General features: G+C 59.7%; 42 protein-coding genes and 1 pseudogene. 23 read left to right on the forward strand and 20 right to left on the reverse strand.

What is annotated here, in order from left to right; translation table 11 throughout:
• Nucleotides 1-230: 230 nt before the first annotated feature.
• The 3 genes from J8I34_RS27595 to J8I34_RS35530 all read right to left on the reverse strand — a co-directional run bounded on the left by J8I34_RS27595 (nucleotide 231) and on the right by J8I34_RS35530 (nucleotide 3,230).
• Nucleotides 231-500 (reverse strand): hypothetical protein, encoded by a 270-nt coding sequence (locus J8I34_RS27595; RefSeq protein WP_209807476.1) that lies wholly within the window; start codon nucleotides 498-500, stop codon nucleotides 231-233.
• Nucleotides 501-1,378: 878 nt separating this feature from the next.
• Nucleotides 1,379-2,596 carry an MFS transporter gene (locus tag J8I34_RS27600; protein WP_209807477.1) on the reverse strand — a complete coding sequence of 406 codons (1,218 nt, stop codon included), beginning with the start codon at nucleotides 2,594-2,596 and terminating at the stop codon, nucleotides 1,379-1,381.
• A gap of 157 nt (nucleotides 2,597-2,753) precedes the next feature.
• Complete coding sequence (locus tag J8I34_RS35530) at nucleotides 2,754-3,230, reverse strand: GNAT family N-acetyltransferase (RefSeq protein WP_209807478.1); 477 nt, start codon at nucleotides 3,228-3,230, stop codon at nucleotides 2,754-2,756.
• A 1,619-nt stretch (nucleotides 3,231-4,849) separates the two neighbouring features.
• On the opposite strand from J8I34_RS35530, the gene J8I34_RS27610 reads away from it, so the two are divergent.
• Both J8I34_RS27610 and J8I34_RS27615 read left to right on the forward strand, forming a co-directional pair.
• Nucleotides 4,850-5,158 carry an H-NS histone family protein gene (locus tag J8I34_RS27610; RefSeq protein ID WP_209807479.1) on the forward strand — a complete coding sequence of 103 codons (309 nt, stop codon included), beginning with the start codon at nucleotides 4,850-4,852 and terminating at the stop codon, nucleotides 5,156-5,158.
• Nucleotides 5,159-5,351: 193 nt separating this feature from the next.
• Complete coding sequence (locus J8I34_RS27615) at nucleotides 5,352-6,200, forward strand: hypothetical protein (protein ID WP_209807480.1); 849 nt, start codon at nucleotides 5,352-5,354, stop codon at nucleotides 6,198-6,200.
• A 61-nt stretch (nucleotides 6,201-6,261) separates the two neighbouring features.
• Here J8I34_RS27615 and J8I34_RS27620 read toward each other — a convergent pair whose 3' ends face one another.
• The 3 genes from J8I34_RS27620 to J8I34_RS27630 all read right to left on the reverse strand — a co-directional run bounded on the left by J8I34_RS27620 (nucleotide 6,262) and on the right by J8I34_RS27630 (nucleotide 8,577).
• Nucleotides 6,262-6,717, reverse strand: a complete 456-nt coding sequence (locus J8I34_RS27620) for a hypothetical protein (protein WP_209807481.1) — start codon at nucleotides 6,715-6,717, stop codon at nucleotides 6,262-6,264.
• Between the two features lie 172 nt (nucleotides 6,718-6,889).
• The gene (locus J8I34_RS27625) at nucleotides 6,890-8,176 is read right to left on the reverse strand and encodes a hypothetical protein (protein WP_209807482.1); all 1,287 of its coding nucleotides are present in this window, start codon (nucleotides 8,174-8,176) and stop codon (nucleotides 6,890-6,892) included.
• Between the two features lie 77 nt (nucleotides 8,177-8,253).
• Entirely contained in the window at nucleotides 8,254-8,577 is a 324-nt protein-coding gene (locus J8I34_RS27630; protein WP_209807483.1) for a hypothetical protein, read from the reverse strand.
• Nucleotides 8,578-9,064: 487 nt separating this feature from the next.
• Between J8I34_RS27630 and J8I34_RS27635 the strand changes: the two genes are divergently transcribed.
• The 11 genes and pseudogenes from J8I34_RS27635 to J8I34_RS27685 all read left to right on the forward strand — a co-directional run.
• Nucleotides 9,065-10,021, forward strand: coding sequence for a DJ-1/PfpI family protein (locus tag J8I34_RS27635; RefSeq protein WP_245176175.1), 957 nt, complete (start codon nucleotides 9,065-9,067; stop codon nucleotides 10,019-10,021).
• Between the two features lie 540 nt (nucleotides 10,022-10,561).
• Nucleotides 10,562-11,404 carry a GntR family transcriptional regulator gene (locus J8I34_RS27640; RefSeq protein ID WP_209807484.1) on the forward strand — a complete coding sequence of 281 codons (843 nt, stop codon included), beginning with the start codon at nucleotides 10,562-10,564 and terminating at the stop codon, nucleotides 11,402-11,404.
• A 48-nt stretch (nucleotides 11,405-11,452) separates the two neighbouring features.
• On the forward strand, nucleotides 11,453-13,243 hold the full coding sequence (locus J8I34_RS27645) for a fumarate reductase/succinate dehydrogenase flavoprotein subunit (protein WP_209807485.1): 1,791 nt from the start codon (nucleotides 11,453-11,455) through the stop codon (nucleotides 13,241-13,243).
• A gap of 22 nt (nucleotides 13,244-13,265) precedes the next feature.
• The gene (locus J8I34_RS27650; RefSeq protein WP_209807486.1) at nucleotides 13,266-13,511 is read left to right on the forward strand and encodes a 4Fe-4S dicluster domain-containing protein; all 246 of its coding nucleotides are present in this window, start codon (nucleotides 13,266-13,268) and stop codon (nucleotides 13,509-13,511) included.
• Nucleotides 13,512-13,557: 46 nt separating this feature from the next.
• Nucleotides 13,558-14,982: an ABC transporter substrate-binding protein gene (locus J8I34_RS27655; RefSeq protein ID WP_209807487.1), complete on the forward strand. Its 1,425-nt coding sequence runs from the start codon at nucleotides 13,558-13,560 to the stop codon at nucleotides 14,980-14,982.
• A gap of 12 nt (nucleotides 14,983-14,994) precedes the next feature.
• Entirely contained in the window at nucleotides 14,995-15,840 is an 846-nt protein-coding gene (locus tag J8I34_RS27660; protein WP_209807488.1) for an ABC transporter permease, read from the forward strand.
• Nucleotides 15,837-16,685: an ABC transporter ATP-binding protein gene (locus tag J8I34_RS27665; protein WP_209807489.1), complete on the forward strand. Its 849-nt coding sequence runs from the start codon at nucleotides 15,837-15,839 to the stop codon at nucleotides 16,683-16,685. The genes J8I34_RS27660 and J8I34_RS27665 overlap by 4 nt, the downstream gene beginning before the upstream one ends.
• A 27-nt stretch (nucleotides 16,686-16,712) precedes the next feature.
• Entirely contained in the window at nucleotides 16,713-17,711 is a 999-nt protein-coding gene (locus J8I34_RS27670; RefSeq protein ID WP_209807511.1) for a HEAT repeat domain-containing protein, read from the forward strand.
• Nucleotides 17,708-17,980: a DUF971 domain-containing protein gene (locus J8I34_RS27675; protein WP_209807490.1), complete on the forward strand. Its 273-nt coding sequence runs from the start codon at nucleotides 17,708-17,710 to the stop codon at nucleotides 17,978-17,980. Before J8I34_RS27670 ends, J8I34_RS27675 begins: the two co-directional genes overlap by 4 nt.
• 581 nt (nucleotides 17,981-18,561) lie before the next feature.
• Nucleotides 18,562-18,822, forward strand: a complete 261-nt coding sequence (locus J8I34_RS27680) for a hypothetical protein (protein ID WP_209807491.1) — start codon at nucleotides 18,562-18,564, stop codon at nucleotides 18,820-18,822.
• A 39-nt stretch (nucleotides 18,823-18,861) separates the two neighbouring features.
• Nucleotides 18,862-18,984: pseudogene (locus J8I34_RS27685) on the forward strand (HU family DNA-binding protein); the annotation flags it as partial.
• 35 nt (nucleotides 18,985-19,019) lie between these two features.
• Here J8I34_RS27685 and J8I34_RS27690 read toward each other — a convergent pair.
• A complete protein-coding gene (locus tag J8I34_RS27690) occupies nucleotides 19,020-19,850 on the reverse strand; it encodes a hypothetical protein (RefSeq protein WP_209807492.1) in 831 nt (276 codons plus the stop codon).
• A 32-nt stretch (nucleotides 19,851-19,882) separates the two neighbouring features.
• Nucleotides 19,883-20,941 (reverse strand): hypothetical protein, encoded by a 1,059-nt coding sequence (locus J8I34_RS27695; RefSeq protein WP_209807493.1) that lies wholly within the window; start codon nucleotides 20,939-20,941, stop codon nucleotides 19,883-19,885.
• A gap of 538 nt (nucleotides 20,942-21,479) precedes the next feature.
• Between J8I34_RS27695 and J8I34_RS27700 the strand changes: the two genes are divergently transcribed.
• The 4 genes from J8I34_RS27700 to J8I34_RS27715 all read left to right on the forward strand — a co-directional run bounded on the left by J8I34_RS27700 (nucleotide 21,480) and on the right by J8I34_RS27715 (nucleotide 26,543).
• Nucleotides 21,480-21,821 (forward strand): YHYH domain-containing protein, encoded by a 342-nt coding sequence (locus J8I34_RS27700; RefSeq protein ID WP_209807494.1) that lies wholly within the window; start codon nucleotides 21,480-21,482, stop codon nucleotides 21,819-21,821.
• 200 nt (nucleotides 21,822-22,021) lie between these two features.
• A complete protein-coding gene (locus tag J8I34_RS27705) occupies nucleotides 22,022-22,498 on the forward strand; it encodes a nuclear transport factor 2 family protein (RefSeq protein ID WP_209807495.1) in 477 nt (158 codons plus the stop codon).
• Nucleotides 22,499-22,501: 3 nt separating this feature from the next.
• Complete coding sequence (locus J8I34_RS27710; protein ID WP_209807496.1) at nucleotides 22,502-24,223, forward strand: hypothetical protein; 1,722 nt, start codon at nucleotides 22,502-22,504, stop codon at nucleotides 24,221-24,223.
• Nucleotides 24,224-24,989: 766 nt separating this feature from the next.
• Nucleotides 24,990-26,543 carry an AAA family ATPase gene (locus J8I34_RS27715; RefSeq protein WP_209807497.1) on the forward strand — a complete coding sequence of 518 codons (1,554 nt, stop codon included), beginning with the start codon at nucleotides 24,990-24,992 and terminating at the stop codon, nucleotides 26,541-26,543.
• Nucleotides 26,544-26,938: 395 nt separating this feature from the next.
• Here J8I34_RS27715 and J8I34_RS27720 read toward each other — a convergent pair whose 3' ends face one another.
• The 9 genes from J8I34_RS27720 to J8I34_RS27760 form a co-directional block, all read right to left on the reverse strand.
• A complete protein-coding gene (locus J8I34_RS27720) occupies nucleotides 26,939-27,118 on the reverse strand; it encodes a hypothetical protein (protein WP_209807498.1) in 180 nt (59 codons plus the stop codon).
• A gap of 369 nt (nucleotides 27,119-27,487) precedes the next feature.
• Nucleotides 27,488-28,387: a helix-turn-helix transcriptional regulator gene (locus J8I34_RS27725; protein ID WP_371748150.1), complete on the reverse strand. Its 900-nt coding sequence runs from the start codon at nucleotides 28,385-28,387 to the stop codon at nucleotides 27,488-27,490.
• Between the two features lie 272 nt (nucleotides 28,388-28,659).
• Entirely contained in the window at nucleotides 28,660-30,504 is a 1,845-nt protein-coding gene (locus tag J8I34_RS27730) for a DNA recombination protein RmuC (protein WP_245176177.1), read from the reverse strand.
• A 171-nt stretch (nucleotides 30,505-30,675) separates the two neighbouring features.
• A complete protein-coding gene (locus tag J8I34_RS27735) occupies nucleotides 30,676-32,610 on the reverse strand; it encodes a helix-hairpin-helix domain-containing protein (RefSeq protein ID WP_209807501.1) in 1,935 nt (644 codons plus the stop codon).
• 8 nt (nucleotides 32,611-32,618) lie between these two features.
• On the reverse strand, nucleotides 32,619-33,380 hold the full coding sequence (locus J8I34_RS27740) for a PP2C family serine/threonine-protein phosphatase (protein ID WP_209807502.1): 762 nt from the start codon (nucleotides 33,378-33,380) through the stop codon (nucleotides 32,619-32,621).
• The gene (locus tag J8I34_RS27745) at nucleotides 33,377-34,036 is read right to left on the reverse strand and encodes a vWA domain-containing protein (RefSeq protein ID WP_209807503.1); all 660 of its coding nucleotides are present in this window, start codon (nucleotides 34,034-34,036) and stop codon (nucleotides 33,377-33,379) included. Before J8I34_RS27745 ends, J8I34_RS27740 begins: the two co-directional genes overlap by 4 nt.
• Nucleotides 34,037-34,086: 50 nt before the next feature.
• Entirely contained in the window at nucleotides 34,087-34,887 is an 801-nt protein-coding gene (locus J8I34_RS27750; RefSeq protein WP_209807504.1) for a hypothetical protein, read from the reverse strand.
• Nucleotides 34,888-35,332: 445 nt separating this feature from the next.
• A complete protein-coding gene (locus tag J8I34_RS27755) occupies nucleotides 35,333-35,713 on the reverse strand; it encodes a zinc ribbon domain-containing protein (RefSeq protein WP_209807505.1) in 381 nt (126 codons plus the stop codon).
• Between the two features lie 218 nt (nucleotides 35,714-35,931).
• Nucleotides 35,932-36,198, reverse strand: a complete 267-nt coding sequence (locus J8I34_RS27760; protein ID WP_209807506.1) for a hypothetical protein — start codon at nucleotides 36,196-36,198, stop codon at nucleotides 35,932-35,934.
• Nucleotides 36,199-36,747: 549 nt separating this feature from the next.
• On the opposite strand from J8I34_RS27760, the gene J8I34_RS27765 reads away from it, so the two are divergent.
• The 3 genes from J8I34_RS27765 (at nucleotide 36,748) to J8I34_RS27775 (ending at nucleotide 41,692) form a co-directional block, all read left to right on the forward strand.
• Entirely contained in the window at nucleotides 36,748-37,719 is a 972-nt protein-coding gene (locus J8I34_RS27765) for a HamA C-terminal domain-containing protein (protein WP_209807507.1), read from the forward strand.
• Complete coding sequence (locus tag J8I34_RS27770) at nucleotides 37,712-40,270, forward strand: DEAD/DEAH box helicase (protein WP_209807508.1); 2,559 nt, start codon at nucleotides 37,712-37,714, stop codon at nucleotides 40,268-40,270. The genes J8I34_RS27765 and J8I34_RS27770 overlap by 8 nt, the downstream gene beginning before the upstream one ends.
• A 1,119-nt stretch (nucleotides 40,271-41,389) precedes the next feature.
• Complete coding sequence (locus J8I34_RS27775; RefSeq protein ID WP_209807509.1) at nucleotides 41,390-41,692, forward strand: helix-turn-helix domain-containing protein; 303 nt, start codon at nucleotides 41,390-41,392, stop codon at nucleotides 41,690-41,692.
• Nucleotides 41,693-42,688: 996 nt separating this feature from the next.
• Here the strand turns inward: J8I34_RS27775 and J8I34_RS27780 are convergent.
• Nucleotides 42,689-43,039, reverse strand: coding sequence for a hypothetical protein (locus tag J8I34_RS27780; RefSeq protein WP_209770675.1), 351 nt, complete (start codon nucleotides 43,037-43,039; stop codon nucleotides 42,689-42,691).
• 239 nt (nucleotides 43,040-43,278) lie between these two features.
• Here J8I34_RS27780 and J8I34_RS27785 point away from each other — a divergent pair, with 239 nt between their 5' ends.
• Complete coding sequence (locus tag J8I34_RS27785; RefSeq protein WP_029049769.1) at nucleotides 43,279-43,533, forward strand: hypothetical protein; 255 nt, start codon at nucleotides 43,279-43,281, stop codon at nucleotides 43,531-43,533.
• Nucleotides 43,534-43,599: 66 nt separating this feature from the next.
• On the opposite strand, the gene J8I34_RS27790 is transcribed toward J8I34_RS27785, so the two are convergent.
• Nucleotides 43,600-44,370, reverse strand: coding sequence for a ferredoxin--NADP reductase (locus tag J8I34_RS27790; RefSeq protein WP_029049770.1), 771 nt, complete (start codon nucleotides 44,368-44,370; stop codon nucleotides 43,600-43,602).
• 404 nt (nucleotides 44,371-44,774) lie between these two features.
• Here J8I34_RS27790 and J8I34_RS27795 point away from each other — a divergent pair, with 404 nt between their 5' ends.
• A complete protein-coding gene (locus J8I34_RS27795) occupies nucleotides 44,775-44,990 on the forward strand; it encodes a hypothetical protein (RefSeq protein WP_029049771.1) in 216 nt (71 codons plus the stop codon).
• A 93-nt stretch (nucleotides 44,991-45,083) separates the two neighbouring features.
• Complete coding sequence (locus J8I34_RS27800; protein ID WP_209807510.1) at nucleotides 45,084-48,596, forward strand: pyruvate carboxylase; 3,513 nt, start codon at nucleotides 45,084-45,086, stop codon at nucleotides 48,594-48,596.
• 27 nt (nucleotides 48,597-48,623) lie between these two features.
• Here J8I34_RS27800 and J8I34_RS27805 read toward each other — a convergent pair whose 3' ends face one another.
• A complete protein-coding gene (locus J8I34_RS27805) occupies nucleotides 48,624-49,505 on the reverse strand; it encodes a LysR family transcriptional regulator (protein WP_029049773.1) in 882 nt (293 codons plus the stop codon).
• Nucleotides 49,506-49,722: the final 217 nt, after the last annotated feature.

Genomic DNA, 49,722 nt, shown 5'->3' on the forward strand with positions numbered 1-49,722 from the left:
ACCATCGACGCCGAGATCGAGAAACTTCTCTCCGGCTACGGCTCAAAGTTTGAAATCCGTTTCTCGTGAATACTTATCGCTCGTGGCGCATATTAAAGCATCGTTTCGCGACCTGATGCCCGTTGGAATTGAAGTTCGAACGTCAGAGACGAACGCCGTCGAATGAGATGCGATGGCGTAATTGGCAGCCAGGCTGGGGCAGGAGCCTGCTTGGGGCGCGTCTCGCGCGCTTACACCAAACGTTCCTTCTTTGCGTGAGTGAGGTTTAATTTAGGCGGAGTCTTTGAGAGCAGTGCGATGAACACGTCGACCTTCAGTGCGGCGTGCGCGAAGGCTTCCTCTTCTGCTGCTGTTGGTCGTCCTGCCCGAAATACGCGCTGGATTGTGCCTGCGAACGTGTGGTGCCGGACCACCACAAAGCCTTGGTACTTTCCACATGTAAGCTGCTCCGTATAGGCTTTGAAGTCGTGGTATCCGGATCGTCGCGTCTCGGATTCCATGGGGTTTCTCTGCATCGCATCCTTACAAGACGGATACAGCTGCTTTCGTGGTTGGTCAGTTGTATCCCAAGACTGCAACCGTTGCTACGTCCGGGCGGATGTTGGAGTTTTCAAGCAGCACTTCAGATGGCTTCCTAGAAGATGTCGTTTTCGAGCGCGAGCAAGGTTCAAGCGTGCTTGCCTCAGTAGGGGAACGGCCGTACGTAGCGTCGTTGCCGTAGGTGTAGCGGAAAGCGGACTGGAAGGGAATCATCGCTGCTTCTCACATAAGCAAATTCATGCTATTGCCGCGCAAAAAAATTCACGGGATACGACGGGGTGACGTATTTCCCGGTAGCGCAAAGTAGACGCAAAAAGGAGATTTGATTTTGTGGATGTGGGAACATAGCCTCAAGGCGGCTATTCCCAAATCGGTCGGCTGCAACTCTCGCCTAGATCATCACCCGCGGCAGGAAGGGAGTTCCTCGTTTGGATGAAGAAAGGATAGGGGCTCCCAGAGGTCGAAATACGTGAAAGCGCGGCCCCTCGGCGCGGGATCCTTGCGTTTCATGATGGTGTCACACGGAATCGCGGCGAAAATTCGTTAGGCCGCACTGGGAAGGCGTTAGGGGAGCCGTTGAAAGTCACGGGCAGCGAGTCTCATACAGCACCGCCCTATGCCCGATTTTTGTGCCATTTAAGGCGATTTTGTGCCGCCACGCCTCCTGGGCGTGGGTAGCCGTGCGCGGTAGCTTGACGTGTGGGGGAGGGCGAGGAGCATCTGCCGGCGCAGTTGTTTGCTTGCGACTGGGGGGCTTGCGGGCACCTCATTGCCATGCCGGCCCTGCTGGTTGCCCCACTGACGGTCAGGCGGGAGGAACGACGTTCCGCCGGTCAGTTTATTTAAGGCCGGGTTCGGGACGCCGCACACACGACTTCGGTGCAGCATCACGCATGAAGGTAAAAGCCAGACCCATGCCAATGAGGCCAATCAGGATGGACGCCAGCGCCAGGGAGGTGACGTCGTTCATCTCGATGATGATGCCACCCAGATATGCACCGGTGGCAATCCCGGCAAAGGTAGTCGAACTGTTCATTGCGAGGACCAGTTTCGACCAATCCCCGGCCAGGCTGAGCAGGCGGTGCTGGATCGGAACCAGGTACATATAGCTCACGTTGCCCCAAAGGAACGCGATGAGCACGGTGAGCGCACCATGGTGGCCAAATGCAATTAAACCTACGAGTAGGACCAATTGAGCCACCACGGCCGCGAGTAGCACCTTGTGGGGGCCGAAACGATCGGTCAGGAACCCGCACGCGACGTTTCCAGTCACGGCTCCAAAGCCATATGCAAAGAGCGCGGCCGAGAGCAACGGGATCCCGGCGAGCAGGGAACCAGTAATGAAGACGCTGACATAGGAGTAAACGATGAACTCGGAAACGACGACGAATAGCGTAACTAAAAGGACGCCGTAGATCGTCTTGGAGAAGTCTTTGTGGACCGGGCTGCTTCTGCGCTCCAGCGTCCTGGCAGGGATTCCGGACATCATCGGAGTTAAGAACAGCAATGCGAGAAGGCCGGCAATGACCACGAAGCCGAAGGCGAAGCGCCAGCCAATTGCATTAGCGATCCAACTGGTCGCGGGAACGCCGGCAACCTGTGAAACGGTCATACCGCCGAAGATGAGGGACAACGCCATCCCTTTGCGTGCTGTCGGCAGGAGCTCGGAGGCCAGGGCGGTGGCCGCTGGGGTGAACATCGCCGCGCCATAGGCCGAAACGACACGACCTGCAGCAAGGGTGAGGAAGCTGGGTGCGACCGCGGAGATCAGGTTTCCAAGGATGAAAATTGAAACGGACAGGAGTTGGACATTGCGGCGGCTCATCTCCTTGAACATCCAGGCATTGAGCGGCGCGAAGACCGCATAGCAAAGGGCGTAGATCGAGATGATCCAGCCCGCCACTCCCGTTGAGACCGTCAGGTCACGCGAGATCACGTCGAGCGCACCGATGATGACAAACGTGTCCAGTCCGATGGCGAAGGCACCGATGGTCAGAGCGGCAACGATGAGTTTCGCGCGCGCACCGGGAAGGGATGCGGTCAGGGCAATACCCATTGAAGGTTCTCTACGTGTGTTCAGGGAAATTATCCGACGGAGAAACATGCTTGAACGGCTCGTCGATAATATTTCAGCCACGTTGGCACAGACAGGATGTCGCTACGGGTGGAGCAACAAGTGCACGAGGTCGCCCGCACATCGAGAATATCGAAATTCACAACTCCATTTGTACGATCTCGATAGGCTCTCCGCCGAGACCATGAGAAAAATAGCCTCGTTTCAGCACTTTGAAACCATGCTTTAGATAGAATCCTACTGCATTAATCGTCGCCTCTACCCTTATTGGGCCGCTATGATTGACCCGCGCTTGCTCGATTCCAATCTCAAGCAGCCGCCGGCCAAGACCAGCCCCCGCGGCTTCAGGCAGTACAAATAAGCGAGTTACTTCGCCAGGTTCGGCATCGACAAATCCAATCACAGCGTCGTCAAGCAGGCACACATTCATTCGCCCCTTGGCGATGAGGTCTTCATAGAATACTGGCGTCCGCGCGCCCATCCAACCATCGAGCTGATCCCGAGAATAGGAATCCCCTGCTAGGCCGCCGATAGATGCTTTAGTGACATCGAAAACCGCCGCTGCGTCTTCGGGGCGGGCGGGTCTGAAGAAAAAATCTTGATGGTCGGCTGTCACGAGTCGTGGTCTCCAGACAATGACGCAGCGAGTCATTCTATCGGCTCGGATTTGTCTTTTGCGGTCTTAGTTGGCATCCTTGTGCTACGAATCTGCGTGAACTCCACCGGTTCTGCATATTTTCTGCGCCGATCTGGTGAATTCAGCAGCGCCGGGTGCGGGGGCCGCTCCTCTGACCCGATAGGTGCCGTCGTGCCGACTTGCCGTCTTGTGACCACGTCCTCGTTGACGAGGACCTGTCCCCGAGCGACAGGGCGATAACTAGCAGGAAGGCAACTTGGCGCGGAGCCATTGCACCCCGCATCGAACTTATGTAGCTATTCGTCGTGCATCATGAAGTCGTGGGTCGTTTGCAGGGCATTCGGCGTCAGCGCACAGTGCTATTCCAACCCACCGGGTACTGCCAAGCGGAAGGCATTTAGCAGTTCCTATGTATATGGCGACCGTCGATTGCCGAATACCGTCTCCGTATCACCATGCTGAAGTTGGCCCTTGTCGAAGAAAAATGACCTCATCGGTGAGTAACCGCATCCCCGGCAAAGGCGAAATAGGCGTTCCCAAGATTGGCTGCAGCGAGTGGCCAATGCTGGCCAAAACATTTGAAGACTTCAATGTTGGATGGCCTGAAGAAGGGAGGCTTTGCATCACCTGGGGATGGGCGCTGTGGGCTAGATTTGTAACGCTTTATGACGATCCGACGCAATTTCCCAGCCTGCGCGTTGCAAATATAAAGTCGTTTCGCTTCTCGATGAAAAAGAGTTCCCATTCCGCTGCGCTTCATCAAATCCCCCGGTTGGCTATCGCCTTTGTTGGAAGTCCGTTGTTTTGGGGTAGGGCACCGCGCCTACAGCGCGGCGCCGTTGGCGATGCGCCTGGCGCATCGCGTTCTGCCACGCGGCTTCGCCGGATGCACGAGTTCCGAGCTAAGGCTGGACAGGTTGGGATGCGATGGTTGGGCGGCGTACGTCCTAACCCCGCCCGATAAGCAGTGGCACAAGAGTGTCGCGGATTATCGCAATCGGCCTAATGTAAACGGAGGGTAGGCTGGCCACCCGCTGAAATCGGATCGCCAAAAACTGCAGCGCGCGGAGAGCGTCGCGGCGAGGAGTATCGGCTAAAAGGTTGGCCGCCAGTAGATCACAGCTAATGGTTCCGTGTGTGCCGCCCCCCATATTGGCGGCGATTGGACTTTGCTGGAGTTCATGGGATAATCTGGAGCGAGAGCGCATCCAGAGAACGCGAGGCGATAGCCATGCCGAGTTGGACGCCATCCGTAGCAGGATCGTTCACCAAATTTGCTGCAACCCGGTTTCCGCACCGGATAGCGCCGGCTAATTTGTCGAGAGGCTTGCGTGACTACGCTGAACGCCGCATGGCAGCTTTAGCAAGCTTCGTATGCGCGGATTGACGTTACAGGGTATTCGCGCATGCCCTGCTGTACGGTTCCGCGTTGGCAAAACCGAAATTGGCATTTCAGCCCGGGGCTTACCCCCGAGCAAAACGGATTCTATTTTGAGCTCCCCGAATCTTGATTTCGGTCGGAGAGGGCCATCTGCGCGGTCAAGTAGAATCTATGTGCTATTCTGCAGTCTAAACTGGATACTAAAAGGACGAAAAAGATGCCTTCATACAAAGAACTCATCGCCCAGAAGGAAGCCCTCGAGGCCAAATTGCACGAGGTGCGCGCCAACGAAGTAGCCGGCATCATCCAACAGATTCAAACCTGGATGGAAGAGTATGGCCTGACTGCCGACGATATCACCAAGCGTCGTCGTGGCCGGCCCGCAGGAAGCGGAGCAGCAAAGCCAAAATCCGAACTGCCGCCGAAGTATCGTGATCCCAAGACCGGTAAGACCTGGTCCGGGCGCGGTCGCGCGCCGGCATGGCTCGGAAAGAACCCGAACCGATTCCTGATAGCGGAAGATTAATCCTTCGAGGTGGGTTCCGGTCATGCGATGCAGGCGGACATTGAAGGCCGGGCCGCAACTAGGGAATCTGGCGCGGTTGGCGCATGATGGCGAAGCCTTGGCAGTCCTGGTTAAGCGGATTGCTGGCTACTACACATGTCCCCTCAGGTGTTAAACAAGGCCAGCCAAGATCTGGCCTAACCGGCGCACACTTATGGACGAAACGGTGCAGCCAGCCCTGCAAGCGTTGAAGGACGAAGTCCTTCTCAAAGTAGGGCGAAATCTCCTTCACAATCAGGAGATCGAGCATCTTTTGAAGTCCATTCTTGGCATTGCTCGGATTGAGGGCAGTCTCGCAGATGCCGGCTCCCGCCTTGAGGCTCGCCAAGAGAACTTGAGGACGTCTTCCATGGGCGTGCTGCTAAAGCGGTTCCGGGACGAGTTTCTGACCTGCCAGTCGGAGTCGGCTGACGATGAGCGCGCCACGGAAGCGGATCTGCCCTGGATTAAAACTACGGTCCAAATCGAGCTTTCTGCGGAAGATCGGGCGACCTTGGAAGCGGAACTCGCGGCGCTAGCACGGGAACGCAACGATCTCGCTCACCATTTTCTCCCACACTGGCAACCTGAATCCTTGGCGCGAATGGCCGAAACCTCTGCAAGGTTGGATCGGCAGCACGAGAGGATTGCGGCGATGAAAAATCGTCTGAAGTCGATGCGCGAGACCACGATGCAAGCCTGTCTATCCTACGCGGACTTTCTTAAGTCGAGCGAGTTCAGGGAGGCCTTCGAGCTCGTTTGGTTGCAGGGCAGTCGGATGATGGGTTTGTTGCGGGAGATTGCAGCAACGCCACATCGAGAAGACGGATGGACCGATTTCTCATACGCACAAGCAATTGCGCGGGCGAAAGAACCAGATGCGTTCGCGGACCGAAAGGCGCGATACGGTGAGCAGAGCCTGAAAGCGCTTGTGATCAAGTCGCAACTCTTCGACGTTGCAGAAGAGACATTGCTCGGAGGCGTCCGCACCCTCATCCGAATTCGACAGAAGCGGCCTTGTTGAGAGGTCCCGCGGGGCTCCGGCGGGCCGGCAAGGCTGCCACTGCCCTTAGCCACATCGCAACTCACAACGCTCTGAAGCCTTTCATCAAGCGCTCGAAATCTTCCGGACACTCGTTTCTCAATAATTCAAGGCCTGCCTTCAGCTTGTCGTAGCGGTTTGTTTGAGCCTTTTCCTTGATTTCCTTGATCTCTTGCGCAAGCTCGCGAAACGCTCTCAACGAACTGTTCGTCGTACGCGTCTCAGGTGGCACCAGCTCAATCAGAACCTCCATCGCATCCATGATGCGACCTAGCTGGCGCCCATAACTGTTCTGGGCGACGATGCGGCGCTCCATGCCAGGGTCGCGAGAGTTATCGTCCGAAACGATGTAGGTATTGCCGATGCGCCAACCTTGGAGAATCGGCTGATTTAGCCACTCCGGGGCGAGGAACCGCGCATAGCCGTTCATTACTTCCCGCGTCGAAGACGACAGGGCGTCGAAGAGGCTGGAAACGTGGTTTTCATTTTCGTTTGACATTCTCCGCTCCCGTGATGCCATGTAGAAGTGTTGTCGGTTTCCACAAGGCAGTATGTGGCATCGTGCTCTGCTGTGGAGTGTGACAAAAACTCCTGGGTATCCAGCGCCGACCAAGACCGGACGCCAGGAAGTTTCTATCTGGTGGAAATCGGCCCTCCGACAGTCATACGGGTCATTCGGCAGCGCTCGGCGACGGACACTTGAACAGCAGCTTTGCGTTGGTCGTGGGCGTTCCCTGTCCGGTCATCTTGGTCACTAAATGAAGGCGACACAGGCGGGCGCGGATATCAACTCTGTTTGGCACGCCGGCTTTGTCACTAGGACTAGCACTAGCATCAGCCACGAAATCGCTCGCTCCGGGCGAGTGCACGAATCCGTGACATGAAGTTGTATCGGAGTACCATCCAGTGATTACTCCTCCATTGCTGATTGCGGCGGGTACGGTCGCAAACGAACCCGGAGAATCGAACGTACTGAACCTCCCATCGCGCGTGCGGAAGAAGCCGTGCGTGGCCGAGAAGTCGGCGAGGATGTAGTACCCGGTTATCGTCCCGGCCGCGTTGATGCCGGCGGCGGAGGTTCCGTAGTTGCTGCCCGGTGCGTCAATTGACGTAAACTTTCCGTCACGGCCGCGTATGAAGCCATGAACCGAGTTACAGGATGCGTCGCCGCAGTATGAGCCGGCGACTACGCCCTCGGTATTGATGGTGGTGGCCGGCGAGTTCAAGATGAAGCCTGGAAGCGGGGCATCGTACGTCTCGATCTTTCCATCGGGGTACCGTACGAAGCCGTGAAATAATCCATCGACGTCTTGGTAGGTCCCGGTGATGACGCCAGCGGGATTGATGCGGTCAGCCTGGGTATATGTTGAACCAGGTGGATCGAATGTGGTAAAGATGCGGTTGGCGTGCCGCAGGTAGCCGTGATACAGGAAACCTGGGCCGAAATAGCCTCCTATGACGGTTCCGGTCGGGTTGATTCCCTTGGCGTCAGTGGCATTATTGGCGCCCGGGGCGTCGACGATAGTGAAAGCTCCGTCGGGATCACGCAAAAATCCATGACCATTTCTGCTTGGGTCTACGTAGGTTCCTGCGACCACTCCGGCTGGGTTGATGTCGGTGGAAATGCTGCACACGTTTGTGAGGGACGGGGCGCATGAACCCGGAGGATCGAACGTGATGATAGTTCCGTCCGGGGTGCGCAAGAAGCTGTGAATTAAGTCGCTGGCATCAAAGTAATACCCGGTGATTGAACCTGCGGAATTTATGGCGGTGGGTATTGTTCCGGTAGAACCTGGTATGTCGAACGTGGTGAATGTCCCCACTTTGCCATCAGATGGCGTTTGCGAGTACGCTAGCTGTCCTGGCAACTGCGAGCCATAAGCCAGAAATATTGCAGCGACGGATTTCCATAACTGCTGTCGATTCACGGCGACCTTCTTTGTCGGAGTCATATTCATGTGAATCCATCGCTGCGCTCACCAAATCAGAGTCCAGCAATGAAGCCAAGGCTTTGCAATCAAAGCGAACGAAATTGTTAGGCCCGGACGAAGTCTTCGATGTCATCGAGAACGGTAATCGTGACCATGATGTTCAGAGGTACGTGCCAATCCACATGCAGAAGGAACTCCACTCCTCCAGCCTCTTCGCCATGGCCGTGGGCACCGACGTTCGAGACCCAGATGGGAGCGGCTCCGAGCAGAGGCCGATGAGTGCCATCAAGCATGGGGCCAAGCGGTCCTGACTGCCATTCCGCGGCTGTGACAAGCAATGCCGACCTGATGTTGATTGGAGGCCAGTTGAAGTTGATTCTTACTACGCCTTGCATATTTGTGTAGAACACCCGAATCGAGCGTGCCATATTCCACTCCTTCCGTTGATTTGGTGAGACGGGATGTCTTCGCCAAGAACCTAATGTAGACATGAGGGAAATCGGTGCAAATTATTTAAATTGAATATAGAGTTTAGAGTTTTTTAAAATGTAATACTTATGAAATTACATTTTGCGCCACTCGCGAAATCGGTTTCGCCGGTGACACAAATCTCTTCACTAGCGATGCCCTTTGTAGTGGTGCGATTTCGGCTCAAGTGCCTTGAGGGCTCTCGCGTCCCGCCCGGGCGGGGTAGGCTAAATTGTGCATCCGCGCGTCGCGTGCAACCTGCATCAGGTGAGCGCCGGTAAGTGGAAACTAACTTCGGCATGCCGCCTGGTGGGTCCGGCCTGACGACGATGCATCCGCCGGGGCCGATGAGATAGCCTTCAATTTCTCCTGCCACCGTCAGCGTCCCAATACCGCCACACAAGGAGTCTATGGTATGAGCCTTGAGTTCGCAGATTTGAGGAATCCATGCGTGCACTGACCGCGTTATTGATGTGCCTGCTGGTGGCCGAACTGGCTGCCTGCGATCCGGTTGCCGTTACAGAATCCGTGACTCAGGTCGCCGAGGCGGAGCCAGAACGGCTGCCGGTTTACGCGCCGCGCTTCGGTCGGACAAAGCCGGTCGTAGCCGTCGTTGCGGAAACCTACTACACCGAACTATCCGATTTCGTGGTGCCCTACGGCATCCTTTCGGCGTCCAACGCAGCCGACGTGTATGCCCTTGCAACGCAGCCGGGCGTGGTGCGCATGTTCCCCGCGAATCTCACCATCGCGCCGCAAGCCACCACCGACGATTTCGACAGGCGCTTCCCCGAAGGCGCTGATTACGTCATTGTCCCGGCCGTACATCGCGACGGCGATCCGAAGCTTCTTGCGTGGGTCGTCGCGCAGGCGCGTAAGGGTGGCACAGTGGTGGGCGTTTGCGACGGCGTGTGGGTGCTTGCGCGTGCCGGCCTGCTTGAAGGGCGCCAAGCCACAGGACACTGGTATTCGTTTGACGACTTGCGCAAGGCCTATCCGAGGATCCAATGGCAGCGAGGCAAGCGCTACGTCGCGGACGGCAAGGTCGTCACGACCACAGGGGTCACCGCCACGATTCCAGTATCATTCGCGCTCGTCGAAGCCATAGCGGGACGCGACAAGGCACTGGCGCTGGCGAAGTCGCTCGGCGTCGAGTGCTGGTCGTCTGCACACCCGAGCGAGCGCTTTCGTCTCCGGCTGGCGTCAATGCTGACGATTGCGGGCAACTACGCTTCGTTCTGGCGGCACGAGGACGTCGGCATTCCGGTCGCGCCAGGCGTGGACGAGATTTCGCTCGCACTAGAGTGCCGACGCGTTTGCGGCGAAGTTCCGCTCCACGGTCTACACCGTGTCGAAAGACCTGGAGCCGGTCGTCACGCGGCGCGGGCTGACAATCATCCCTGATCGTGTCATCAACGTCGACGCGCCGCGACGCATGCTGTCGCCGCCTCGCAGTGACCAGCCGCTACGGGCGCTCGACGACGCGCTGGGAAGTATCGCCACGGAGATGGGGGAGGGGACCGCGGCATGGGTGCGCCTGCAAATGGAGTACCTGGGCCATTGACCGGGCGCAGCAACGCCTTGCCCGTCCGGTTCCTCGCCGGAGGCTCCGGCAAGTCGCAGCGAGGGCCAACTTATCAGCGGACTTTCTCCGCGCCCGTATCTTCAATTCTGAAATGCTCGGCTGATTGGCCTGCGTTGATTGCTCGCTGCAACCCAATCCTGCAACTTGCCATTCCCGTCCCAGGTATGACCGGCCGCGTCCCCTGTAGCAGATTCGTGCAGTAGTCTCTCTCTCCGGCAGGGCAGACCTGTGGGCAGGCGCGTAGTCTGACGACCAGTGCATGTTCAGAATCCAACGTTAGATATCCGGATTGCTTCGTTCCTGGATGACAAGGCCATCGTTATAGTTTTTCCAACTTGTCATAACGAGCTTTCAATCCAATGACGGACACTGCACTGTCCAACGCTTTTCCTGCTGCCGGCGCCAGACCATCGCGCTCCGCGATAGCGATTCCGCCGCCGCTCCACACCCAAATCAGGGATGCGCTGCGCTCCTGGATACTGGATGGCACCTATCCGCCGCATCATCGTATGCCTTCGGAAAGCGAACTGGGAGAACAGTTCTCAGCCAGTCGCATCACAGTGCGTCACGCACTGGGCGACCTCCAGAAAGAAGGCCTGATCTTCAGGGTTCACGGCAAGGGCACCTTCGTATCCAAGCCCAGGGCGTTCCAGAACGTAACCTCACTGCAGGGCTTTGCCGAGGCAATGTCGAGCATGGGCCATGAGATTCTCAATCAAGTGCGCAGCTCCAAGGTAGTGCCTGCCAGCCGTGCCATTGCTACACAGCTGCGCTTGCAGGAAGGCGACATGGTTGTGGAGATACGCCGGGTACGACTGCTCAATCGGGAGCCGATATCGCTGGAGCTGACCTGGGTGCCCGAGGCCATTGGCAGAAGGTTGCTGACCGCTGACCTCGTCACGCGCGACATCTTCGTAATCCTGGAGAACGACTGTGGCGTGAAGCTTGGGCACGCTGATCTTAGCGTCGACGCCATCCTTGCAGATGAGGAGCTGACTCGCGCCCTACGCATACAAGACAGCGCACCGGTGCTCCGCATAGAACGCCTGACTCACGATGCTGAGGGCATGCCGCTCGACTATGAGTTTCTCTATTTTCGCGGTGACGCTTTCCAGTACCGATTACGCGTAGACCGGCAGCGAGCGCCTACCGCCACGGCCGCCGAAACTGCCCGTAGAACTGCCGGGCGAGCCGAAGTCTGATCTCAAGTCTGCGGCCCAATCGACCAATCCAAATGTGAATTCTCGAGCATGAACACACAAACTCACGAATACGACATCGTTGTCGTGGGCGGCGGCACCGCGGGCCCGATGGCGGCAATTAAGGCGAAGGAGCGCAACCCCGCGCTGCGGGTGCTGCTGCTTGACAAGGCGCACGTGAAGCGCAGCGGCGCCATCTCAATGGGCATGGACGGCCTGAACAATGCCGTCATTCCCGGCCACGCCACGCCTGAGCAATACACGCGGGAAATCACCGTGGCCAACGACGGCATCGTCGACCAGTCCACGGTTTACGCCTATGCGCGCCACAGCTTTGCCACCATTGAGCAGCTCGACCGTTGGGGCGTGCGCTTCGAGAAGGATGAGACGGGCGACTACGCGGTGAAGAAGGTCCATCACATGGGTTCGTACGTGCTGCCAATGCCGGAGGGCCACAACGTCAAGAAGGTGTTGTACCGCCAGCTCAAGCGCGCACGGGTGGAGATCACCAACCGTATCGTCGCCACACGTGTGCTGACCGATGCCAACGGCGCCGCGTGCGGCGTGATGGGCTTCGACTGCCGCACCGCCGAGTTCCACGTGGTGCGCGCACGCGCAGTGATTCTGTGCTGCGGCGCCGCAGGGCGGCTGGGCCTGCCGGCCTCCGGCTACCTGATGGGAACCTACGAGAACCCGACAAATGCCGGCGACGGCTATGCCATGGCGTACCACGCCGGCGCGGCGCTGGCCAACCTGGAATGCTTCCAGATTAATCCGCTGATAAAGGACTACAACGGACCAGCCTGCGCCTACGTGACCGGGCCGCTGGGCGGCTACACAGCCAATGGCAAGGGCGAGCGCTTCATCGAATGCGACTATTGGAGCGGCCAGATGATGTGGGAGTTCTACCAGGAACTGCAAGGCGGTAACGGCCCCGTGTTCCTGAAGCTTGACCACCTGGCGGAAGAAACTATCCAGACCATCGAGACTATTCTCCACACCAACGAACGCCCCAGTCGCGGGCAGTTTCACGCAGGGCGGGGCACGGACTATCGCAAGCAGATGGTGGAGATGCATATCTCGGAGATCGGCTTCTGCAGCGGCCATAGCGCCTCCGGGGTGCATGTTAACGAGCGCGCGGAGACCACCGTGCCCGGCCTCTATGCAGCGGGCGATATGGCCGCCGTGCCGCACAACTACATGCTGGGTGCCTTTACCTACGGCTGGTTCGCTGGGCACAACGCCGCTGATTATGTCGCCAGCCGCGAACTGACTGAGGCTGATGCAGCGCAGGTGGACGCCGAACGCGCCCGAATCTACGCGCCGCTATTGCGCGAGCATGGCTTGCCTTCGGCGCAGGTGGAATACAAGCTGCGGCGCATGGTCAATGACTACCTGCAGCCGCCTAAGGTCACGCGCAAGATGGAAATCGGCCTGCAACGCTTTGACGCCATCTCAGAGGACATCGGCCAGATCCGTGCCGCCAATCCACATGAGTTGATGCGCGCGGTGGAGGTCATGGCGATTCGGGACTGCGCGGAGATGGCGGCGCGTGCTTCGCTGTTCCGTACCGAGAGCCGCTGGGGCCTGTACCACCACCGAGTGGATTACCCTCAGCGCAACGACACCGACTGGTTCTGCCATACGCATCTGAGCAAGGACGCTTCCGGGCGCATGGTCAGCCACAAGCGCGCGATCGAGCCGTATGTGGTACCGGTGGAAGGCGATGACGCCACCGCTTACCAACGTTTGCGTGTGAGCCGTGGCAATGCCGAACCCACCAGCGCGAGTGCCTCAATCTCAACCGCAGCATCGCCTGCATCGACCCTGGCTGCCGCCTGACGGGAGCCACTGAAATCTAGCCATGGCCTACACCCCGCATGAGATTACCCAGCGCAGCACTGCGCCAGTCACCATCGATGAGGACAAATGCATTGCCGACAAGGGATGCACGGTCTGCGTAGATGTTTGTCCGATGGATCTGCTTGCCATCGATGTAAGCAAGGGCAAGGCATACATGCAGTTCGATGAGTGCTGGTACTGCATGCCTTGCGAAAAGGATTGCCCAACCGGCGCGGTACGGGTCGAAATTCCGTATCTGTTGCGCTGAACCACTTACAACGCCTGACAACAAACCGACTACAGGAACACGCCCCATGAAGACGTCTTACAGCATGCGCCTGCTGCTCGCCATGGCCGCGGTAAGCTTGGCTGGCACCGCCGGCGCTGAAACTATCCGCGTCGCTATCGGCACGCAGGACACCACCATCAATTGCGCCACCGGTGGCCTGCTGATCCGCGAACTGAAGCTGATTGAGAAGTATCTACCCCGTACCGGTAAGTACAAGGATGTCACCTATGACGTCCAGTGGAAGAACTTCACCTCCGGCCCGCCGCTGACCAACGAGATGGTCGCGGACAAGCTCGATATCGGCGCGATGGCGGACTTTCCTGGCTCGTTGAATGCGGCTGCCTTCCAGAAAGCTGGCAAGAAGAGTCTGTTCATCGCCCCGTTATCAGGTAATGCGATTGGGACAGGCAACGGCATCGTGGTGCCCGCAGACTCGCCGATCCAGTCGCTCGCTGAACTCAAGGGCAAAACCATTTCGGTGCCGTTCGGCTCGACTGCACACGGCATGCTGCTGCGCGCTATCAAGCGGCAGGGCTGGGACCCGGACAAGGACGTGACGCTGGTCTCGCAGTCGCCGGAAGTCGGTGGCTCCGCGCTACAAGCGCACAAGGTTGATGGGCATGCCAACTTTGTGCCGTTCCCTGAGCTATTCACGTTCCGCGGGTTCGCCCGGAAGATCTATGACGGCTCCCAAGCCGAGGCGCCGACCTTCCACGGCGCGCTGGTCAACGCGGCCTATGCGCAAAAGTACCCGGAAGTCGTGGTGGCATACCTGCGCGCGGCGATTGAAGCCGACCGCCTGATGGCCGCGGAACCGGAGAAGTACAGCGAACTCATCGCCAAGGTTACCGGCATCGACGCCGAGGTGGACTACCTGTTCCATGGTCCACTGGGCCTCCAGAACCGTGACTACACCTGGAAGCCGGAATACCGCCAGGCCTTGCAAACTTCTATCGAGACACTGAAGCTGCTCAAGCGTACGGATGCGGACCTCAATGCCGACGGCGTGATTGACGACCGCTATATTCGCGAAGCGTTCCGGCTGGAAGGGCTGGACTACGATGCGCGACTGAAATCGTACGATAAACAGCCACTGGCGGCAAAGGACTCGGTCACTGGTAAGCGCATCGCCGATCCGAAGCTGGCAGCGCAGCTGTGGGTCCAGGGCGAGCCAAAGGTGCGTGCCTATGCCGCGCCCGAAGCCGCATTCGCCGCCCTTAGACAGGCTGGCAAGGAAGGAAAGAAGGCCCGCGTACTCTATGTGCACGACCGCAACACAGGTCTTAAGCTACTGGCCGACAAGGTCTGGTACGTGCAGGACGGAAAAGGGCAGGTGAGCGCTTTCCTGCTCAAGGAGTCGGCCGATCGCTGGGCAAGGGCCCAAGGCGGCAGTGTGCGCGACTTTGCCGCTGTCAGCGGCGCGGGCGCCGTCGCCCTGGCCAGCCATTGACGAGGTGTGACGATGAGTTCGGTCAGTCTTGGTATCGGAGCAGCTGCTACCTTGCCCGTAGCGGCCGGACAAGTTCGCGTGCGGCTGATGCGCTGGCTGTTGCGCATCGCCTCGCTGGCGGGCTGCATTGTGCTGTGGCAACTGGCTTCCTCTCACAGGGTGCACCTTGGCATTCTCACTTTCGCCAACGTACCTGCACCCAGCGACGTCGTGCCCGCGGCTTGGCAGTTGCTGCAGTCGCCCAAGCTGATTCTGCACCTGGGAAACAGCCTGGCGCGCGTGCTCGCCGGCTTCGGGGCTGCAGCTGTGGCGGGCATCGTTCTCGGCATGGCGATTGGCCGTTCTCGCTGGCTCGAAGACTTGCTGCTGCCGCCACTGGAGGTACTACGTCCGATTCCGGGGGTGGCGTGGATTCCGCTAGCGATCCTGATGTTCCCGTCGTCGGAGTTGAGCATGATTTTCATCACCTTCATCGGCGCACTCTTTCCTATTTTGCTCAACACCATTCACGGCGTCGAGCGCACCGACCCCCGCTTGGTCGCCACTGCGCGCAGCCTCGGTGCGCGGCCCTGGACAGTATTTCCTGAGGTGCTTCTCCCGGCCGCGCTTCCGAGCATCGTTACCGGGCTGGCAATCGGCATGGGCACGTCGTGGTTCTGCCTTGTCACTGCCGAGATGATTGCTGGCCAGTATGGCATCGGCTATTACACGTGGGAGGCCTACAACCTCCAGAACTATTCTGACATCGTCGTCGGCATGCTTTGGATTGGCGCATTCGGTATGGGTAGCAGCGCACTAATCAAGCGCGCCGGCGCCTGGCTGATGCCGTGGACTCGCTTGCAGGAGGTGCGAGCATGAATCCGTCTAGCCAAGCGATTCACGCTGGCCGCCTGCAGGTGCGTGATCTGGATGTGGCGCTGGGTAACGGCAAAGGAGGCAATGCTTCGTTTACCGCGGTTCACAAGCTCTCCCTGGATATTCCCGCCGGACAATTTGTCTGCATCCTGGGACCCTCAGGATGCGGCAAATCGACGCTACTGGGCGCCATCGCCGGACACCTCCCTGCGGCAGCTGGCGATATCCTGCTCGACGGCGTGCCGGTGCGCGGGCCCGCAGCGGAGCGCGGACTGGTGTTCCAGCAGCATTCGTTGTTCCCTTGGAAACGCGTGCTCGACAACGTCAGTTTCGGTCTGAAGATGCAGGGCATGCCCGCTGCAGCGCGCAAGCGCGAGGCGCAGGCGCTGTTGGACCTAGTCGGCCTCGGCGCCTTCGCGCAGCGATACCCGGCGCAGCTCTCGGGCGGCATGCAACAGCGTGTGGAGATCGCCCGCGTACTGATTAATCGACCACGCGTGCTGCTAATGGATGAGCCGTTCGGTGCACTTGACGCGCAGACCCGCGCCCACATGCAGGCGCTGCTGCTCGACGTTTGGACGCAGATGCGGACTACCGTGGTGTTCGTTACCCACGATATTGACGAAGCCCTGTTCCTTGCCGACCGTGTCCTGGTAATGTCGCCGCGCCCCGGTCGCATCCTGGACGACATTGCGGTGGAATTCGACCGTCCCCGACACGGCGACCTGCTGACCGATGACGCGTTTATCCGGCTCAAGCGCCATTGCCGCGCACTGCTGCATCAGGATCCCGAGGGCGCGCCCATCTCGACTGCTGCTGGTCACGGCGCGCGCCAGCGCGCCGCATGAACGATCTATTTGCTGAAAATTTTCTACATGTCCAACCTTTCCGCCTCGGCTGACTCTCCCCTGACTACGCTGAGCCCCGCCTTGGACGCGCTGGCGCCTCGTTTGTCCGATTCCGACCCCGCCGTACGCCGCGTGGCGGTGCTGCAGCTTGCCGACCTGGGAGACGAGGCCGGTGTGCCGCTGTTGTTGCATCGATTGCAGTCCGACCCGGCGCCGAGCGTCCGTGCCGAAGCCGCGCGCACACTGGCCAGCTGGGAGTCCGAAGACGTGGCGCGGGCGCTGGCCTTGGCGCTCGCAGATATTGACCGCGAGGTGGCCGAAGCCGCAGCCCAGGCGCTCTCGGAGCTTAAGGAGCCCGCATCGGGCAACACATTGCTGCCGTGGGTCACACACGACGATCCCTTTGTTCGCGCTTCGGCTTGGCGCGGGCTGCGCGAGCTCCGGTACGCGCTCGGATTCGATGCTGCGATGACGGCGCTGTCCGATACTGCCGCCCCAGTAAGACGAGAGGCGGTAACCGTGCTGGGCTGGCTCAAGCGCAGCGAAGCGCTCCCCGCGTTGGCACGGGTCGCCGTAGACGACGCCGACGCCGAGGTCCGGCGGGCTGCCGCAGGTGCGCTCGGCCTCGCGGCCGACGTGTCGGCACGCGATGCACTACTGACAGCCTTGTGCGACAGCGCCTGGCAGGTGCGCGAAGAAGCCGCACAAACGCTCGGCAAGCTTAAGTTCCCCGAGGCCGTTCCGCCCTTGGTCGATGCGTTGGAAGACGCATACTGGCAGGTTCGCTTGCAGGCTGCGCGGGCGCTAGGCAGGATAGGAGACCGCCGAGCGCTGGCGCCGCTGACTGTGCAGCTAGGGCATGCGATCAGCAATCTGCGCAAGGAAAGCGCGCTGTCGCTGGGAAGTCTGCGGAATCCTGAGGCATTGCCGGCGCTGTCTGCCGCAGTCAACGACGTCGATCCTGAGGTGCGAAAGGCGGTGCGAATCGCGCTCGCCCAGATCGGCCACCCGTATGGTGGGGCATGAACGGCGTTGTACCGACGCACCTGGAAGTGGCGTCCGCCGAAGGGACGCTACGCATCGACTGGCCCGACGGCCGACACCAGTCTCTGGCCCATGCATGGCTGCGCGCCGCGTGCCGTTGTTCCGACTGCCGACGCCAGCCTGTAGAAACAGCATCGGCGCAGGACGTGCGCATTGTCGCTGTTAATGAGATGGGTTATGGCGTCCAACTTGTCTTCAACGATGGTCATGAGCGCGGCATTTTCCCGTGGTCTTACCTGTGGGCGCTGTAGCCCGCCAAACGTGCTCCGGCTCTTTTCCACGCTGGCAACCCTAAAATGCTCGACGGACTGTCCCGCGTTCGCTGCTCGCTGCAACCAATCGGGTAAGTTGGCCTTTTCCGTCCCAGGTATGACCTACTGCGTCCTTGTAGCGGATGACCTGCGCAGACTGTATTTCCGGGGCGGAACTACTCTCACGGAAAATCATCCGGCAGCCTCTAATGCGTCAATTTTAATTCCGTGGCGGGCCATCTGGACTTAAACCAAATATTGGCATCAGCCCGGTCGCGCCAGACCTGCGTATCGGAACTGTCAAAGGCATATGGAATGAAGCGGATGAGAAAGGAGGAACCCCAAGAGGAGAGCGTAGGAGCCCGGATCCTCGTCGGTATGCCAACTCTCCCTTGATGCAGAAACTCATCAAAGATGATTGGATCTGCGGAGAAGTACGGCGGGCATCCAGTCGCGAACAAAGAATTTCACTGTGGCATTGCGACTAGCATTTGGGAACCTTCTTCGCTGGCCACTAGTGTCCGATGGGAAGGCTTTTGGTGTAGTCCGCCGACGTTGGCATTTATGTAAGGATCTTGACGATGACGTTTCAAAAGGGTGAATGGTCCGGAAAGGACAACAAGCACTACCGTGGTCACTTGGACCGGATCTATGTTTCGGCGACGGAAGAATGGGAGGTCGAATATTTCATCGACCATTACCTGAAAACTCACGGATACAACAACAGCCAACAAAGTCGTGAGGTGATTCTTCATGGTATCGCGGACTATCCTGGCCGCAAGCCGATCAAACGTGAAGAGCTGACTGCGTTCCTCGAGAAGAACTGGCCGGGCGGCAAGTGACCACGTTTTGCCCGTGAATGAGGCGCTCGGCGCCTCATTAAGAAGCGCTTCGGCAAGAATCCGTTCACGGCCCAGGAACAGTGGTTTGCCGCCAAACCGACATCCGTGAAGGTGAAGGTGCGCCCGCTGAAGAAGCTGAAGGACGCAGTATTTAATGGGTAAGATCCGCGGCTGCAAAGGGGAGGGATTGTCTGCTCCTAGACGTCCGCGCGTGGGCGAATCAAAGTCCTTGTACCTTTGGGAAGGACCTCTTCTGCGACCTCGAACAATCCTGATTTGAGGACCAGGGCTTTCAAACTCTGTTCGCCATACCGCACCTTCCGGTCAGCTAGCGCGTCTGGTTCCTGGCGCTGTACGATTGAAGATGCGTAAGCCAGGTCGGTCCACCCATCTGCGCGCTTCGGAGCTGCTGCGACTTCCTCCAGTAGCTCCATCATCCGGCTGCTCTGCAAATGCATGAGCTCGATAGCGGCCAAGCCCTCGCCGGATGACCAGAAGTTTGCAGCCAGCTGTAATGTCTCAGCCATCGAGCCATGCATCAATTTGAGGCGGCTGTGCATCGCGAGAATCTTCTCTCGCTGCCGGTCGAGATGGGCGCTAGCCTCGGTCAGCACCGGAGCAGAACTAGGATGCAAGCGCGACAGGAAGTGGTGTGCGAGTTCGTTGCGGTCTGCGGTTAGTGCTTCGAGGTCAGCTTCCAGAATTTCCCTGTCTGAGGACTCGAGATCGAACCGGATTGCCGTGCTAAACCACGGCTGCGAAGCGTCAGCCGGTTCCGGATTGTGTGGTGGTTCTTCCGGGCTAGCGAGAACTTCGTTCCGGAACCTTCTTTGCAGGCCGCCCATCGATGTCGTCGCTAGGGCAGCATTTCGCGCCTCAAGTCGATCCGCGGCGTCCGCGGGTGTGCCCTCGATCCTTGCGAGGCCGAGTATGGCCTTTAGAAGGTGCTCCACCTGCTGATTGAGCAGGAGGTTGCGGCCCATTTTCAGCAGAACCTCGTCCTTGAGCGCTTGTACTACGTCGTTCATTCGCTGGTCTCGTCTATCCGAACCGGCGGGTTCTACCGCAACGGCTTTCCTACCTTTGTGTGGCGGTCGAACGAAAAGACATGCTCGGCTGGATGCTCGTCGCATCTACCGACCAGTCGGTCTGGAAACTCTCTCTCTCCGTCCTGCAGGTGGACGTCTTCTCCACAGATGGGGCAGCGTCCGGAGTATCGGACAAGCCGGATGATCCGAACAGAATGCCCGTCGTCTGACATCTCCTTTACGGCCTCGAGCTGGACGCCACGTTCGCGAAGGGATAGCAGAGCATCGGGCGCCATGATGATGCGCAGGTCGATGAGTCTCCAGAACGGACGGAGGCAGGTGTACCCCGCCCAGCTCACCATGCCGGCGAGCAGGAGCAGAGTGAAAATCTCTCCGCTCGGCAACCGTGTGGCCTGGGTGGTGATAACCAGCCAAAGGAGAACAAGAAGGCAGCCGACCAACGCGAGCCCACCCAAGCCGTACCCAAGGAACAAATACCGCCGCCATCCTTTCAGCGCAAATCCGGCCTCCACCAATGGTCTCACCCAGAATGCTGGGCTCAAGGTCACATCACGGACATATCCGATGCCGCCGGGAGGCAACGGCGCCGCTTGTCCTTCTACCTCGGGCAGACGGATGAAGTCCATCGCGTAGGTGGAGCTGTTTCCGGCGCCGCCGCTGCTCGCAGTCTTCTTCGGCCACGCGTAATAGCGAAGGCCTGCCTGGCGGATCGTGTCTTGCATGCCAGGCTCCCGTTGCTCCAGACCCCGCGTTAGCTTGGTCCATATGCCCGACAGCCAGCTGGTGGCTGCCTCGGGTGCCACCGTGTGACCGACCATTTCCGCTACGTTCGCTGAGTTGAATTCCGCTCGCTGCTTGCCATCCCGCAATCGTTCAAGGGCGGTCTCTGCTAGTGCGCGCGCCACCTTCAGTGCCCAGGTTTCGCGCTCGTCTGGCCGGCAGAAGAACTGTAGGAATGTCTCAAGAGCCGCCTCTTCCTCAGCTGGCGTCGGGTTGCACTCGACGGCGGGAGGTTCATCTATGCTATTGATTTGTATGGATAATTTTCTGTGCGCCACGGTTTCTTCCACTGTTGATGGCTGTTTCCTTAGCGTCCTGCGAACTAGGCTGACCTCACTTTCAACGACGGAGGGCCATATGTTTCAGCGAGACGGAGTATGGAGGTTTTCGGTGCGAGGTGTGGTAGTGCGAGTTCGGGAATTGCCCAGAAACAACATTTCGATCTACCACCCAATCTGCGAGCCAGTCCGGGACCTCGTCGAGCCGATTTGCCGCGGGCGGGGATTTTGGAGCGCTGAGTACAACAACTGGGTTGTGTTCGAGCAGTTCAAGGGTTTGGTGCTGGAGGAACTCGAGCGGCTAGCCCAAAAGAGCTGATGCGAGGGTAGGGAAGCCAGGGTGGCACGGGCTGAAGCGAGGAGAAGGGCAGCCGAGGCAGCGGCCCCTGTTTGCCATCCAACTGGACGGCAATTTTCCCTCGGCACTACTAACGCCTCCCCCTGTGGCGGGATGGTGCGATTGCATGCGAAAAGGGAAAATAGAGAGATCACACCAAGAGCACTGTCTGTCTCGGTGGCAAAAATACATAAGATACGGGGAGGGGGTCCCATGTGCAGGTGGACAGTTGCCTGTAAGCCTTGGCCTGTTGGCGTAGCTCTAGTAGCGCTTTGGGTTTCTATTGCGCTTTCGAGCCCTGCCCATGCCCATGGTGGCGGCCTCGACGCCAACGGTTGCCACACCAATCGTACGACCGGAGACTACCACTGCCATCGCGGCGGAGGGGGTACCAATTTTCGTTTGGCAGGGGAAGGAACGGCTTCCGCGCCGAGGTCGGTGAATTCCCTAGCTTCGAACCGTAGTGCCCCGCCTGGGCAAAAATGCTATGTCGGTCCGCGGGGAGGGACATACACCCTCACGGCAAGTGGTCGTAAGAATTACGGCGGCTGTTAGTCTCAAGAAAATCCGGACGTGCGTGCGCCAATTGTGAGCGCCGCCCATATAACTCCCAAAGCGAGTGAGCCCCTACCTTTGTAGGGTGATGGGACGCACCGCGCCAGCCGATATTCGTGTGATCATGCTACGCCGCATGATGTGGGCATCTCCGTAATGCACGGGATTCGGCTTTGCAGAGTGGGTGTTGAAAGCTAAGAATGGCAAGGAAATTACTGAGCACAGGTGCCGCACCGAGCCTTGGATCGCTGGTGCAGTCGCATACTCCGCCCACCGTCGGGGTGTCAGGCGCGAAACTTGAATCTCGGCTACGAGCAAAGCGCTCCTCAGCCTATATCCAAGCCATCCGACATCTCGATGCTGGAGGACATACTCACGACCGGCAGGCGGTCGAGTCCTTTGTGGCCGCAATTCGGCAGGAGATGCCGGATATCTCCATCGACGAGTGTCCCGTCGGCATAGTTTCCAAATGCTATTTGGGCGAACCGTACGAGGTCCACACGCTCGATCGCCTAGGCAACATCATCCACCACTACAAGCGCTTTGAGTCATTGCCGCCGCTGCTTGCACGTGGGCGGGCTCTTGCCGCGTGCGGTCAGTACGCGTTCATAGAAATCTATATAGACAAACTCATCGCCGTCGCGGATAGCGGTGACGTTTCGATAGTCAGGGGTTGAACCATGAGTGCCGGTGAAAGAATAATCCAGCTTGCGGATCTCACGCTGATCACGCGGAGTCTGCAGAGCCTCAACCGTGACATTGAAGCCGTCTCGACGCAAGTGACGAGCGTCGGCACCGAGCTCAGCGACACCAGGTCAGAGCTGGCCCGCTTGGAAGAAGCGTTTCTGCGCTTTGTTGCAGCGGATTTGAAAGCCAAGGAACTGTCATTGGCCGAGACCCGCCAGGTGAAGGTCCGACAGGAGTTGGAGACAACCTACGGTTACTATGCCGAGGTTCGTCGCCAGGCCACAGGCATCTTGCAGGCTGCAGATGTGAGTGTCGTACGCGCGGAGACCGTCAAGTCCGCCACGGAAGGGCTGATGCTGGCCGCACCGCGCTACTGGTTGGCGCCAGCGCTTGTAGCCTTGGCTGCCTGGCTGAACAATCAGGAGGATCTCGCCAAACGCGCACTGGCCGAGGCGCTTAAACGCGATGACGAAAAGACGTCGCTTTTCTTCGCGCTCGTCAGCCGACGCGCAGGTCGCGTAAGCGCGTGCCGCACTTGGCTTGAGCGCTACTTCGGCATGCAGAATCCCACGAGCCTCGATCGACAATCCGTCGTTCTGGTTGATGCCCTTGCCAGTGGTGTATTCGGGGGCGAGATTAGGCTGCAATGCACGCGCAAAATCGAGGCCTGGATTGAGGAATTGAGTGAGGCTGCTGGCTTCGTTGAAGCGCAGCGCCAGCAATGGGATGACGGTCTGCGCGGGAAGCTAAAGGAAACGGAACATTCGGACAAGTACGGGCACCTGTCGCGATTCAGCCCAACTTGGCCAAAGCTCAATCAGTCGCTTAACGAAGCAGGCTTGCACAAGGACGTGCTGGAGCACTTCCGCCGTATCTTCGAAGGCCCCCTTGAGACGGCTCGCAGTGTCGAGGCCGCGGTGGATGGATTACTCGAAACGCTGGTGTCCCGGTTTGATGACGAAGAACTCCCCCTGCGCCGAGAGGACCGCCTCAATCAGCTTATCATCAACCACTCCGGCGATCGCGCTGCTGCGGAGCGCAAGAACGCGCTGGAAACGGCTGCGCTGGAAGAAAAGGTCAGCTTTACGCAGTTGTTGACAAATGCTGCGATGAATCCTGAACTGAGCCATGCCACTCGGGCAACCCAGCGCTATGCCATTGCGTTGTCGCGCACGTGGGTGCGAAACGCGCACGATGACCTGACAGCGTCGTTCCGCAACAGTGTGCCCGAAGAGGTGGAAATCTCCATTGATGGCTGGCAGGAGAAAACGCGAATCGGGGAGAACGAAGGCCCGTTGCTGGTTTCTCTCGGAAAGCACCTCGATGATGTGCGAGACAAGACTCTTGCCACGCTAAAGCTTGGCCTGAAGCATTGGACGGCATTAGGTGTGGGGATTGTGGCATTGCTTATGGCAATGACATCGGGATGGTTCTTCCTCTTAGTGGCTGTGGTCGCCATCGGTTGGTTCTTTACGTCCAAGGCGGAGGTTGCCAAGGCCAAGGCGAAGGTGATCGAGGAGGCCGCTAATAGGAAGAACCAATGCGAAAGCGCCCTCAAGGCAGTACTGGCGGAGGTAGTGGAGTGGCGGCGTGATGTCGCAGCGGGCGATGCTTTCGCTATTCACGTCGGTCATCTGCTGGATGGCATCTCTCCGGAACAATATACGTTGACTGCGCACGACAAGGCTCGGCGCGTGATGACGCAAGCGGCGTAGGAGTCTATCGATGGCACGCAATTTGATTTCAACTGGCCCGGATGCCGCTCCTTTCGTGGATCCCAAGCCGGATAACTCCGCCCCTCCGCAGAATAACCCCACGCCGACACAACCAATGAACGAAGCACTGGCAGGTGCTTTCCCAGCGTGGGATCTGTTGCCTGCTACACCGTTCCTGCGGCGAGTCCGCTAAGTGTGGTGAGTCGATGACACCACCGCGGACGTACGCCGATTGGTCAGCTTGCTTGGTGCAGTTTGAAAGCGGCAGCCAGGATGAGGCGGTTGTGGAAGCTATGAGCGCCGGCTCCTTGAGTTGGACGGGAGGCGTAGCGGGTCTGTTTTCACAGCGAGTGAGCGACGCCATTAACCTGCGATTGCAGCGTGTGGCTGATGAGATATCACGGGACCTTAGGTTGGCTCGTGATCATGGCGTACTGGCGGTTGCATTGCTCAATGCTCGGCGTAAGCTGGCGGTGCTTCATCGGTTCGCCCGCTCGACACCGTTTCCCAATGAGCTCGCTGAACTGCTCCAAAAGCTCATCAGGCGCTACGCCGAGCAAGCACAAAAGTCTCTGGAAGACAGCGCCCGTGCCGACCGTAGCGGCCAGCTTGCAAGTGTCATGCGGAACAACAGTCTTTTGCGATATGCAGAAGACTCAGCGGAGCCGGCGGGCATAGCACCGGCCGCAGTCGTGCCGGGTGGCCCTACCGTGCCGCCCACGGGTGGCCGCCGGCGTAGAACTTTTCTCGCTTAGATATCGTTGAAATGAGTGACACCACGGAGTTTCGCAGTACGCTGACGCGCTATCTCAAGGCGCGCGTGCCGTTTATCTCTATCCGTAGCCCGGAACGTGCGCGGGTACTGGACATCCTCAAGGATATTGCTCAGGGGCTGAGCAACGCTCCGATGTATGTTCATACGCTGTCGCAGGGCATGCGTGAGCTGGTCAGCGGCCGGTCTGTTAACGAAGACCGGTCCGTGCACGGTGCACTCGACTATGCCAATCAGCAGATTTCGCAGCGGCAGAACCTCACCTTCGTACTGACCGAAGTGGATGACATCGAGAGTGACTCAGCATTTGCTAGGCAGCTACTGGACGCGGTGATGCTCGCCGCAGAGAATGGCGGCGCTATTGCCGTCATCACGACGAAGCCGGTTTGGGGCCAACTGCAGCGACTGGGTATGTCGTTGGTTCTGTCTCCCCCGAACGAAGACGAAATGCTTGAGATCATCCAAGAGCAAATCGGCGAATACCGTGCCGACTATCGTATCGAGTGGGATGAAGCCGACGAACGGGAGGCGGCAGCTATCCTGACAGGCGTGTCGCGCATTGAGGCGGAGAATATCATCGCCACGTTGCTCGCAAATGGCAGCATCGCCAAGTCAGATTTGGCGCAGCTGACACACGCCAAGGATCGAATCTTCGCAGACATTTCGGGCATTGAGCGAGTGCAAGTGCGCGGCGCCGAACTCGACGTAGGCGGGCTTGGTGGCCTCAAGCGATGGCTGGACAAAGAGCGCCCGCTGCTGACTGCCGACCTCCGGGAGCGGGGTATTCGCCCACCGCGCGGTGTGCTGCTGGTGGGCGTCCCAGGATGCGGGAAGTCCCTGTCTGCGAAGGCGATCGCCCACAACTGGAAGATGCCGTTGTATCGGCTCGACCTTTCCACGATTCATGGGCAATACTTGGGGCAAAGTGAAGGGCGTTTGAAAGACGCGCTTAGTACGGCTGACCACGTGGCGCCTTGCGTGCTGTGGATCGACGAAATCGAGAAGGGTTTGGCGGGTGCCCAAGGCTCTGGAGACGGCGGAACCTCAACTCGACTGGTCGGCCAGTTCCTCTACTGGCTTCAGGAAGCACGCTCCCGCGTATTCGTGGTGGCGACGGCCAACGACGTGTCACGGCTACCGCCGGAGTTGCTGCGGCGGGGGCGTTTCGATGAACTCTTTTTCGTGGACCTTCCCAGTCCCGAGGAGCGCCGAGAAATCATCGGCATCTACGTGCAGCGCGGCCTCAAGCGCGGAATTGACGCCAATCTCATGAACGAGCTCGTGGAATTCTCGGAGGGGTTCGCGGGTTCGGACCTGGAATCTGCGGTGCGCGAGGTCGTCAAGGAGGCGTATCTAAATGGCGATGCGGCCGTCTCCGATGAACTATTTCGCCGCAGCTTTCAGAATGTTGTGCCGTTGTCGAAGACTAGTCCCGAGCAAATCGAGTCAATTCGAGCGTGGGGACGCGAAAGGGCAGTGCCGGCCTCCGGTCAGCCTATTGGGGGAGCAAGTAGCTCTTCCCGTGCTCGCAGGGCTGTGCTCGTCTAGCTTTTTCCCATTCGCGTTGTTCAGGCCAACCGAAACCAAGGAGATGCACCGATCCCGTTGGGATGGCCAAAGTCGGGATAGAGCCTACCGTTCCGTATGTGGAACCATGGCGTTGCGCCAATCCCATTCGGGTGACCATAGTCAGGATACGCCCGATCGTTTCGGATGCTGAACCACGGAGTACTACCGATGCCATCTGGATGGCCATAGTCGGTGTACAACCTGTTATTTTGGACTCTAAACCACGGTGACGCAGCGATTCCTTCTGGATGCCCGTAATCGGGATAGGCTTTTGACATGCTCATGGTTACCTCTCGTTGATGCGTGCGTGGGTAGGACTGATGGGTCGGGGATCACCGGCTGAATTCCTGCCAGGTCGCCCATCATTCCCATGCTCACCGCCGCGGCTCCTTGCGTACTCCCTTGAAGGGTTCGCCGTCTTTCTTCTGGTCCATGAACCGACCCGTGTCAGAATCCCGTTTCGTCCAGTTCTGGGTAACGGGGTTGTAGACTTGGGAGCGGTCGCGGACTGCGCCACGCCGTGCGTTGTCGCCGGAAGGGTCGTTTTTTGCCATTGCCATGCTCCTTGTTTAGACGTTTAGGCTGTGAGTCCACTGTGGCAGTCCGCTCGTGGACAGGTAATCAACTAGGGGAGGGCTACCGAAGAACTGCAGACGCCCACCGGCCATGAAAGCCAAGGCTGACTGGTCAACTCGAAGATTACCTGCTCGGACTTGGGCTGTAAGCTGTGCCAGCAACTGTGAGTTGTCTGAAGTTGTGCCGGAGGTCGCTCTCGCATCGAAGACTGCGAAATTAATCCACCCGCCCGTACGTCCCCGTTCCCTGAGGTGCGCAAAATTAACTTTCACGACTAATTTCTCCTTGCCACGAACTATTTCGCGGCATGGAGCAATTTTGGCGCCCTGAGTAGCTCAAATAGTGAGCTAGCTAACAGACAGTGGTTTATTCTTTTTTGTTGCGGCGCACAATGCCGCATGGAGTTTTTGGCGAAGCTCCAGGGGCTGGAGCACCTCAACCTCGGGTGAATGGCGCAGCAAGTCCATGACCAGCTCTTGGTCGTCCGAATAAGGAACCTCTAGGACGTAGCTTCCATCAGCCATGTAGTTGCTCGTCTGAGCAGGATGCCACGTTTCAGTGGCAACCCATTGCGCACGTGCGGGAGAAAACTTTATCCGGGCCCGGTGCTTGGCTGGTCCGGCGAAGATACCATACCCGGCTTCAAAATGGGCGCGTAGTACGTCCCGTTCTACTTCCATGGCGGCTGTTTCCGGCAAGACGTGAACCTTCTCGATAGCCTCCAATGCAAAGGTCCGAATTGCATTTCTATGATGGCACCAGGCATCTAACAGCCAGTTTTCGCGGTAGTGAACCAACTGCTGAGGTGAGATCTCCCGCTCGGTCCGCTCCCGTTTGTCTCGGTTCCAATAAGTCAGTTTTAGTCGGTTGCCCTCGAGTAACGCCCCGGCGATTAACTTGAAATGGCCTGACTCCACTTTGCGCGGTGCAAAGTGGATGAGCTTTACTTTTTTTTCCAGCGCTCGAACAGAGGGGGTGCCTTGTGCCAGCATAGCGCGTAACCGATTCTTCAATGGCGCGACATCCTCGTCTAGCAGACCTGGTTGTATGCCCTCCAGCAGGCGCAGCATGGAAAGCAAGGCCAGTATCTCCGAAGCGTTGAACCAGACACCTGGCAATTCAAACCGACCGCCTTCCAAGAGATCATCATTGATGACGTACCCCTTGACGCCCCGGTCATATTCCAGCGGGCAGCCGAAACGGTCCTTCAAAAAGGTGAAATCCCTCTTGATCGAGGCTTCGGACATCTCCAGTTCTCGCTTTAGCGCTTCCATCGGTACGGAGCCCCGCCTTCGAATTACTCGCACGATCTTATGTAGGCGCTCTAGGCTCACATTCGAGGCACGGGGCTTCGGTTTCCTTGGACAAGAAGCAGCGCCAGCGGAAAGCGCTTCGTGTTTCGAGGCTGGTTTGGCCATTGCAATTTAGGTAGAGACGGCTCCGTCATAGTATGAATCACCGACGTGCCTATCTTTACGGCATACTGTTCCACCGGTGAGATAAATGGGCGGTGGCTCCTTTATTGAGCCGGCAAGTCGGGAATGTCTACCGGCCCTTCAAGCGAGGTGCGAGGAAGCGCTGCGATGGCTGGCACGACAATCTCGTCATCCTCGGTTGCTTTTTGGACCAAGGCGGCAGGTAGAGTCTTGGATGGTTTCACCCCCAAGGCGCGCAGCATCTCCGCCTGCCGGATGACGTTTCCTCTGCCTGCGGACAGCTTGTTATGTGCGTCATCATATGCGGCCTTGGCTTGACCCAGCTTTTCGCCGACCTTTTGCAGATCGGCGACAAATCCGTGCAATTTGTCGTACAGTTCGGCGCCGCGTTTGGCGATATCCTGCGCGTTTCGGCTTTGGGACTCTTGTCGCCACAAATGTGCGACCGTTCGGACAACGAACAACAGGGTGGACGGGCTCACCAGCAGAACATTGCGCTGCCACGCATCCATAAACAACGCATTATCGTTCGTCACTGCGAGCATGAAAGCGGGCTCGATGGGGACGAAGGCGAGCACGAAATCCAGGGACTGAATACCATACAGGTCGTGGTAGCGCTTCTCGGACAGGCCTTTGATATGCGCGCGCACCGAGTCCAGGTGTTGGCGAAGGGCAACGGCTCGTTGTTCATCATTCTCTGCCGAAACAAACCGATCGTAGGCCACCAAGGACACCTTGGCGTCAACCACCAGCTTTCGCTCCTCGGGGAGTTCAATGATAACGTCGGGCTGTGCACGAGTGCCATCTTCGCGTACTTGCGTGTCCTGGACTTTGTATTCCTCGCCCTTGCGTAGACCAGACGCCTCCAGAACCCGCTCGAGGATTAGTTCTCCCCAGTTGCCTTGTGTTTTTGCTTGCCCCTTCAATGCGAGGGTGAGGTTCTTCGCATCCTGGCTCAGTGTCTGATTCAGTGCGACCAAATGTTTCACTTGCTCCGAGAGTGCTGAACGGTCCTTGCCCTCTTGGACGTAGACTTCCTCTACCTTACCTTTGAATTCGCTGAGTTGGGTCTTCAGAGGCTCGAGCATTTGGCCGATGGTCGTCTGGTTTTGCTCTGAGAACCGCTTTGCCTTTTCCTCCAAGATGTCGGATGCCAAGGCCTTGAATTGATTCGATAGTTCTTCTTTGGCTTCGACAAGCAACTGCAGCTTCTCTGCGGCGTGTTGCCGTTCGTCGTCCGTCCGAGTGCGTAGTTCGCTCAGCTGAGTGGACAGATCGGTCACCTTTTCTTCGAGCCCATCTCGTGCCGTCACCGCGTCCGACAACCGGAGCTTTAGTTGCGACGAGGTTTCCCGTTCCGCATTCAGCTCCGCGCTGAGACGCGAAATTTCGCCGCGGGAGGATTCCCGCAGTTCGGTAACAGTATCCTTGGCAGACTTTAGCTCCAAACGCACGTCCTCAAGCTGAGCTTCCAGGGTCGGAACGCGCAGTGCGCGTTGCTCGAAGGCCGCTTTAGATTCGTCAGCGCGACGGAGGGCAGTGGTTAGTTCGTCGTTTTGATGCTGTAGCTTGCTGCGCGCTTCTTGCTCCTCTGCAAGCTTCCCGGCGAGCTGAACGGCCTTTTCTGTGTGCTGTCCATTCTCGGTCGAAAGCTTACGCAACTCCGCCTCGTGGTCCGCAAGGGCTGTCTCCAGGTCGGCAATTTGTCCTTCGAGCGCGGGTACCCGGCGGGACCGCTCGGATAGTGTTGCGATCTCATTGCTGGCTTCGTCAAGGGCGGTGCGCCATGTCTCTGCAGACTGTCGGAACGTTGAGTTTTCGCGACGTTCCGTCTGTAGGGCTTCCGATGTGCCACTCAACCTTTCAGTCAATGAGGCGATTTCGACCTGCATCGACGCTTTAGCCTCCGCAGCTGCCAGCTGGGACATTGCTGCCGCTCGACCCCTAGTTGCGAGAATACCAACGAAAAGACCGACCAATAGCGCCGCGAACGTCGCCACGATTGCCACCATTGAGTTCATAGATTTTCCCTTGTATTGTTGATGTGTTTAGCGCGGCGCCGTCCGAAAGGGGCGGGGCTTCCGGCTGTATGAAAGAGGCTAGAAAACGGTGAGGTCTGCGCGGGCTTGCGCCAATGCTGTCGCTGCTTCTTCGACCACCTTGTGCAAGGACGTCGCCCGTTGCTGTTGCTCCGATCTGTATCGCTTCAGTATTTCGGGGCCAGCGGCAAGGGACTTCTCAATCTGTATCTTCAGCGCGGCGAACTTGTTCCTGACTGCGGCTTGGTCGGCAGCCGAGACCGCAGTGCCAGGATTGAAGCGGAACCCGAGCTCGCACTTCTTTTTCCAGTCGACGAGAGAGCGAGTGAGTCCTTCACCGAACCCCTTGATGTTCTTTATCCGCGATGCGTTCACATCTGCGGCAGTTTCAATCCCATGTGAAGCAAGGATGGCCTTTCGTCCAGCTCCGACACCTGAGATTGATGCGTCTGAGATGAAGAAACGCTCAAAGTAGCGTTGCTTCTGGCGGGCTTCCGCTGTGCTCTTCAGCTCTTCGAGTGCTCGTTGCTCTTTGGCGCCGAGTGATTCATAGTCGGACTTGAGGCGAGCAAGCTCCGCCTTCTTCGTCGAGAATCCAGAGGGGCCTGTCTCGGTGTCCCATCGCGCGGAAACGGACGACCAGCGCTGTTCGGCCGCCCGCAGCTGTTGGTTTCTGCGGTTGCGCTCAGGTCCATAGTTGACCCTGCCGAAGGTGATCCACGCAAAACCACCGAGCATCAGCGCGAGGATCAACAACGCGGGTTGGGCAGCGGTGAGGCAGATGCCCAGTGCGACAATCACTGTCCTTGCGAACAATGCGTTGCTGCGCCTCGACTGGTACTCGGCCGGCAGTGGCTGAGGCACAGGCCGGCTGTTCCAGGAGGGCAGTGGGAGACTTGATGGTGCCGGAATCGCTTCAATGGCCGCCCATACGCGCGCCAGAGCGAATCCAGAGTTTCCTACCGATTGATATGCGTGAGTATCAATGAAGTACACCACGCCCTTCGAATCAAGCGAGCACCATGGACAGGTCGAAAGATTAGAAGGATAGATGTGCATCGAAGACGTCGTGCACTTCTTCGTTGCAGCGCGGAGCGAATCAAGGACCTTGACCCATTCGGAGGCGGTCGGGCGGCCGGCACCGGACACTCCGGGTTCCGTGAACGCACGCTCAAACATGCCACCGAATGAATTCGGCACCAGAGCTAAAGTCAAAGCGTTGGGCGGTGGCTCGAACCCACGAGACCGCGCATTGTGACTGTATGCGAAACGAAACGCCTTGATGTCAGCCTCGAGCTGGTTTCCTACATCGTCTCGAAGCGGCTTGCCCGCGAAGGGGTGGCGGCCGCCAAACAGCAGGTGAAATACGAGTAGGGCGAGGCCAAAGTTATCGTGATTCGCTGTCCGGGCAACCTTGTCGAAGGCGGTCGTGCCCTGTAGTTCTGGCGGAGTAAAGTGCGGAACTCCAACTTCGCACAGATGTAGCGTTCCGTTCGCGCGGATCTGGAAAGAGTCACAGTCGATCAGCGAAACCTTGCTATCGGTGCCGACAACGACGTTGCCCTGGTTGACATCGCCAATCACATGCCCATGGTCGTGGAGCGTGGAGAACGCCGCCGCCGTGTTCCGTGCGACGTAGACGAGGAAGTCCCACGCAGCACGCGGGAAATCCTGTTTACGGTGCGCAGGGGAGTACAGCTTGTGAATCGGTTCGCGATTCACAACCTTCTCCATCAGGAACCCGTTTATCGCGCCATGCCGTTGTGCATGCAGGGTTTCTTGAGGCCACGCGGCATATCCAAGAATGGACTTGTCAACAGCCGAAACCATGTGGGCGAGCTTCGACTGGCGACCGGAGCTGAGCGCGCTGTGATAGACCTTCGCAACCAGGCCCGGCCGCCCGTCAACGTCGAACACTGAGCCTTCGCCGCCGCGTCCGATTTCCCGACCCAGGAGAATAGCGTTGCCCTTGGCGTCAAAGAACGTTTTCTTCATCGGCGCTGCTACTGCTTGGCGGCGACAAGAACCAATGTCTTGTCGTCATCGGTGCGTTCGTTTACGGCCTCGCTGCCTAAGAACTCTCGCAGGGGACCATCCAAATCCGGAACCTTGTCCATCGACAACTTGTCCAGCGTTCCGAAGAAGGGCGTGAAGAATGGAGCATGAGGTTCACCAACCTCTAGATTCAGGGCGAGCCGCTGAATGCCGTCAGTGAACGCAGCGGCGTACTTGACACCTGCAGGCAGGACCTTCACCGACAGATGATCTAGGGCGTCCATGTCGGTGACAAAGTAGGTCTGGTTGGCATACTCGCCGGACATTGGTTCCACGGCAAGTGTGAGTCCTTCGCCGGTGTCAACGACTATGCCGCCGTCGCCGATTTGGAACAGCACCGTGGATGAGCCGGTCGACACCAGGCCCAGGAACGTGCACGCATAGTCGCGGGCAACGTTGCCTTCGGAACTCGCATCGGCGTAGAGCCGCTCGCGCACAGCGATGGCACAGTTGGTCGCGAACTCCTCGTTCAAGTAGTACTCGACCTGCTGGATCTGCTTCGAGATGACCGACGCAGCGCTCTCAATGGCGCGTTCAGCGCCAAGACCGCCACAGCGCGCGCTGCCCGCACCATCAGCCACAAGGACTACCAGGACTGGCCGGCCATGAGAGTCTGATTCGACATTCGCGTAGCAACTGTCCTCACAAGGAATGCCGGCTGCTACGTGAGACGTCCCGACGACGGAGGCAGAGACGGTTGCCCAGCTCACACCGAGGCCCAGCCCGAAGGAGGTTCGAGTTTGACTTCGGTACCAGGCGTGGATTGCGAGACGGAACGCATCGAACTCGACAGCCAGGTGAACAGTTCACGGAACTTCAAGCCTTGCAGGGAGAGCGGCTCCCGTACGCTGATTTGCCGAAGGACATCCATGTTCGCGCCTTGCACTCCAACGGCAAAGAAGGCGAAGTTCTTGGATGCTTCGCCTTCGCGAATCTGAGCGGCAGCAGATTGCCACTCGTCGGTCGGGCCGCCGTCGGTAATCAGCCAGATCCAGGGACGGTAGTAAGCGATACCGTTGCGGCGGTATTCGGCTTTGCGCTCGTTGACCATCGCGATGCCCTGGCGAATCGCTTCACCCATGGGGGTGTCGCCTTGCGAGGACAGTGTGGGCGGGTAAAAGGAAGCCGCGGTCTGGAAGTGCGATTCGGTGCGGACCGGTCCGAAGGTGATGATGCCGACTTCGACGCGCTTCATGGCCAGTGAGTCGGCTGCCAGCTCGTCCTTGAATGTCGTCAGCCCGGCATTCAGCTCATTGATGGGTTGGCCGGACATCGAGCCGGAGACGTCCAGGAGCAGAAGGCAAGGGCACCGCGGTTCCGGGTTGTCCGCAAAACTGTCTGTGCCGAAAGAGATTTGTTCAGTCATGATGTCTATGTTGGTTCGATTTTCACTTATGTGCAGTGGCGCGGAGGCGGCTAGCTTGCAATGAAGCCAACCAGGATGGCGACCGCGGAAAGTCCATACAGAATCGGGACCGCGGTTGGGATTGTCCTGTTGTTTTTGAACCCCGTCTTGAATCTACGGTCGCGTTTCGGCATGAGGAGACGCGCCAAGCCAACACCAATGATTCCGATCCAGATGAGTCCAGCCAAAGGGTTCGATGCCTTCTTGGCAGCAGCGGCAGCAGGAGCGGGCTCGGGCGAACTGGCGAAACCAGAGTTGCTCGCCTCCTGGCTGGGGCCTTGGTGCTGAGGGGCGGGCGGTTCAGCAGGTCGGGCTTCAATGGGCGTCAATGAAACGCCAGCGAAAGACGGTTCGATGGATCTGGTGAGTGCCGTTCCAGTGCCGAATGCTCGCGTCTGAGGCGGCGACACGCCTGGTGAGACTGCGACGGGGGCATTGAGCCGCTCGGCCCGTTGCTTCCATTCTGCGAAGACGCCATCGAGACAGGTCACCGAGTCGCAGCTATCGCGCTTGGCACGCCATGCTGTAATGTCTGAGTCTGAAATCTTGCCTTGACTCAGTAGACGCTGCTGTTCGTCGTAGATGCTCTCATAGCTATTGGAGAGCATCGCGTACTCGCAGATGAGATGCGCAGCTTTATGCCGCGCACTCTCTTTTGCTGAGCATTCCGGGTTGCTCCATGCAGTTTGCCCACATTGAGCGGCATTCGAACGGAAGCTGGTTTCGCAGCCGATGTCGGACGCGTGTGCTATCGGCGCAGCCGCGAACGCAATTCCGCCGAGGATGGCTACATGAAGTATGACCCTGACCATGATATTTTGGTTATATGTGACACATTGGTATCATGCGCCACTCGGTGCCAACCATAGTTTACGGAGAATTGGTTCGCGAGTTCTCCCTACTAAAGGAGTAGATGGCGCGGCCGCGATGGTGGTGTAGAAACGGTGAGTTCAGAGCGCGGTGACTGGTCTCACACCCGTTCCGCCCCAGTAACGATCTCGACTAGTGCGATGCCTTCGCCTACGCATTTAGTACATCTTCCAGTAGCACCAAAGGCAGGGCCAGTCTCGCATCGCTTGCCGCCCAGGTCGGCACGGCAGGTGCGCATGGCAGGGGACCGGCGCAGACCATATGTGGGTGCCAACTCTGACCGGCTCGCTCGCCAGACCCAGAGTAGGTCACGGATGCCGACATGCTCCAGCAGGACGCACGGTTACGGCAAGCGGGCGAAAGAAGTATGGAGACCGCTATGCGGCGTCAGGTGGCGGGAGGTGACGGTAAGTCTGAGCCGGACGGTAAGTCTGAGCCGCAGTGCTTGCACTTGATCGCTTCGCGCCTCACTGCCTCTGCGCAGAACGGGCACTTCACGTAATCGCCGTACGCTCCCGTCTGCGTCGCTTTCTCCGGTGCCGCGTCCGATAACAGTGCGGTGATGAAGGCGCCGATAGGAACCAGGAAGGCACAGAAAGCTGCAGCCATGCCTGACCCGCCGGCACGCGATACCAAGATAACCATGATTGGGCCGAGTGCGAGGACAGCAAGCAGGTAGGCCCACCAGCGCAGCTTCTTCTTTGCCGCCGTGCTGGCGACTATGATCGCCAGGGCCGCGTACAGCATGAAGCCGAAGATTGGTTCCATCCGTTCTCTCCCCATGACGCAACTTGGCATCATATCCCGATGCCCCGGGTGTGTGGTGGCCGGTCCCCCACGAAAGTTGGGTTCGATAAACCACAAAAAGCCCCGTGGGCGAGGACTTTCGTCGTTGCGCAGGGCGCTCAGCCGATGGTAAGGAACTGGATTGCGTCGAGGCTTGAGGCGGCCTGTTGAAGCTTGGCCGGCCTCGGGTCTACTACCGTTTACGCGAGCTTTTCGTAGTCGCGGAGATGCAAAGCGATGTTTGTGTAATCTTGGACAAAGCTTTCGAAAGCGTCCCTGGCTTTCTCGCCGAGCACAAGGTACACGGCGTCCTCGAAGTCCTGTTCGGACCAGTCGGTGCCCACCGTAATATTCAGATCCTTTACCGCCTTGAGAAAGCGGTTTTCGTCAAGGGCGTGACCGGAGTGCCAACCGTCGTGTGCAAGCCAGGATTTCAAATGTTCCGCGATCACTTTTGCATCAGCCATCATAGCTCCAAGGTTAGATGAAATGCTGAATCGAGCTCATTATCGCTGAAACCATTTGTGTTGGGGAACTGCACGTAGTCGTTGCCCCTTCGTTCGCGTTGCCGTCCTAGGTCCGCGAAATTGTTCTGTCCCTGGCTACAACAGAAGGATCCGGTCTCTTCGTCTGCCAATTCGGTCAAATGCGCGCCTGCCTTCCAATGGACTATGCCCCGAGCACAAATTGACATACGCATCCTCCAGAGAACGCGCCAGCGAAGTCCGCGCTCAGACAGCCGACCAATAGGTATCGCAAGGTCAAAGGCAGACGGGGCACGTTGCCGCCAGCACTGGATTGGCTGCGCCGCGGACGTTCGTTTCCACTCGGCGCGAGGGTTCTTCGCTTAAGGGGAATTACCCCTCTTTGGTGGGGAGGTTCCGGTCTTGGCGGGTGCCGATGTAAACTTCGCGCCGGCAGATCTGTAGATATGAATTCATTTGATATCCGGTCTAAGGAAGTTCATCGCAGGTGCGCCGCCAGGCGAGAAGAGCCTGCTTACAGGTATATTCTGAATGCAAGAGCAGTCCTCCACAACAGGTTCTCTGGCGGATGCGTTCGGCCGTATTGTCGACCGCCATCACGTCGATGCACGCTTGAAAAGAGTTGATTTCGTCTCACCGAATCAACCCATCGTACGAGCGCATTTCTTGTACCCCGTCTTTAAAGGACGCAAGCCAACAATGGAGGCGTTGGCGAAGATGCTGGTCAGGGAGGTGACCAAGTTCTGCGCCACCCGCTCTGAGCGTCGTGACGCTCGCCGTCGGGACGAAGCGGTGAGTGACATAGAAACCGAGGCCTCTGAAGAGCTCGGAGCGATGGCTCGTAAGCTGTTCATGACGGCGGGAGGGGAGCGATCAGGTGAGGGAGGAGAGCTCTTGCTTTACGCCCTTATCGAGCACTATCTCAAGGCGCCCTTAGTCGTGTCCAAGATGCGACTGAAGACTAATCGCAATATGCCGGTCCATGGCGCGGATGGCCTGCATGCGGCGTGGTGTAGTGAGACAGATTCGCTGATTCTCTACTTTGGAGAATCAAAGATGCATAAGACCTTCGCGAATGGCATGAGGGATGCCGCCGAGTCGGTGGCGGGACTGGTTACAAACCAAGGCGGGCGGCTGGACCAGGAGTTGCGCCTGATATCGAATTTTCAGGACTTGGACCGGTTCCCAGAGGACGGTGTCGAGCATCTGCTGCGGTTTCTCAATCCCTATGAAACGGAAGAGGCGAATCGAAGAATCGACCGCTTCGCGGTCTTGGTTGGCTTTGATTACCACGCCTACGGCAAGCTCGGGACAGTTCCAGTGAACGAGGTCGAGCAGACTTTCCTTGACTACTACAAGGCTGCGATGACCTCGAAGATCGAGACTGCGCAAGGTCATTTGGCCACGAATGGTATAGAGCTAGAGCACGTGGATTTGTTTATCTTCCCGGTACCTTCGGTGGACGACTTCCGAGAGCAGTTCCAGGAGGCGATGAATGGCTGACTTTTCCTTCAGGCTTGCCGAACGCATCGAGACAAGTCCTCTTTTCCGAGCTGCGCTCGCACAACTGCAACAGCGAAGCTTAGCGCCGATGATGGGTGACGCGGTGTCGAAGCTCGAGCCACTGCAAGCCGAAAAACTAAGCCAAGCCGCCGTTGCGTTGTCGCGCTCGACGGATCCCCGGCACTTGGGACTCGCGCAAGAGATCGCATACTCTCTCGCAGCCTGCGAATCCAACTCTGACTTGCGCGGTGTCTGGCGCCACGTTTTAGCGGAAATTGGCAACTTTCCGGCGGGTGACTACGTTTCGAGTGGCCCGCTTTCGGATGAGAATCTGCCATGGATTCTTAGGTTAAGACAGGCAGCTCGTAGGCGTGAGAACACCGTCTCGGTCCTCGGGCAGGAGATTGTCTTCACAGACTTCCAGGCCGACGTATGGTTGGGCCTGCATAAGCATCAGTTCGTGAACGTTTCTGCTCCCACGTCGGCTGGGAAGTCCTTCCTGGTGCAGACGTTCTTGCTCGACGAACTGGCGAGGAGCCAGAGACTCCAATGCGTGGTTTATGTCGTGCCCTCAAGGTCTTTGATCTACGAAGTTCAGACAAGCCTGACTCAGGCGCTCACGCGACTGTCGGATAAGGTGGTAGTCAGCAGTGTTCCTCGTATAGATGAAGAACTGCACGCTTCCAAGCATCTCGTTTTCGTTGTGACGCAGGAGCGGTGGCAAACGATTATCAACGAATATGATGTTGTGTTTGATGCGGTCATCGTTGACGAAGCACAGCAGATTGGAGAAGCTGAGCGCGGCATCTTGTTGCAGGGTTGCTTGGAGGAAGCGCTTGCGCGTAGCGATTTGACCAAGATGCTATTCATCACGCCGAGTTCGAAGAACGCTCATACTATCGCGCCACTGCTGGGCACGGAGAATCTTCAAACCATCCAGAGTGCCCTCCGTCCGGTGCGCCAGAACCTTCTCTTCGTGACAGGTGGTGGCAAAGGTTCGAACAGGCACCTGAACGTCGAGCTTTATCGAGGAGGGCAGGAGCCGCTGGCTCTGGGAAAGGTCGTTACCAAGCGGAGCATCGCCGAGGCGAAGAGGCTCATAACCGCAGCGCTCGAGCTTGGAGAAGAGGGCCAGAGCATCGTCTATGCGTGGCGGCCGTCTGCTGCAGACAGTTCAGCTTTTGCGCTCAAGAAGGAGCTTCCGGAGGTTGAAGACTACAAGGGGTCTCCGCTGGAAGAGCTTGCGAATTTCGTGGCCAAGCACATTCACCCCGATTTTGCGCTCGCCCAAGTGCTTAAGCACGGCATCGGCATCCACTACGGCAGGCTGCCGACCACCATATCCAAGGCAGTCGAAGAGTACTTTGACGACGGCCATATCAAGTATCTCGTGTGCACGTCGACGCTCTTGCAAGGCGTCAATCTCCCAGCGCGTAACATTTTTCTCAAGAACCCGCGTAAGGGAAAAGCAGGCCCGCTTCAGGCCGACGAGTTCTGGAATCTTGCAGGTAGGGCTGGACGACTGAAACGCGACACTCATGGGAACGTGTTCCTGGTCGACTATGACGAATGGGAGAAGAAGCCCGTTGAGGAGCAGCAGACAACGGACGTCGAACCCGCCATTTGCGATGCACTAGGGGCTAAACAGGATGTTCTTTTGGCGTTCGCCTTGAACCCCGAGCATGCCTCCGGCGACAAGGACTTTGCACTTGCCGAAAGCGTCTTCACCAGGCTGTTCATCGACGCCCGTGATGGTGTCATTGAGCAGACGATCGCTCGGGCGTTGACGCGACATCCGAATGTAGACGCCACCGCTCTGAAGGATGCAATTTTTGCGGCGCAAGACTTAGTATCCCTTCCCACCTCCTTGCTTCGACGGAATAAATTGGTCTCGCCGCTACGCCAGCAGAGGCTCTATGACCACTTCAAGCGCGAGTTGGCGGCGGGATTCTTGGACAGCTTGATTCCGGTGCATCCTTGGCAGCAATACCCCGACCCGCGCTTAAGGTTGGAAGCGGTGTTCCGTGCGATTCATACTCATCTCGAAGGCAGAGAGACAAGGGAGGAAGAGTTCTTCGGATGGTTCGCGCTCGCGTGGATGAAAGGTGAGACTCTCCGCAATCTGATTGAGAGACAGGTGAAGAGGGTACGGGAGGAGCGGAATCCCGAGGAACCTGAAGAGAAGATTGTGGGTTCTGTAGCTCGAAAGATTATGGAGCAGGTAGACACGAGGCTGCGTTATCACTATGTGAAGTACCTCGGGTGCTACCTCGATATTCTGAATTTCGCTCTCGAAGAGGCAGGCCTCGAAGGCGATATGGAAATACCCCCCATTCCCCTCTTTCTGGAGCTTGGGGCGTCGGCAAAGACCATGGTATCGGCGATGGAGTTGGGTTTGTCTCGGATTGCCGCAATGGAGGTGGCGAACCTCCTGCCGCGAGAGAAAGACGCTGCCTATATTCGGGGTGAACTACAGTCTCCAGCTTTTAATCGGGCGAGACTTTCGTACTTTGTACGGCGCGAGATTGAACGCCTGGGATTGCTGCGCTGAGAAACGAGCGTCGAGCTAGCGGAACTAGCGCCGGTAGTCTGGGCGGTGCCGCGGTAACACGGCATGGCGATGCTGCGGATCGAGCCTTACGAGCGCAGGGGGGGGCGCGACTTTGCCGAACGTCAGCGGGCGGCGCCCGGTAGTTGTCGCCGGACGCTGTCTGCCTCAAGACCCTTTTGCAGCACCGCGTGCTTCGCCTCGCCCAGCGCCTTCGGCGGACTTCACCGCAGTCTCGCGTTCGACGTGCCCCCCAGCTGCTTCGCTGCTTCGTTCGCGTGGATGCAGGTGCCGTGCTCGGCGCCCAAGCTGATCCGCAGCTTCTCAGGGGAACTGGCGCCGGAGCGGGCACGGCAGCTTGGCCATGACTGGCGCGTGACGACTCGGTCGAAACCTGACACAGGCAGTACTGGCAGCGCAGGCTGGTGCACGTATGCCTGCATTGGGGCGCGACGACAGCTTCCGTGGCCGTGGTGGTGGGGCCGCGCTGCGAGCGTGCCTTGGCTACCCTGCGCTTTGGCTGCGACATGGCCCAAGGCGGCCACCGACATCCCCGGCGTGTTCACGTCAGTCCGTGCCGCGCGTCGCAATCTTTGCGAACAGCCCTGGGATTGGCGGCCGTTCTCACTCAGCCCGGGCCAAGGCAGGACGGAAGCTCAAGCGATGGGCGGTCCCTGAGCGCGCCCGTCTCGATGCGGCGGCGTGGAGAACGGATCAGCGTTGGGAGTGGGCGCAGTATTCCGGTCGGGAGATGCCCCCGCTTGCTGTGGTCATTCGTCGCCGGGAGCCGGGCTCGCTCTCGCATAGCGTCTCGACGGCAACCGGATGCTGTCCAGGGATTTCAGAAATGGACCGAAGCACAGGGTCTTCGGCGCTTCCTCCCAGACAGCCAGTCACGCGCTCAACTCAAGCATGCAAAGCAAACGGCGCACGCGCTGGGATCGCAGCCAGTTTCCCCGGCGGGGCACAGTCAAAGTGACGCTTCAGTGCCCGCCTTGTCAAAGTTTCGTATTCGCCGCATGAAAGTCGGCTGCGTGTAAACAAATACGTTAAAAAAAACATAAAAATGTATATTCTGTGAGGGCGGGCAAGGCAGCTCGGTTCCCGCCACCCGGAGCGAATATGGGACAGGAAGCAATACCGGCGCTAGCACGGCAGCTTGGCCATGACTTGCGCACGCTGCGGCTCAGCCGGAATTTGACGCAGTCGGTGCTGGCGCTGCAGGCGGGAGTGAGCGTGCGGTCGTTGAAAAATCTGGAGCACGGGTCCGCCACCCTGCGCACGTTGGTGAGGGTGGCGCATGCGTTGGGACGCGACGAGTGGCTGGCGACGGCGGCCGTGAAGTTTGCCCCGGCGCTGACGCCCCCCGGGGTGCGGGTCTACACGGGGCGTCAGCGGGCCGGCCCCTGCAACCGACGCCGATAGTCGACGCGAGCGCGCTGGCCGGTCCATTGGCTTTCCACTCAGTCAGCCTTGAGCGTGCACGCGGCTGCCGCGGCGTCTTGCCCCGCCCGTCGTCCGTCGTCGTCCAGTTCCGTCGTACTGGGCTCATCCTATCTCGTCACCGGATCGAGGCAGCCAATCGCCTCGCGTCGCGGCCCTCGACCGCCGTTGGCGCTGACGCGCTAGGCAAGTCACCACCTTGACAGGCGGAGGGGCCAGGCAGGCCGACGGACCGAGCCAACCGCCTACCGTAGCTGGGCACGATCAGCGAACAAGGGGCGCGGAATGGCCTCTTCTTGTGAGGCGGTACCTGGCGCGCTAAACTTGTACTAGGCGGGTGATCGACCCTTGGTGTGTCAGTTGGCCTGTTCCATAAACTCTGCCGTTGACTGTACCAGCGGGGCATGCGGCGGGGCGCTAAGTGCCTGATTTCATTGGGGATGACGAATTTGGCGGAGAAAGTGAGATTCGCGCCGAATCCCTCCGTCTCCGCCAGCAATGGCGGCGAACCCCGGAAGATCGCGGTCTTCCGGGGTTTTGTTTTTTTGGGCCCATCAGCCAGTCCATCAGAGGCTTGCTCGGGAGCATCGACTCCATTGCCGGGCGTCCGTCATTCCGACAGCGCATCTTGACGAGCGACGTGACAGCGTCTTGCGTGTTACGGAGCTCCGCCCATCTGCGTGCCGAGATGGCACAGAAGGCGTTCATGGCATCCCAATGAGTCATCGGATGTCGCCGTGCGTTCTTTCCTTGCCCGCACCTCTCCACGGCCAAGCGCGCCCAGCTTCTGTCCCGGCCGAAGTCCAGCTCGACAGTGGCTATTCCCGCAGCCTCGCAGACTCGCAGCCAAGTCGACCTGGTCGCAAGTCGGGCGCCTGCCGCAAGGCGATGTCTATCGTCCCGTTGGGGCCATACACCTCAATCCATCAAGGTGCGCATTAGATCTCATTGTTGGGCCAATAGCCCCGCGGTACGCCGCTACGTACAATTGTCCCGATACGCCTGCTGCAGCTGCTTGCGCGTCTTGTCGCGTTCGATCTTGGGAATGGTGCGGCCCTGCGCGGTCTGCGTGCCCGGCCCGGATGACTGGTATGTGCGCTGCTTCGACAAGGCGTTGTACTGCTCTTCCAGTGCCTCGCATTTGGCGCGCCTGGCCTCGTCGGGGTCCGGTGTGTGCGCCGACGGCGGGCGGTAGGGATTGGTGCCTTCCTGGACGGCTTCCGAGATGGCGCCGGCGGCGCCCGGTCCCGGGGATTGCTGCGCCAGGGCGGCCGTGGCACTGCCCAGTGCCAGCAGGCCGGTCACCACCCATCTTGTCGATATCGGCATCTTGTCCCTCTCCGGTTGCAAGGCAGCCGGCCGGCCGCCCCGAAAACCATCATACGTGCCATGCCCGGAATTGCCAGAATCCGGTGGCGCTGGCGCCGGCGGTCGGGCCTGCATGGCGGGAAAAGGCAAAGAAGAGCGGTGGCACGCCGCCAGGCTGCGATTTGCCTTCTGGCCCTGCCTGCCATAAACCTAATTCAGGGACACGCCTGCAAGGGCCTCCAGGACTTCAGGAGACGTCAATGAGTGTGCTGATGCTTTCGAACGTCGACATGGAAACCACCGACGACGAGATCCGCGATTTCCTCATCCGCTATGGCTTCCCGGCGTTCGACGAGATCGAGCGCCTGCCGGGGGATGGCTCGCGCCCGGCGGTAGCGCTGCATTTCAACGCGGTGGAGGATGCCGCGCTGCGGATGCTGCAGCCGCGGATCAATCATTTGTTCTGGAATAAGCGCCAGGTCGAGGCAATGGTGCTCACCGAGCGCTTCGAATAGACAGGAAGGGCGCCTGCGGGCGCGACGTCCCGCAGGCTGCAGGCCTGGCCTGCGCGGCGCCGGCGCTTAGCCGACGAAGGCTTTTTCCAGTACGAAATGGCCCGGTTCGCTCATATTGCCTTCCTCAAAGCCACGCTCCTCCAGCATCACGCGGATTTCCTTGAGCATATCGGGGCTGCCGCACAGCATCAGGCGGTCGTTCTCGGTCGAGAACGGGGGTACCCCCAGGCGCTCGAACAGTTCGCCCGACTCGATCAGCTCAGTGATGCGGCCGCGCGTGTGGAAGTCTTCGCGCGTGACGGTGGGGAAATAGACCAGCTTTTCACGCACCATCTCGCCCAGGTACTCGTGCTCGGGCAGGTGCTCGTTCAGCAGTTGCTGGTAGGCCAGTTCGTCGACATAGCGGCAGGTGTGGGTCAGCACGATCTTGTCGTAGCGCGCATACACCTCGGGGTCGCGGATGATCGACAGGAACGGGGCCAGGCCGGTGCCGGTGGCCAGCAGCCACAGGGTCTTGCCGGGCAGCAGGTTTTCGACGAGCAGGGTGCCGGTCGGCTTCTTGCCGACAAAAATCTGGTCACCTTCGCGCAGGTGCTGCAGGCGCGACGTCAGCGGGCCATCCGGCACCTTGATGCTGAAGAATTCCAGGGTTTCTTCATAGTTGGCGCTGGCGATGCTGTAGGCGCGCAGCAGCGGGCGGCCGTTGACTTCCAGGCCGACCATGGCGAACTGGCCGTTTTCGAAGCGGAAACCCGGGTCGCGCGTGCAGGTGAAGCTGAACAGCGTGTCGGTCCAGTGGTGAACGGAGAGGATGGATTGCTGGTAGAGGTTGCTCATCGGAGGAAACGCCAGGGCCCGCGGGCAAGCCGCCGGGAGGGATGGTGGCCGGACATGTGCGCCTGCCGGCGGTTACCGGCACGGCGGTGGATCACGGGAACGCAATGATCCACTTCGCCGCGTATTGTAAATCGGCAGCCGCGGACATGCCCGGTTCGCGTTGCCGAACCCCGCCCGGGATAGGGTTATGCGCAGCGATGAAATCCGGAATTTCAATTTTGAAACCCGTATGCCGGTTTTGCAGCGCGGAATCTTGCCAAATCAACGGAATTCGCGTTGGCCCGCTTTTTGCGGTCCCAGAGCCGCCGCACGTCCAGCCGTCGTGCCGGCAAAGCTGCCGTGACCCGACGCTCGCATTGCGTTGCAGGGCAGGCGCCCTTGGTCTTGAACAGGAATGCATCGCGATGTACTACGGAACCAACGCAGCAGGCGCAAATGGCGGAGATAGCCGCGCGCTTGCCGCCGACGCCAGCCAGCCACGTGCCGGCCACCACCACGAAGCGCGTTGCGGCGGCAAGCCAGCGCCCCAACGCACCAACTGGGCCTGGGCGGCCGTGGCCAGGCATGACGACTGGATGGATTCACACACCCCGTTTGCGCAGTTTGCGCATCTCGACTAGCCGCGGGCCACGGCACCTGCCGTGGCGCTGTCCCTTCGAATGACCCGAGACGCCGCGCCGACCGCGCGGCGTCTCAGTTGCCTTGTGCGCGCCATGAACTACGCCCCGATCAAATCCCTACTGATTGCCAACCGTTCCGAGATCGCGATCCGCGTGATGCGGGCCGCGGCCGAGATGAATATCCGGACCGTGGCGATCTATTCCAAGGAAGACCGCCTCGCCCTCCATCGCTTCAAGGCAGACGAGAGCTATCTGGTCGGCGAGGGCAAGAAGCCGCTGGCAGCCTATCTCGATATCGACGACATCCTGCGCATCGCGCGCCATGCGAAGGTCGATGCGATCCATCCGGGCTATGGCTTCCTGTCGGAGAATCCAGACTTCGCGCAGGCGGTGATCGATGCCGGCCTCCGCTGGATCGGCCCCTCGCCCGAGGTCATGCGCCGGCTCGGCAACAAGGTGGCCGCGCGCAATGCCGCGATCGAGGCGGGCGTGCCGGTGATGCCGGCCACCGATCCGCTGCCGCACGACCTGGAGGCCTGCAAGCGCCTGGCCGCGGGCATCGGCTATCCGCTGATGCTCAAGGCCAGCTGGGGCGGCGGCGGGCGCGGCATGCGCATCCTGGAGAGCGAGCAGGACCTGGAAGGCTCGCTGGCCGCGGCGCGGCGCGAGGCGCTGGCCGCGTTCGGCAACGACGAGGTCTATGTCGAGAAGCTGGTGCGCAACGCGCGCCACGTAGAAGTGCAGGCGCTCGGCGACACGCATGGCAATCTGGTCCATCTGTACGAGCGCGACTGTACCGTGCAGCGCCGCAACCAGAAGGTGGTGGAGCGTGCGCCCGCGCCGTACCTTGACGACGCCGGCCGTGCCGAGCTGTGCGAGGCGGCGATGCGGCTGATGCGCGCGGTCGGGTATTCCCATGCCGGCACGGTCGAGTTCCTGATGGACGCCGATTCCGGCCAGTTCTACTTCATCGAAGTCAATCCGCGCATCCAGGTCGAGCATACTGTCACTGAGATGGTCACCGGGGTCGATATCGTCAAGGCGCAGATCCGGATCACGGAAGGCGGCTATATCGGCATGACCGAGAACACGCGCAACGATAACGGCGACATTGTCGTGCGTGCCGCGGGCGTGCCGGTCCAGCAGGATATCCATCTGAACGGCCACGCGCTGCAGTGCCGGATCACGACCGAGGACCCTGAGAACGGCTTCCTGCCGGACTACGGCCGCCTCACCGCGTATCGCAGCGCCGCGGGCTTCGGCGTGCGGCTGGACGCCGGCACCGCCTATGGCGGCGCGGTGATCACGCCGTACTACGATTCGCTGCTGGTCAAGGTCACCACCTGGGCGCCGACTGCGCCCGAGTCGATCCGGCGCATGGACCGCGCGCTGCGCGAGTTTCGCATCCGCGGCGTGGCCTCGAACCTGCAGTTCCTCGAGAACGTCATCAACCATCCCGCGTTCCGCGCCGGCGACGTCACCACGCGCTTTATCGACAAGACGCCGGAACTGCTGGAATTTGCCAAGCGCCTGGACCGCGCCACCAAGCTGCTGCGCTACCTGGGCGAGATCAGCGTCAACGGGCACACGGAAATGACCGGCCGCACGCTGCCGCCATTGCCGCTGCCGGCACCGGTGCTGCCCGCCGTCAACAACAGCACGCCGCTGCCTTACGGCACGCGCGACCGCCTGCGCGAGCTTGGCGCCGAGAAGTTCTCGCGCTGGATGCTCGAGCAGAAGCAGGTGCTGCTGACCGACACCACCATGCGCGACGCGCACCAGTCGCTGTTCGCCACGCGCATGCGCACCGCCGACATGCTGCCGATCGCGCCGTTCTATGCGCGCGAGCTGTCGCAGCTGTTCTCGCTGGAATGCTGGGGCGGCGCCACCTTCGACGTGGCGCTGCGCTTCCTGAAGGAAGACCCGTGGCAGCGCCTGGAGCAATTGCGCGAGCGCGTGCCGAACGTGCTGTTCCAGATGCTGCTGCGCGGCTCCAATGCCGTTGGCTACACCAACTATGCGGACAATGTGGTGCGCTTCTTCGTGCGCCAGGCGGCCAGCGCGGGCGTTGACGTGTTCCGCGTGTTCGATTCGCTGAACTGGGTGCGCAACATGCGCGTGGCGATCGATGCCGTGCGCGAAAGCGGCGCGCTGTGCGAAGGCGCGATCTGCTACACCGGCGATCTGTTCGACCCGAAGCGCTCGAAGTATGACCTGAAGTACTACGTCGGCATCGCGCGCGAGCTGCAGCAGGCGGGCGTGCATGTGCTGGGCATCAAGGACATGGCGGGCATCTGCCGTCCGCAAGCGGCGGCCGCGCTGGTCAAGGCGCTCAAGGAGGAAACCGGGCTGCCGGTGCATTTCCATACGCACGACACCAGCGGTATCTCGGCCGCATCGGCGCTGGCCGCGATCGAGGCCGGCTGCGATGCGGTGGACGGCGCGCTCGATGCAATGAGCGGGCTGACCTCGCAGCCCAACCTGTCGAGCATCGCCGCGGCGCTGGCCGGCACCGAGCGCGATCCAGGCCTGAACCTGGAACGCCTGCATGAAGCGTCGATGTACTGGGAAGGGGTGCGCCGCTACTACGCGCCGTTCGAGTCGGAAATCCGCGCCGGCACCGCCGACGTGTACCGTCACGAGATGCCCGGCGGCCAGTACACCAACCTGCGCGAGCAGGCGCGCTCGCTCGGCATCGAGCATCGCTGGACCGAGGTGTCGCAGGCGTACGCCGAGGTCAACCAGATGTTCGGCGACATCGTCAAGGTGACGCCGACCTCCAAGGTGGTCGGAGACCTGGCCCTGATGATGGTGGCCAATGACATGAGCGCCGCGGACGTGTGCGATCCCGCCAAGGAGATCGCTTTCCCTGAATCGGTGGTGTCGCTGTTCAAGGGCGAACTGGGCTTCCCGCCCGACGGCTTCCCTGCGGAGCTGTCGCGCAAGGTGCTGCGCGGCGAACCGCCTGCGCCGTACCGGCCCGGCGACCAGATCCCGCCAGTCGACCTCGATGCTGCACGTGCCGCCGCCGAAGCGGCCTGCGAGGAGCCGCTCGACGATCGCCAACTGGCGTCGTACCTGATGTACCCGAAGCAGGCCGTGGACTACCACGCGCATGTGCGCAACTACAGCGATACCTCGGTGGTGCCGACGCCGGCATTCCTGTACGGCCTGCAGCCGCAGGAAGAAGTGGCCATCGACATCGCCGCGGGCAAGACACTGCTGGTTTCGCTCCAAGGCACGCACCCGGATGCCGAAGAGGGCCTCATCAAGGTCCAGTTCGAGCTGAACGGGCAATCGCGCACCGCGCTGGTCGAGCAGCGCAGCACCACCGCGCAAGCGGCAGCCGCGCGCCATAGCAGGCCGGTGGCCGAACCCGACAACCCGCTGCATATCGCCGCGCCCATGCCGGGATCGATCGTGACCGTGGCGGTGCAGCCGGGGCAACGCGTGGCCGCGGGCACGACCCTGCTGGCGCTGGAAGCGATGAAGATGGAAACCCATCTCGCCGCCGAGCGCGACTGCGAGATCGCCGTGGTGCACGTGAAGCAGGGCGACCGGGTGGCGGCGAAGGACCTGCTGATCGAGCTGAAGCCGGTGGAGTGACGTGGCCCGCGCCGCGGCAGCGCGGCGTCAGGACGGCGCCCGCGCCATGCTCTGCGCGGCCTGCGCGATGCGTTGCGCCAGCAGCGTGGCCGCCGCCTGGCGGCTATGCTGCGGGCGCTCCACCAGCCCGATCTCGCGATGGAAGGTGTCATCGCCGAGGCTGAGCGGCACCACGCCTTTCGGCCATGGCGTCGTGCCGGTGATCGGCACCAGTGCGACGCCAAGGCCGCGCTGCACCAACTGCGCGATGCCCTGCAACTCATCCAGTTCGATTGCGTCCCTTACCGGGATGCGCGCACGCCGCAGGAACTGGTCGACCACACGCCCGCCGAACGAGCCGCGGTCATAGCGGATAAACGGCTCGCTCTCCAGCAACTCGCGCCATGGCCGCTTGCCGTGGGCGCGAGGCGCCAGCAGCACGAACGGTTCGGCCAGCAGCGAGCGCCACTGCAGGTCAGAAGGCAACGCGAAAGGCGGCTTGATCATCACCGCGATATCGATCTCGCCCGAATCCACCTGGCCCAGCAGGTTCAGCGACACGCCCGGTGCCAGCTTGACGCGGTATCCCGGCATCTCATGCCGGAAGCTCGCCAGCGCATCGGCAAGGAACGAGACATGGACCGACGCGATCGCACCGATGCGGACCAGCCCGCTGCGCGGGCTGCCTGCATGGCGGCCGAGCCTGGCGTACACCGTCATCAGCTCTTCGGCCACCGCCAGCGTTTCGCGGCCATCGGCATTGAGCACGGCCGCGCGGCCGGTGCGGTCGAACAGCGCAAAGCCCAGCTCCTGTTCCAGCCGCTGGATCTGCGCGCTGACCGCCGATTGCGTCAGCCCGATATGGGCGGCCGCGTTGGCAAAGGTGCCGTGGCGGACCACCGCGAGGAAAGTCTGGAGTTCGCGCAGCATCGCGACTGATCGAAATATTTGTTGCTCAGGGCAAAAATATATCGCTTTTCATGGTGAATGGCGATGCTTAGACTAAGCGGACGGTGGCGGCTTCGCAGCGGTTTCAAATGGGTTGCCAGGAGCCGCCGCCCGATTCATGCCCCCTAACAGGCTGCTGAAGTACTAGCCGCGCAAAAAGCGAAGCTTGCCTCTACAAGGCTGAAGGGCTCGCTATTTT

This window comes from Cupriavidus phytohabitans (genome assembly GCF_017815025.1).
Classification (GTDB): Bacteria; Pseudomonadota; Gammaproteobacteria; order Burkholderiales; family Burkholderiaceae; genus Cupriavidus.

Coding starts and splice junctions, on each gene's coding strand:
- J8I34_RS27790 (WP_029049770.1), bottom strand. CDS start 44,370: ATGAGCAACCTCTACCAGCAATCCATCCTCTCCGTTCACCACTGGACC.
- J8I34_RS27715 (WP_209807497.1), top strand. CDS start 24,990: ATGAGTGACACCACGGAGTTTCGCAGTACGCTGACGCGCTATCTCAAG.
- J8I34_RS27650 (WP_209807486.1), top strand. CDS start 13,266: ATGGCCTACACCCCGCATGAGATTACCCAGCGCAGCACTGCGCCAGTC.
- J8I34_RS27700 (WP_209807494.1), top strand. CDS start 21,480: ATGTGCAGGTGGACAGTTGCCTGTAAGCCTTGGCCTGTTGGCGTAGCT.
- J8I34_RS27595 (WP_209807476.1), bottom strand. CDS start 500: ATGGAATCCGAGACGCGACGATCCGGATACCACGACTTCAAAGCCTAT.
- J8I34_RS27635 (WP_245176175.1), top strand. CDS start 9,065: ATGCGTGCACTGACCGCGTTATTGATGTGCCTGCTGGTGGCCGAACTG.
- J8I34_RS27745 (WP_209807503.1), bottom strand. CDS start 34,036: ATGACTGAACAAATCTCTTTCGGCACAGACAGTTTTGCGGACAACCCG.
- J8I34_RS27795 (WP_029049771.1), top strand. CDS start 44,775: ATGTACTACGGAACCAACGCAGCAGGCGCAAATGGCGGAGATAGCCGC.
- J8I34_RS27680 (WP_209807491.1), top strand. CDS start 18,562: ATGACGTTTCAAAAGGGTGAATGGTCCGGAAAGGACAACAAGCACTAC.
- J8I34_RS27665 (WP_209807489.1), top strand. CDS start 15,837: ATGAATCCGTCTAGCCAAGCGATTCACGCTGGCCGCCTGCAGGTGCGT.
- J8I34_RS27625 (WP_209807482.1), bottom strand. CDS start 8,176: ATGAATATGACTCCGACAAAGAAGGTCGCCGTGAATCGACAGCAGTTA.
- J8I34_RS27655 (WP_209807487.1), top strand. CDS start 13,558: ATGAAGACGTCTTACAGCATGCGCCTGCTGCTCGCCATGGCCGCGGTA.
- J8I34_RS27750 (WP_209807504.1), bottom strand. CDS start 34,887: ATGGTCAGGGTCATACTTCATGTAGCCATCCTCGGCGGAATTGCGTTC.
- J8I34_RS27775 (WP_209807509.1), top strand. CDS start 41,390: ATGGGACAGGAAGCAATACCGGCGCTAGCACGGCAGCTTGGCCATGAC.
- J8I34_RS27675 (WP_209807490.1), top strand. CDS start 17,708: ATGAACGGCGTTGTACCGACGCACCTGGAAGTGGCGTCCGCCGAAGGG.
- J8I34_RS27760 (WP_209807506.1), bottom strand. CDS start 36,198: ATGGCTGATGCAAAAGTGATCGCGGAACATTTGAAATCCTGGCTTGCA.
- J8I34_RS27710 (WP_209807496.1), top strand. CDS start 22,502: ATGAGTGCCGGTGAAAGAATAATCCAGCTTGCGGATCTCACGCTGATC.
- J8I34_RS27725 (WP_371748150.1), bottom strand. CDS start 28,387: ATGTCCGAAGCCTCGATCAAGAGGGATTTCACCTTTTTGAAGGACCGT.
- J8I34_RS27645 (WP_209807485.1), top strand. CDS start 11,453: ATGAACACACAAACTCACGAATACGACATCGTTGTCGTGGGCGGCGGC.
- J8I34_RS27800 (WP_209807510.1), top strand. CDS start 45,084: ATGAACTACGCCCCGATCAAATCCCTACTGATTGCCAACCGTTCCGAG.
- J8I34_RS27600 (WP_209807477.1), bottom strand. CDS start 2,596: ATGGGTATTGCCCTGACCGCATCCCTTCCCGGTGCGCGCGCGAAACTC.
- J8I34_RS27640 (WP_209807484.1), top strand. CDS start 10,562: ATGACGGACACTGCACTGTCCAACGCTTTTCCTGCTGCCGGCGCCAGA.
- J8I34_RS27805 (WP_029049773.1), bottom strand. CDS start 49,505: ATGCTGCGCGAACTCCAGACTTTCCTCGCGGTGGTCCGCCACGGCACC.
- J8I34_RS27615 (WP_209807480.1), top strand. CDS start 5,352: ATGGACGAAACGGTGCAGCCAGCCCTGCAAGCGTTGAAGGACGAAGTC.
- J8I34_RS27785 (WP_029049769.1), top strand. CDS start 43,279: ATGAGTGTGCTGATGCTTTCGAACGTCGACATGGAAACCACCGACGAC.
- J8I34_RS27730 (WP_245176177.1), bottom strand. CDS start 30,504: ATGTCCCAGCTGGCAGCTGCGGAGGCTAAAGCGTCGATGCAGGTCGAA.
- J8I34_RS27780 (WP_209770675.1), bottom strand. CDS start 43,039: ATGCCGATATCGACAAGATGGGTGGTGACCGGCCTGCTGGCACTGGGC.
- J8I34_RS27720 (WP_209807498.1), bottom strand. CDS start 27,118: ATGGCAAAAAACGACCCTTCCGGCGACAACGCACGGCGTGGCGCAGTC.
- J8I34_RS27705 (WP_209807495.1), top strand. CDS start 22,022: ATGGCAAGGAAATTACTGAGCACAGGTGCCGCACCGAGCCTTGGATCG.
- J8I34_RS27630 (WP_209807483.1), bottom strand. CDS start 8,577: ATGGCACGCTCGATTCGGGTGTTCTACACAAATATGCAAGGCGTAGTA.
- J8I34_RS27670 (WP_209807511.1), top strand. CDS start 16,713: ATGTCCAACCTTTCCGCCTCGGCTGACTCTCCCCTGACTACGCTGAGC.
- J8I34_RS27660 (WP_209807488.1), top strand. CDS start 14,995: ATGAGTTCGGTCAGTCTTGGTATCGGAGCAGCTGCTACCTTGCCCGTA.
- J8I34_RS27765 (WP_209807507.1), top strand. CDS start 36,748: ATGCAAGAGCAGTCCTCCACAACAGGTTCTCTGGCGGATGCGTTCGGC.
- J8I34_RS27755 (WP_209807505.1), bottom strand. CDS start 35,713: ATGGAACCAATCTTCGGCTTCATGCTGTACGCGGCCCTGGCGATCATA.
- J8I34_RS27620 (WP_209807481.1), bottom strand. CDS start 6,717: ATGTCAAACGAAAATGAAAACCACGTTTCCAGCCTCTTCGACGCCCTG.
- J8I34_RS27735 (WP_209807501.1), bottom strand. CDS start 32,610: ATGAAGAAAACGTTCTTTGACGCCAAGGGCAACGCTATTCTCCTGGGT.
- J8I34_RS27770 (WP_209807508.1), top strand. CDS start 37,712: ATGGCTGACTTTTCCTTCAGGCTTGCCGAACGCATCGAGACAAGTCCT.
- J8I34_RS27610 (WP_209807479.1), top strand. CDS start 4,850: ATGCCTTCATACAAAGAACTCATCGCCCAGAAGGAAGCCCTCGAGGCC.
- J8I34_RS27690 (WP_209807492.1), bottom strand. CDS start 19,850: ATGAACGACGTAGTACAAGCGCTCAAGGACGAGGTTCTGCTGAAAATG.